Source organism: uncultured Chitinibacter sp. (genome assembly GCF_945957625.1).
Lineage (GTDB): Bacteria > Pseudomonadota > Gammaproteobacteria > Burkholderiales > Chitinibacteraceae > Chitinibacter > Chitinibacter tainanensis.
This window is the reverse complement of the sequence record NZ_CAMFLP010000005.1, coordinates 1-57,671: the sequence shown is the minus strand read 5'-3', so window position 1 is coordinate 57,671 and position 57,671 is coordinate 1. Positions and strand designations below refer to the sequence as shown.

Genomic DNA, 57,671 nt, shown 5'->3' with positions numbered 1-57,671 from the left:
AGCGGTGATCAGCCAGATCTGAATACCGGCTCAGGCAAACCTTGGAAAGATCTGGGCGCGTGCAGCGGCGGTACCGCCACAGCAGCACCAACAGCCACCCCAGTGGTAACTGCGGCTCCAACGGCCACACCAGTTGTGACTGCTGCGCCAACCGCGACACCAGTGGTTACCGCAACACCAAAACCAACTGCTACGCCAACTGCAACACCAGTTGTGACAGCAGCCCCAACGGCAACGCCAGTAGTCACTGCAGCGCCAACCGCAACCCCAGTGGTTACCGCAACACCAGCACCGACCGTTACGCCAACCGTACCACCAAGCACTGGTGCGAAACAAATCGGTACTTACTTTGCCGAGTGGTCAATCTACGGCCGTAAGTTCTACCTGAAAAACGTTCAAGACAGCGGCCAAGCAGCCAAGCTGACCTTCCTGAACTACTCATTCGGTAACGTTTACAAACAAGCTGATGGCACTTACCAGTGTCAAGCCAACGTAAACAAAGCTGAAACCGGCAACCAAGATGGTGGCGATGCTTGGGCTCTGTACCAAAAAGGCTTCGCTGCGAATGAATCAGTGGATGGCGTAGCAGACGCTTACGGTTGGCCAACATGGGATGATCCACGCAACGGCGTATCAGGCCCACTGAAAGGCAACTGGAACCAGCTGAAAAAACTGAAAGCCAAAAACCCGAACCTGAAAGTACTGATTTCTCTGGGTGGCTGGACTTGGTCGAAATGGTTCTCTGCAGCGGCTTCAACCGATGCACTGCGTAAAACACTGGTTTCTTCGTGTATCGACGTGTGGATCAAAGGCAACCTGCCATTTGATTCAGGCTCGAACGCTGGTGGCCCAGGCGTAGGTGCTGGTGTATTTGATGGTATCGATATCGATTGGGAATACCCAGGCGTACAAGGTATCGGCACCAACACCGTATCTGCCAGCGACAAAGAAAACTACACGCTGCTGATGAAAGAATTCCGCGCCCAACTGGACGCAATCGGTGCGCAAAACAACAAGCGCTACCTGCTGACCGTAGCGATCGGTGCTGGCGATGAGAAAATTGCCGCTACCGTTCCAGGCGAATACAGCAAGTATCTGGATTGGATCAACATCATGTCATACGACTTCAATGGCGCATGGGATGCTCAAGGTCCAACCGACTTCCAGTCAGCACTGTATGCAGATCCAGCTAGCCCACGCTACAAAGATCCGAAAACTGGCAAGATCACTAGCTACTACACCGATGCAGCAGTGAAAGACCTGATCGCTCGTGGTGTACCAGCAGCGAAACTGCACATTGGCGTACCATTCTACGGCCGCGGCTGGACTGGCGTGACCAACGTCAATAACGGTCTGTATCAAGCTGCCACTGGCGGCGCAGCCGGTACTTACGAGAAAGGGATCGAGGACTACAAAGTACTGAAGAACGCGCCAGGTACTGAGTACATCCACCCAGTAACCAAACAAACCTACAAGTTTGATGGTTCAACTTTCTGGTCGTATGACACCCCACGCGATATCAAACTGAAAGCTGATTACGCGAAATCAATGGGTATGGGCGGTATCTTCAGCTGGGAAGCCGATGGCGACACGGCCACTGGCGAACTGGTTGATGCAATGACTCACATCAACAAGTAATTTCTAGCGCTTGTTGCAACCCCCTCCCTTGGAGGGGGTTTTTTTATGTATAACGTATTTAAATTTAAGCCAGATTGACCAATAAATAACACCAAAAGAAAGAAAAGCATAGCCATAAGCAAAAAAGGATGCACATCACAGAACCCGCAAAAATACTGGATTTTCAGCCCGCACAACGCAGTAAAAAGCCTTGATTTACCGGTTAAAAGGCAGTTAGCATGTCAGCTAGAGGATGGAATAAACTAACGTCTCGACAAAAAGATTTCTACACGAGAGTTAACATGACTAAGCAAGATATTTCACGCTCAGCACACGCCGGCTTTACCCTGCTGGAATTGCTGGTCGTACTGCTGATTATTGCCCTGCTGGCCGGCTACGTCGGGCCGAAGCTGTTTGGTGAGGTGGGCAAAGCCAAAACCAAAACTGCAGCCAGCCAGATGAAATCCATCGCTGATGCGCTGGATCATTACCGCCTAGACACTGGCCGCTACCCCAGCAATGAGCAAGGGCTGGATGCGCTGGTTAAACGGCCGAATGACGAGAGCAAATGGAACGGCCCCTACCTGATGAAGGATGTCCCGAACGATCCATGGGATAAGCCCTACATCTATCGAGTGCCAGGCGAAAATGGCCACGACTATGATCTGCTGACTTATGGCCTCGATGGCAAAGCCGGCGGTAGCGGCGAAGACGCCGACGTTAGCTACTGGCAATAAGCCTGCGCCATGCACTACAAAGTCAAAGCCCTCGCTGCCGGCGTAATGCAGGAGCTAGAGCTGGATGCCGCCAACACGGATGAGTTGCGCGCCCAGCTCAGCGCCAAAGGCCTGCAGCTGGTCAGTTTCGAAGCAGAACGCAAATTTGGGTTTTCGTTTGGCAAGAACGAATTCCAGGTTTCGCTTTTCACGCAAGAGCTGATCGCGCTGCTAGAAGCTGGGCTGACCCTGGTCGAGGCGATGGAAACGCTGAAAGAAAAAAGCGGCCAAGACCAGAACCGCACGGTGCTAACCCGCATGATCGAAGGGCTCTACCAGGGTTTCCCGCTCTCCAAAGTCCTCAGCCAAATGCCGGAGCTTTTCCCGCCGCTGTATGTGGCGACCGTGGGCTCAGCCGAAAAAACCGGCCATTTGGCCGACGCGCTGAAACGCTATCACCACTATGAAACTCGCTTGGCGGCGGTCAGAAAGAAAATTGTCGCTTCGCTGGTGTATCCGCTGGTAGTGATCGGGATTGGCGGCAGCATTATGCTGTTCCTGCTGTTTTATGTGATTCCGAAATTCAGCCAGATTTACGCCTCGATGCGTAACCTGCCCTTCGCAGCCCAAGTGATGCTGTGGTGGGGTGATCTGGTTCACCAGCATGGGCAGATTATCTTCGGTAGCATTGTCGCTACCTTGGTGGGCGGTTATTTGCTGGTGCGCACGGAAGCCGCGCAAACCATGCTGCAGGAAATCTTCTGGAAGCTGCCCAAACTCGACGGCTATCGCCGCTTGTTTTCGCTGACCCGGTTTTACCGCACGCTAGGCCTCTTGCTCTCAGGCGGCTTATCTATTGTGGCCGCGATGGATCTGGCCGCACAACTGCTGCCGGTACAAATGCGTTTGGCGCTCTCACAGGCGTTGGTGGACATTAAATCCGGCCAGCAAGTGTCTGCCACCTTGCCTAAATACGGCTTAACCACCCCCGTAGCCGAGCGCCTGCTGCGGGTCGGCGAACAAAGTGGTGAGCTGGCCACCATGTGCGAGCGGGCCGCGCAGTTTTGCGATGAAGAACTGGATCGGGCGATCGAGATGTTCACCCGCCTGTTCGAACCCATTTTGATGTTGCTGATCGGTGTTTTGATCGGCGGGATTGTATTTTTGCTCTATATGCCGATCTTTGAGTTGGCCGGGAATATGCAATGAGCGAACTGACTCTGGATCTGATTCAGCATTTGCGCAGCAACGGCGGCAGCCAGCCGTTACCGATGCTGATTCAGCAGTCGCTTGGCCTGAATATCGAGGGGTATTGCGCCGAAGTCAGCGCCTACCTTGGCGTTCCAGCCATTACCCAGGAGGAGTTATACCAGCTCAAGCCGCGGTATGATCTGCTCTCCTTCACCGATGCCGCGGCGCATCAGTGTTTCTTGGCTGAAAGCACCCAACTGGGCACGATTCTGGTGATGGCCGACCCATTTAATCCAGTGGTGCGCAATTGGGCGCAGCAGCGGATTACCGTCGCCTATCGCACCACCTTCGCCCACTACGAAGTCCTGCAGCATTATTTCAACGAATACGAAACCTCGCACCGCGCCATGGAGCAGTTTGGCGGCGGTGAAGGTGGCGAAACCTTGCAAGCGGGCGTGACCGAGATTTCTCTCTCCACCCTCTCGCAAGACGCCAACCCCGTGGTCAAGCTGGTTAACTCCACGCTCTACGACGCGCTCAAAGCCAAAGCCTCCGATATTCACATGGAAACCACCCCGAGCGGGATGACCATCAAATACCGGATTGACGGCGTGCTATTGCATGCTGGCGGCACCAATGGCGCGGATAAAGCCGAACAGATTATTTCCCGCCTGAAGGTACTGGCCGAGCTGGATATTTCCGAACACCGTATCCCACAAGATGGCCGTTTTAAAGCGCTGATCAATAATCGCGATATCGATTTCCGGGTCTCGATCATGCCGTCGATTCACGGCGAAGATGCCGTACTGCGGATTTTGGATAAGCAAGGTGGCGGCGACTCTTTCAAGCAACTACGCCTCGATACCTTGGGCCATGAAGCGCAAACCATGGCGGCGATTCGCAGTCTGTCGCACGAGCCCTACGGCCTGCTGCTGGTCACCGGCCCGACCGGTTCGGGTAAATCCACCACGCTGTATGCCACGCTGTCGGAAATTAATAATGGTGAAGAAAAAATCATCACCATTGAAGACCCGGTGGAGTATCAGCTGCCCGGCGTATTGCAGATTCCGGTCAACGATAAAAAAGGCCTTACTTTCGCCCGCGGTCTGCGCTCCATCTTGCGCCATGACCCGGACAAAATCCTGGTCGGTGAGATTCGTGACGGTGAAACTGCCAATATCGCCGTGCAAGCGGCCCTCACCGGTCACTTGGTACTAACGTCGGTGCACGCGAATAATGCTTTTTCGGTGATCGACCGCTTTATTCATATGGGCGTAGAGCCTAATAGCTTTGTGGATGCGCTGATTGGCGTAGTGGCCCAGCGGCTGATCCGTAAAGTCTGCCCACACTGCGTGGGGCCGGACGAGCCGGATGACGCACTGCTGCATAACTCGGGCCTCACGCGCGAACAAGTTCGCGGCTGGACTTTCCGCAAAGGTAAAGGCTGCACCGCCTGCCGCAATACCGGTTACCTTGGTCGAAAAGCCATCGCTGAAGTGCTGCGGCTAGATGATGATATGAAGCAAGCCATCGCCAGCCATGCCCCGGCTGTAGAGCTCAAACGGTTGGCCCTGGCCAAAGGCTTTGTCTCGATGCGCCAAATCGCCGCCAATGCGGTGTCACGTGGTGAAACAACTTTGCAGGAAATCAATCGTGTCACCTTTGTTGATTAATCATCACGCCTGCTTTGGCAAACAGCGGGTGCGGCTGGCTAGCCTGAGCTTGAGCAAAGAAGTGCTCAGCCGCCGGCGCGGCACGATCGACCCCTCGCCGGATGTGCTGGTGTCCCGCCTGCAAGATTTGCTGACCAACACGCCACGCGGCAGTTTGGGACAAGACCAGATCAAGCTGATCTTTGGTTCACCCTGGGTGCGTTATGCTTGCCTGCCCTGGCAAGATGCCCTTGCCACCGAAGCTGATTGGGAAAATTACGCCCGCATTCTGCTCTCGCAGCAATACGGTGTGAGCACCGATAGCTGGCGGATTCGCGTTTCGGCCGGCTCATTTGGCCAGCCGCGGATTGCCGCAGCCATTGAAGAAGGCCTGTACCAGACGATTGCCGAGCTGTGCCGTTCCAGCAAGCTCAAACTCGCCGAGGTCGAGCCGTTATTCACCACCGCGGTGAACCAGCATCACCGCGCACTGAAAGGCAATGAACATGCGCTGATGGTGGTCGAAACCTCGCATGCGATTGTCGGTTTTTATCGGGAAAAAGCCTGGCAAGGCGTGATTGCCATGCCTATTCAGCTCGATACCGACGAGCTAAGCAACTCACTCTCTGCGATTTTGCGCGAAGCGGCAGTCTTGTCGGGCCAGTTTTTGCCTGAGCATGTTTATCTCACCTCTTGTGATGTGTCTTTGCAGAGCTTAAAAGCCCCCGATTTTGATTTTGAATGGCTGGGCACCGCACATCCGCAATTTATTCCCGGCGAGGTGCATGCATGAAACGCCTGCAACTCGACTTTCATCGTAACCCGTCGGTCGTACCTTGGCTGGGGCTGCTACTGACCGTCATCGGTATTGTCGCGGTGTTATGGGTGATGACCCAGCTGGATGTCGCCAAAGAAAATCGTAACCAGCTCGAAATTCGTGAAGATGAAGTGGCCTTGCGCCTGCGCCAGCAGGAGGCACGCCGTCTCGCCGAGCAAAAAGCCTCACCGGTTTCTGGCAAAGTGGCCAAAGTAACGCAAGCGCAGCTGGTGCAAAACGAAATCGGCATGGGCATTCTGGAAGAAGTCTGGCGCCCCGAAATTGCCTTTACCCGCATCGATATTGCCACGGTCGAGCAAGACATCAAGCTCGAGCTAGAAGCAAAAACCCTGAACGACGTGCTACTGCTGGTAGATCGCTTAAATGCCCACCCAGCCGTGCGCAATGTGTCGCTGGCGCGCAATGCGATTAAATCGGGTGATCCATTCAAACCGGCGGTGGCCTCCATCGAGTTCTTCTGGAAAGATGCCAAAGCCGATGCGCTGAAAGCCTCGAATGTCGCCTCACAAGTAACGGGGGCCACACGATGAAAAAAGCCCAATTGATGTGGTATTTGCGTCAGCTGCCCAAGTACGCCGGCGTGCTTGGCTTGGCAGGGTTTGCACTATTGGGCTTTGCACTGATGCTGTATACCCAAGATTTAAAGCCATACCAGGCTGATCTAGCCAAACGCGAAGCTGAGCTTGAACGCAAATTCAAGCTGCTGCGCAGCTCGGCGATGGCCAGTGAAGCTACCGCAGCCACGGTGAAACTGAATCAAGCAGATACCTTCACCTTTTTCTTGCGCCGCGTGAATGAAGTAGCCAGCGCCAATCAGGTGGTAATGGATCAGGTGGATTACAAATCACAGCTTGAAGCGGATGGCAAATTGAAACGCTATAGCATGCAGTTTCCAGCTACGGCGCGCTATATTCAGTTCCGTCGCTTTATGGCCGCCCTGCATCAGATTCCGGGCGTACGTGTGGAAGCCGCCAATTTGCAACGCAGCACCATTGGCGAGGAGCGCTTGTCGATTCAGGTGCAGCTCTCTTATCTGACGGAGGTGCGTTAATGCTCTCCCGTCCCATGCAGATTATTCTCGGTGGCACTTTAGCGCTGACTGCTTATACCTTCTGGCAGGATTCACAACAAGAAGCGCCAGAACTCGACACGGCGGCACCACGTGCGCAACGCGCCAGTGTCGCCAGCAGCGTAGCCAAAGCGGTGGCACCGGGCGCTTCAGTAGCCAGCATGGCTGCCGTGGCGCCAGGTTCGCATGAGCCCAGCAGCCTGTCGGATTTATTCCCGAAACAGAATTGGGCGCCGCCACCGCCAAAACCAACACCCACACCGAAACCGACCCCAACCCCGGTACCGGTGGCACCACCATTTCCTTTGCAGCTCACGGCCACTTGGCACGATAAGAGCAGCGATTATTACGTGCTGGAAGGACAAGGCCAATCACTGGTGTTGTGCTCAAGCTGTGACACCATGGGCCGCATTCGCCCGGGCGAGACTTTCTTGGGCGTGTACCGCCTTGATCGGCTGAGCCGCGATGCAATCACCTTCACTTATTTACCACTCAATCAGCAGCAATCGCTGCCGACAGGAGGAACGCCGTGAAACGTGCGTTAATGACCTCAATGATTTCGCTGGCTTTCTTGGCCGGCTGTGCCGCCGATATGGCCCGTTATCAAGCAGAGACCCAGCAAGATGCCGGCAATCCAGAAGCGGCGCTGAAAATCCTGAAGCAGCAGATTGCCAGCTCGCCCAATGACATCAAATTGCGCGCGGCTTATCAAAGCAGCGTGAGCCGGTTTGTGAATAACCTCTTGGTGCAGGCCGATCAGGCACGTGCGCAAGGCAATAGTGCGCTGGCCATCAGCAGCTATCAGCAAGTGCTGGTGTGGGATCCGACCAATTTCCGTGCGCAAGAAGGCGTGCGGCTGATTGAGATGGGCGTACGGCATGATTCAATGCTGAAATACGCACGGGAAAACAAAGACAGCCGGCCGGATGAAGTATTGGGTATCGTGCAGCAAATCCTGATGGATAACCCGCGCAATACGCAGGCACAGCTGATTAAAAACGATATTGAGAACCGCAAAGCGCGTGAAGTCAGCCTGCGCCCCAGCCTAGCACAAGCCCTGAAAAGCCCAATCTCGCTGCAGTTTCGCGATCAGAGCATGATGAGCGTGTTTGATATTGTGTCGCGCATCGGCAAGGTGAACTTTATCTTTGATAAAGACGTTCCCCCTAATCTGAAAACCACGATCTATGCCCGCGATACCACAGTGGAGGACGTTATCAATCTGATTCTGGCCACCAATCAGCTGGATAAAAAAATTCTGAATGACAACACCATTCTGATCTATCCAAAGCGCCCGGATAAAGATCGCGATTACAAAGATATGGTGATGCGCACCTTCTATCTGTCTAACGCCGATCCGAAGCAAGTGCTGGCCATGATCAAGCAGATGGTGAAAACCCGCGACGTGTATATCGACGAGCGGCTTTCGATGCTGGTGATGCGCGATACACCCGATGCCATTGCCGTGGCCGAGCGCCTGATTGCCGCTCAGGATATTCCCCAATCTGAAGTGCTGATGGATGTGGAGATCCTCGAAGTCTCGAATAGTGACGTGCTTGATCTGGGTATACTCTACCCGGGTAGTGTCACCGGCACCGTATATGGCAACACGATCGGGGCAGTACCCGTGACCACCACCAATACGGATGGCACGAAGACCACCACAACGCCGACTAAAGTGGCAGGCCAGGTAACTCTGGATCAGATTAAAAACATCAATAAATCCGATGTGCTGATCAATCTGGGTAGCCCAACGATCACCGCCAATTTCTTGCAGCAGCGCGGCAATACCAATGTACTAGCCAACCCGAAAATCCGGGTGAAAAACCGTGAAAAAGCCAAAGTGCTGATCGGGGATCGCGTACCAGTGGTAACCACCACGACCTCGAATGGCGTGAGCACCGAATCGGTAAACTACCAAGACGTGGGCCTGACCTTGAATGTTGAGCCAGTCATGACGGTCGACAACGAGATCAGCGTGAAGGTGAACCTCGAGGTTTCGAATATCGCACGCCAGATCACCACCAAATCGGGCCTGGTGGTTTACCAGATTGGTACCCGCCGCGCCGAAACCAATATGACGGCCCGTGATGGCGAAACTCAGGTGCTGGCAGGCTTGCTGAGCCGTAGCGAAACCGATACCGGCCAAGGCTTGCCGTTTATTAGCACGATCCCGGTTCTGGATCGCATCTTTGGCACTAAAAAATCCGAAGCGAACAAGACCGAGATTATCCTGATGATTACGCCACGCGTGGTGCGCTCATTGCCGCTGCCATCGTCGCATATCACTAGCTTTGATAGCGGCACCGAAGGCGCGATCAGCACCGACCCACTGCGCCTGCGGCCATCGTCCACCTTCAGCATCAACTCGCAAGGCGGCGCGCTGCCGTATGTACCACCCGCACCAGCTCCGGCCCCTGAGCCGCAGCCGGCGCCGCAACCACAGCAGCCCCCACAGCCCCAAGCGGAACAACCGCAGGGTCAGGTGAGCCGTGGCGCGGGGATGCGGGGTCGCTAATGCGTCAGTCCGGGTTTACGCTGATCGAGCTGATGGTCACCTTGACCATCCTGGCCGTGCTGGCGACAGTGGCTTTGCCGCTGTCGCAAGTCGCGGCTACGCGTAATCGCGAAGACGAATTACGCCGCTCTTTAACGCAAATCCGCGATGCAATCGATCAGTACAAACTCGCAGTCGAAGCCGGCAAGGTCAATAAATCTCTGGAAGACAGCGGCTACCCGCCTACTCTGGATGTACTGGTAGATGGCGTCAAAGACCTGAAAGACCCGGGTGGGCGTAAGATCTATTTCCTGCGCCGCATGCCTCGCGATCCATTCTGCGATTGCCCAAGCAAGAATAATGCGCAAACCTGGGGGCTCCGTAGCTATGCCAGCCCACCCGACGCGCCGGCCGAAGGGCGCGACGTGTATGATGTGTACTCCCTCTCAAGCAACGTAGGATTGAATGGTGTTCCCTACCGTGACTGGTAATCCCCGCCGTCTGGGCTTTACCCTGATTGAACTCTTGGTGGTACTGGCGATTATGGCCAGTCTGCTGACCCTAGTTGTGCCTCGCTACTTCCAGCAAACCGATCGCGCACAAGAAACGGTACTGAAACACAATCTAGTCGCAGTACGCGAAGGGATTGATAAGTTTTTTGCCGACACCGGCCGATATCCCGCCACCCTGCAAGAACTAGTCGATCGCAAATACCTGCGCGAAGTTCCGCTCGACCCGATTACCAACAGCCGTGATACCTGGGTGATTATCAACCCCGAGGGCAATGGCGGTGTATATGACATCCGCAGCGGATCGGATGCCACCGCCAAAGACGGCTCACGCTATAACAGCTGGTAATGATGGCCAAGCGTTCACCTAGCCGGCAACAAGGCTACGCCTACCTGTGGGCGCTGACCATGGTACTCATCATGAGCGTTTATCTGGCAAAAGTGGGCGAAACCTGGCAAAACCGCATTCAGCGCGCTAAAGAGGCGGAGCTACTGCGTGTGGGTCTGGAAATCAAAATCGCCATCAAACGCTATACTGAAAATAATATTGGCGATAATCCACAAACCGCTTATCCCAAAACCTTGCAAGACCTGGTGCAAGACCCGCGCGTGCAATTTCCCAAGCGCTATCTGCGCAAAGCCTACAAAGACCCCATTACGGGCGAAGACTGGCTCTACATCAACGCCCCCGGTGGTGGCTTTTTGGGGGTAATGAGCAAATCCACCGCCAAACCACTCAAAACCGCAAATTTCACCGAAGATTATTCCGGTTTTAATGAAGCGAAAAGCTACCAAGATTGGCGCTTTGCACAATGGCCAAACCGCGGCGGCGGCCGCCGATAAACGTATGGTGTAGATTACAGCGAAGCATCTATGCCGTAAGTTGTTTAGCTATACACATAAAACCTAAACAGTCTCGCTGTACACTTTGAAACCTACCCAATCTTAATATTAGCACTCACTAATTAATCCGATGGGCGGGCTTGAGTCTACCAGCAATCAGTATTAGCATTTGCTTATATTTACTAGAAAAGAAAGGCAGAAAAATGCTAAGCCTTACTAAAAAACTGTTATTTTTTGCAAGCTTTGTACTTGCAATTTTCGTAACTCCGCAAACAGCATCAGCGATAGAGAACAAAGATCTAGCGTGGTGGAACAGTACAACCGAGTATCCACTTGGCAAAGTAATTTTGTACAACAATACGCAGTGGTATGCGCTGAGCAAAAATCTAGCCAAACGGCCAGGGACAGAGCAAAGTGGCTGGATCAGAATCGATCAGCTAACCAACACATCTCTATCTTGGTGGAATGCCAACACACAATATGATGCAGATGTGATCGTTCTCTACAATAATACGAGATGGTTTGCGCGCTGGATCAGTAAAGGGGAAAGACCCGGTCAACCTTACGTAGCTTGGGAACGTTTGGCCGATAAGCCAGCAAACGCCACTTCAACCCCAGCACCGACGACATCAGCAGCCCCAACTCCAATCACCACAACTAAGCCAACACCAGCACCTACCAGCCAAGCAGGAGCAACACCAAGCCCAACGCCGAATAACAGCGGTATAGGCCAAACAAACACGAACCTGCGGGTATTTCAATTCGGATCGCACGATACAATTGACCCCGCGATAACAAAAAAAATACAAACACCAGCAGTATATTCAACAGGCTATTGGGTCAATGCTGGCGAGCCAATTATCATGGCATACCACATAGCAAACGCGGCCACGGCATCAAGAGGACAAATCGCAATTGTGGATGAAAACGAATTCAACACGGGAATTGAAAACAGCACCGAATTGCAAATTGGTTCAAATTTTATCACCGCTCCAAAAGCAGGACTGATTGTGTTCATCTCAGTAGATGCGCTTGAGACGACATCAGCCGTACACAATCTAGAAATATTATCCGGTGGCAGCATCAAAGAATAGAGGATTTTAAAATGAAAAACTTAGCTCGCATTGCAATGTTGGTTATGACTTCGGCACTCTGCATGGCCGCCCCACCATCGGTAAACGATGTAAAAAATGCGCTATCAATCAGCCTGCCCAACATTCCAATTACACTGGAAGTGGCGAACGAAACAAGTATTGCCATTAACAATGATCAGGTTGATTTTAAACTGAGCGGCGCAGACCCCAAAGTAAATGGTGGGATCAGATCTGAACTTGCAATCAACTACCCATACCTAGAAGGCGAAGTCGTTAATTATCAATTTGATGTAAAAATCCCTAAGGACTTTTCATTTGACAGCCTTAATCGATGGTGGGCTATTGCTCAGTGGCATGATCAACCGAATCCGAAAATAGGTGAAACATGGTCAAACTTCCCAGGAAAGTCCCCCCCCATCTTTATTCAAATTGAGAAACAGGCGGAAAAACCTGTACTGGCATTCCGCAATGTAACAACAGGAAAAATTGAAAGAGTAAATATACCTCTCGACGAATGGATCACAGTACGCTCGGCAATCGCATGGAGTACAAAATCAACAGGCATCAGCACGTTTGAAATTTCGAAGCAAAGTGGAAAAATTGCTAACGTTCGCCTCTATGGCGCTAACATGAACACGCCATACTTCCACTATTTAAAAATCGGACAGTATAGAAACCCAGACATAAGAACAGCAAACAGCATTAGCTTCAGAAATGTAAGCATTTTGCGCCCAAGCACGCTGGGACAAGGAACAAATAATCTGAGCAATCAAAGTGGAACAGGAAAACCGATCATTCTCCTAAAACTTGATGACCTGATGTACGCCCACAAAGATCGACCTACATATACCATTAGCGCCAACTGGCAAAGAGTAATCGATTTAATTTACCAATTCAAAATCAAAGCCAATATCGGTATTCTGACCGAATCCTTGGACAACGACACGCACCAAAACTATTTCAACTGGATAAAGAAAACAAAACAAGATGGCCTTATCGAATTTTGGAATCATGGTCACAACATAAACTACATATCACCAGAAGGGCTTGCAAATAATGCCTTTTCGGGAACGACGCTAGCAGAGCAAATTCGTATCCTGACTTTGTCACAAAATTTAGCACAATCAAAGTTAGGTTTTAAATTTAACAGTTTTGGCCCCCACTACAGCGGAACAGACAACAATACATTTCAGGCTTTGCAGTTATTTCCTGAGATTAAGTATGTATGGTTTTTTAAACCGACCACAGGCACAAGCACTTCGAAAACAATAGTTAGCCGGAATATTGAAATGGAGTACCCTACCCTTAACCCAAGCTTTGAACAATTTAAAGCTAACTTCATAGCAAAATCAAAAAATATAGAGTATGTGGCATTGCAAGGCCACCCAAACGAATGGACAGATGACCGATTCAATAATTTCAAACAAATAATTGAATGGCTTTTGAATAATGGATACTTGTTTGGGAAGCTCAGCGAAACGATTGCTCCGTAGCGAATACGATGTTAGGATCAGTACTTTCGTACACAATGAGACAAAGAAATGAGTGAGCGTATCGAACCTAAATACGGCCCTATTAAAAAAATATATCTCAAATTTAGAGACACAATTTTATCTAGCCGCTGCTATTTTTACAGAGCACGCTACGGCATGAATATACATCCCACCGCAAAGTTCTCAATGAGCACTAAGCTAGATAAGACAAATCCCAGAGGAGTGAATATCGGCAAATACACATATCTTGCCTTTGGCTCGGTAGTCCTAACTCATGACATGTGCAGAAGATTCCATGCATCCACCTTCATTGGTGAGTCATGCTTCATAGGCGCACATGCAATCATCATGCCAGGCGTAAAAATTGGTAATCAATGCATCATCGGGGCAGGGTCAGTTGTTGTTTCAAATGTACCTGACAATTGTATTGTAGCGGGCAACCCTGCAAAGATTATCCGAACAGGAATTAAAACAGAAAAATATGGAAAAATCATTAAATAAACAGAGTGAAGCAGCCCTCTAAAAGGGCTGCCTTTACTATAAAATCAATCCCGACCGTACAAATCACGTGTAAATACCTTCGTATTTACATCAGCCAGTTCATCAGAGATACGGTTTGTAATTATTACATCCGAACAAGCTTTGAACGCCGCCAAATCAGAATAAACCTTAGAGTTAAAGAACAAATCTTGCCCCAAGGTCGGCTCATACACCACCACCTCAATACCCTTAGCCTTAATTCTTTTCATAATCCCCTGAATTGCCGAAGACCTAAAATTATCAGAGCCTGCTTTCATCACCAAGCGATAAATCCCCACAACTTTTGGAGCTCGCTTAATAATCTCGTTAGCAATAAAATCCTTACGAGTTGTATTGGAGTCAACAATAGCTCGAATAATGTTATTTGGCACCTCTTGGTAATTGGCCAGCAATTGCTTAGTATCTTTAGGCAAGCAATATCCACCATAACCAAAAGAAGGATTATTATAATGATTACCAATACGAGGATCCAAGCCAACACCCTCGATAATTTGCATAGAATCTAAACCATGGCTAATTGCATAACTATCGAGCTCATTAAAATAGGCAACCCGCATAGCCAAGTAGGTATTAGCAAAAAGCTTAATTGCTTCTGCCTCTGTTGAGCCAGTGTGAAGAACAGGAATATAACGTTTTATTGCCCCAGCCTGCAGAAGAGAAGCAAAACGAACAGCTGCTTCAGAATGAGATCCAACTACAATGCGCGACGGATGAAGGTTGTCATAAAGAGCTTTCCCCTCCCTCAAAAACTCAGGTGAAAAGAATATATTCGCGACTCCAAAAGAATCGCGCATACGATCAGTAAACCCTACAGGTACAGTTGATTTAATGACAATAGTCGCTAAAGGTGCAAGTTTAAGTGCATCTGCGATCACAGATTCAACAGAGCTGGTATTAAAGTAATTTGTTACAGGATCATAATTTGTAGGCGTCGCAACAATTACAAATTCGGCATTTTCATATGCACCATCCTTATCTAACGTCGCATGCAAATCCAAATTTTTATTCCTGAGATAATATTCAATCTCTGAGTCAGCAATTGGACTTAGCTTTTCATTTATCAGCCTGACTTTTTCGGAATCGATATCCAATGCAACAACCTGATTATTTTGCGCCAACAAAATAGCATTAGACAAACCGACATAACCAGTACCTGCCACGACAATTTTCATAAGTCAAATCCCAGTGCGATTTAAGATAAAATTCGTACATTAACCGTTAATAAATTTTGACAAGTTTCTGATTAGTTCTTCATTTGCATAATCTGAAACTAACAATTCTGAGGTTGCAACAACACCACGATCAAGCATAGACAGCAAGGTAGGCTCATCCCATGCTACATAAACAGACACTTTCCCCTCTAACCATCGTGCTGTTGCCAGTTGATGCTCATTGCGGTGCTCTCCTAAACTCGCTTTACGCGGGAAGATAATAATGGGTTTACGATATTTTAAGGCAGTAAGAACCGACCCCATACCAGCGTGCGCAACAATCAAATCTGCATCTTTAAAATAAGTATTTGACTGGCTAGGAGATACAAAATTTAAACATTCCAAACTTTCAAATTCAGATGTAGTTGGACCAACCTGAGCAACAATGCGAGTCTTCGTATTTTTTGCTGCCCATTCATTAATCACAGAAACAAGTCGATCAAATGGTAATTGTGTACCGACAGTAACATAAATCACAACACACTCCCCCAGTAGTATGGGCCATTAGGTGTTGCTAAATGCTCCCACTGGGTTAACCAAGCATGGGCAAATTTGCCGGCATGCATTCCCGAGCTGGAAAGTACTTCTGAATTAGCAATACTATCGATCCAAATAGTTTTCGCCCCAAGAAGGCGGCCAAATAATATCGCAGCAAAACCTGGGGCAGCCCCTGTTGTCACTACGACATCTGGTCTCACTTTCAGAATTACAACTAAAACCTGTAAAAACATAAAAAACAACTTAAGCTTATTCCATAGATTTGCGTCAGTGACAACATGAAGCTTTGATTTAACTTCGGCAGCATAACCAGAGTTTGTAGATAGATACTGAACATCACAGCCGGCAAAAGCAGGCTGCAGTCGCAGCAACTGTACCCAATGCCCTCCACCAGAAGCGACAGCCAATATTTTTTTGTTTTCCATACAAGAAACCCAATTAGAATATTTTAAAAAAAAAATAATTAACACCCAATTAAATCGGAATATATTTTCCTAATCTTAGGAAAAACAACACCAGATGTAAAAAAATTAGAATACAAGGCACAACCTTCCTGAGCCAACTTGGCGGATAGCTTGCTATCGGTCAAAACACGATATAAAGCTTCACTCAATGCATCGATGTCACCGGGCTTAACTAGCAGGCCATTCTGACCATCCTTTATCACATCGGGAATACCCCCAACTGGGGTTGTAATTAATGCTATTTCGGAACCTAAAGCTTCAATAATGACCATAGGCAAACCCTCGTTGTATGAGGGTAAAACTAACGCTGAACACTCTGCGAGTAAGATGCTTTTCTTCTCAGGCCCGACCCAACCATGAATTGTCACGAGAGATTCAAGTTGCATCTCCTTGATAAGGGACTGTACTTTTTCATCTTCGCCACCACCACAAAGATGCAAATGAAAGCTAGTTTCCCGAGATAATATTTTTACGGCTTCGAGTAGGTCATATATACCTTTACGCTTGATGAAAGCACCCAAAAACAAAATGTGCCCAGGTTTTCTATTTAACAACTGCCGTCGTACATCCACGTAGTTATTAACAACCACAGGCGTAACACCCATTGAATCTCGAATGTAATCCGCCCAATTTTCTGAAAGAACAATGACTGCATTTGATTTTCTAAAAAGAGAAATCACCAGATATTTAGTAAAAGATGAAGACCTTGTAAAGAAAACCTTAAATTCTGATCCATGTAAATGCAGTACAAACTTTGCAAAAAAAATCTTAGTAAGCAGACAGATCAAGAGCTTCCGCCAAAAGCTCCCATTCATGGACATGTGGGCATGGACAATCACATCGGATTTTGCTACAAATAACCAGCAGAGATTGAAACAGGCCGCAATAAAAAGAAATAGATCGGAGACTTTAGAACCCGTGCCATGAGTTGCAATATACGACGCCTGACCGTCAGGATATAGTCCATCGTTAAAATAACCTTCAATTACAGAGCGTATTCCACCATTAGCCCGTGTTCCAACATGTATAACGAACATTATATAGCCTTCTCCAACTCTCTGAAGCCAAACCCAACGACAACTGTATTTTCAGATATTGACTTTGTAACAACTGCACCAGCACCAATTACAACATTATCCCCAATCGAAACAGGCCCGATCACAATACAATTAGCACCAAGCTCTACATGGTCACCCAAAACAGGCGCTGAACTAGCTACACCACAATGAGTAATTTTATTGCCCAATGTGACACCCTGTCTAATTGTACAATTTCGGCCAATTACACAATCAGGATGAACAACTATTCCGTATCCATGATAAATTTTGAGCCCAAAACCAATCGAAGTACGATAAGACAAGTCTAAACCGATTATGATTTCCGAATAAAACCTATACAAGGGAACAAAAAGGTAGAAAAAATAAAACACCCCACCAAACTTGGAAAGACCAGACAGACGAAACAGCAAAATCAGTATTTTAATCTTAATGCCTTTATTACCTCTAATCTCATCTAGCAGATCACCCACTTAAAACCTCACGAATTAAATTATAATACTGCTGACCAATATTCTTTTCAGAAAAATCTTGAGCACGTCGACGTAAATCATCGGAATTATATTTTATGGCGCCCGAAAGAATTCTATCCATTCTATTCGCTAATTCGATCGAATCACCAACAGGAACCAACTCACCAAATTTTCCGCCACATAGTATTTCTGACGGTCCCGATGGACAATCGGTGCTCACCACTGGTACACCAAAAGCTAAAGCTTCAACAATGACGTTGCCAAAACCTTCCCAAGCTGATGAAAGGACAAATAGATCTGCGCTTTGATAAAACAGATCAGGATGATCTGAGTAACCAACAAAGTCAATGCGGGAGGCAATGCCCAAATCAGAAATTAAACTATTAAGCTCACTCCAGACAGCCTGATCATATACCCCCCCAACAATTTTTAAGCAAGTATTTTTATTCTCTAACAATGCAAAAGCTTTCAACAGCGTTGGGTAATCTTTAGGCTTCGAAAGACGACCAACTGCTAAGATGGTTTTGACATCGGTATTTGCATGCTCAGCCCTAGCAACTGATACAGTCGACGAAAAACGAACCGGGTTATAAATCGTAAGAACTTGATCTGAACTGCCCATCAAATCTCGCACTTCTTTTTTCAAGCCATTAGATACACAGACTACGGCACTAGCATGGCGATATAAATACTTTACGATTAATTTGACACGCAATTGCCAATGGCGTGGATATATCGCCCAATGTTGTTTTATAGAGGCATGTTCTGTAACAATGATCGGGCATTTATAACTTGAAATAAAGCGAGAAAGAATAGCAGCGCCATTGGTATCTGGATATGCCGTAAGAACAAGATCCGGTCGCTCGTACTCTAATAGCCTTTTAAAAGCAAAAATAGATTTTGACGTGCGCATAACATCTAAGGCTCGAACCAAAAAACCCTTTTCAGCAGCAATAGCGACACCTTCTCCATCTAAAGTATCCGCAACAAAGATCACTTCATAGCCATGACTTGACGACAAATACTCGGCAATTGAGAAAAAGACGCGCTCAGCTCCACCAAACCCTAAACGCGAAATTCTAAAAAAAATTTTCAAAGCAATACCCTGTTAGGTTTTTATATATCGAGCAGGACGATTAAAATGAACAACACGAGCTGGAACTCCAACAGCTGTCGCATCGGAGGGAATGTCTTTGACCACTACAGAGCCTGCACCAATCGTGACTCGATTGCCTATTTGAACAGCCTCGACGATGCAAACATTGGGACCGACATAAACATTATCGCCGATGGTAGCGGCTTGTCCCTCATTGGTGCCAATTGAACAAAACTGTGAGATATTAAAGTTTTTGCCTATTTTCGCTTTATGACTGATAACAATGCTCTGACCGTGTCCTAAATATAACCCAGGGCCAATTTGGGTTTTCCACGAGATATCCAACCCATACTTACCCTTCATTCTGAACAACTTATACTTCGCTAAGGTCGAGAGGACAGGTGTAGCGGCCTGGGCACAGCGAAACCAAAATACATAGCGAAAGCCACGATCTTTTACGTAAGTACGCAAAAAACTCATAAAGCCTAAACTATTCGTATATCGATAAAAATCAGCCCGTATTATTTCTTTTAATGAACTCATACTATTTCTGCAGGTAGGCACTCAGTTTAGGCATAAGTAAAATGCGAATCCGGCGCTGCCCAACCGCCAGATAACGATAAAAGTGGCTACGCAAACGCCAAAGATCTCTATTCACATCAGCAGGCAAATCAACAGGCATTTTCAACGCTACCGAGCATCGAAAAATCATATAAAAAAGTGAAATCTTGAGCAAATCATAATGATGCTCTTTCTGTCCAAGGATTGACTGATAGAACTGAATCAATGCCTCCCGATAAACCGGTTGAATATTCAGTGTTGCCCCATTAGCATTGATTCGATACGCATAAAAAGCTTGCCTGACCTGAAAAATTCGCTTCGCTGCATTATAAACATGATGCAATACCATCAAATCTTCACAAAACCGAACACCCACTGGAAAACAAGGCTGCGGCAACAATTCACGTCGATAAATGCGTATCACAGGATACCAAATAGACGCGGCGAAGATCTCATTACGAACGAACTCTATTGGAATTGGGCCAAAATGGCTGTGAACATATTGCTCAGGCTGCTCTGCGACTACATCACCCTGCTTGAACGTTTTCCAGCCAAACTCAATAATATCTGGAGCTGCTTCATTCATCACAGGATAGATAGCCGCATAATAACCAGGCAATATATAATCATCACCATCTACAAATGTAATATATTGCCCTTTTGCTGCAGCGATCCCGACATTCCTCGCGGCACTTACACCTTGATTTTGCTGCTTGATGTACACCAAATCGCCACTGTGCAGTTGCTGCGCATAATGCGTAAAAATAACTGACTCACTTTGATCTGGACTGCCATCATTCACCAAAATGATTTCTGCATCGCGCGGCTTTTCATGCAACAACGAATTAACACATTCGACAATGTAATTCGCAACATTATAAACAGGAACAACAATAGAAAGCTTCATCCCAGTTTCACTTTGAATTAAGCACATACATAATCGACTGATATGCCAGACGTGGGCGAAAAATCATGTCCGCCACGGATTTTACGGCCACTGCGAACACATCACGTGTCTCTCTAAAAATGCCATAAATTAAGAAATCAGCAATTGCATAAGAAATTACTGAAGCATACGCTGCTGCTATTACACCAATATGTGGGATAAGCGCAAAATTAAGAGATACACTGATCGCAGCCACTGCAATTGACTTGATCAGCTCATAACGAACCTGACCCCGTAAGATAAGAAGTCGAGAGTATAGCGCTGCGGGTATCACAAAAAGCCATACCCAAGCAAGTACTCTGAGTACGGGGCCTGTTTCCTGAAATTTGTGCCCATAAAGTAAATGTACTATTTCATCGGCAAAGATCGATGTAACCAAGGCCACAGGAAACGCTAGGATAAAAAAAATACAAACCAGCCCTGAGACCATTTTTTTAAACTCAATCTCATCATGCAAACGATTACTTAGCGCAACATAAAAAGCCATCGTGATGATCGGCCCAACAAAATTAAACTGGATAATCAAACGTGAAGCAGCCGAATAGATACCCGCAGCATGGTCTGAGAGTAAATGGGAAATAATCAGCACATCAGATTGCATAAAAATAGGGAAAATAGCTGCGGCAAGAAGCGCGGGCGCAGCTTCTTTTAATATTGAATATGATCGTTTCGTATTCACTCGCCAGCTGCGCCATCCCGTCGTAGCATGCTGCTGATATTGAATAAACAACATACCACACTGAATTATTGCTTGGAGTGGCAGATAAAAAATGGCCCACTCATAAGCCAAATCAAAATTGATTGCAAAAATGATATAAGCAATCGCCACCAAACGAGAGACAATTGCTGAGGCCGCGATGGCCTTCGGGATATTTACCGCCTGAAAATAAAGTCGACCTAGTGTAGCCCGAGTAAACAGTGTGGTTAGCAAAACAAATGCGGTTATCCAAATCATCTGTGGAGTCACCAATCTGCCCATGGTAAACAATGCACCAACAATACCAAAAACATAGAGCAACCAACCCAACAACTGCATTAGCATCACACTGCCAATGTATTCACCATCATCTGGATCTCTTGCTAAATCACGCACAATAAAATGATCAAGGCCTAATGTGGCCAAAAACATCAACAACCCCGATGCTGACTGCACCAGACTTAATTTACCAAGATTGTCCGGCCCAAAAAAACGCGCAATAAAAAAAACGCTGATCAATCCAAAAGCAATCGTTGTAAGATTTTCGACTGAGAACCACACCAGACTTTTAAAATTACGTTTCTTGCTCATTTCTTTCTCGCACAACATCACGACCAGCGACCACACCTGCCACGATCAAAAAAAAGAACCAGCTTAAATTTGACCCCATCAAAAATGTCGTTTCCGTTAAATTGTGAAAAATTAAAATAATGACAGCAAAAAAAGCAACATTGATACTTTTGGAGCGGATTGAATTCATAAAGACTTGCAGCAATGCAAATATCAAAATAACAAGACCATAAAAACCTATTGCAACCACAACATCAACATAACCGCCATCAGAGGCCGCCAACTTATCAGCCCACAATGGATCATTCCGTCCGAGACTAGTTTGCAATACTTGATTCCAATCACCCATCCCCCAAACGGCGTTATACCCTAGGCCAAAGTCAAGGCGATGTTCTGCACTTCTCAGCATTTCAATCCATAATCGCCCGCGCCCAGTGAAAGCATCTTCTGCAAGATTGAGAAACAAATAGTCCAACAACTCCTTGCTATAATTCAACAACAACATAACACTAAGTAAGACAAGAACAACACTAAAAAAAACAAAGATAAAATAGGAGTCTTTAACAAAATTGACTCGCCCTACACCCAACCAGTAGGTTTTCAGGCTCAGGACAAACGATAAAATAACAGTAATTGCAATTGCAGTTTTTGACTGTGTAAATACTAAGAGAGAAGCTGCGATCAATGCAAAAACAAGATCAATCCAGCGTCGAGATTGTGAAAAAAGCAAAATTATTACAACATAACAATTAACCAGTCCAAAGCCGTTCTTTGTTCCATATAAAGACCGAACCCCATAAGCACTCAATGCATCACCAGGGCGGATAATCATATATAACAAATTAACAACTACAACCGCAATCAGCGCGTTTTTTAACACTAACTCCCAATCAATGTAGCGTGCGGCGTACCCCCCGATCAATCCTGCCAATAGGACAGCAGCCTGTTCCAATGCACCGATCCTAGTACTATCTGGAAACTGAGACCATAAGATACTAGAAGCGCACCAAGTTATCAGAGCCAGCAACCCAATCCAGTTCAAACTTGATTTGAACAGGTCGCGATCTCGATAAAAAACCAGAAATCCAACATTTGCCAAAAAGAAAAAAAGCAACATTTTCTTATCAAATAGCGCATTCCCTAAAAACAAAAGGACTAGCGAGATGAAGAAAACAGTTTGATGCAAACCTCTAACAATCCGCACATTTTTATCTGATATTATTTGCCCCACGGCCATGTCCATCACCCTACGTACCCAATCCTAAATACTCACGTGATTTTGGCTGCAGCGCAGTAGAAAGCTGTTTAATAAAACTCGCTTGCTTTGCAAATTCGGCCGTTTGGTCAGCGCCAATTGTAGAAACTCGGATGATCATTCCATCGGCGATTAGCCCAGCTAAGCCATAACGAATTTGTTGCAGCTTAAAATCACGATTATTGTTTACAGCCGTATTCCCAATTGTAAGCCAATAAGTAATCGGCTCAACGCGTTCACCGTACGTTGCGACCAACTGTCTGCCAGGTATAGCCCTAGAGCCTATGTTAATGCTTGTGTTGCGCTGCATACCTATGGCAAAGCCTTGAGCTGGATAGCAAATTTCAGGCTTATGCACTTGCCGGCCTTGATTGTCACGCTGATCTGGCCCGTAGGCGATCGCCAGCATCATCCGCTCACCTGCCGCATTGACATAAGTGCGCATCAACAACCCTGTGTACAGTTTGCTCAGCGTTTTTTCAATATCAGGCGCCTGTACAATCGATGAATTTTCCTGTGGGAGTGCTTTCCAGTCGCCAAATGATGTAGGTATTAATGTTTCAAGCTTGATATTCTTTTCATCCGCCATGCGTAGCGTGGGGGTCAGAAAAAAAGCAGCTACTGCTGCTCCTATCATGATTAAGGCAAAAAACGATTGAATGTATAAACGCTTCATGTGCGCCCCCAAACTCTTTTCAAAACACCATCAAGTATGAATAGCAGCAATAATGACATGGCAAAAACAAAAATTCCGGCAAACCCATGAATAAAGCCCTGGCCTGCTTCATCACCAAGATAATACGTAACAAGAATTAAAATTAAGACTCTGATCACATTCGCCACAATCGCAATTGGTACGATGGCCAGAAGGAGGATGATTGATTTGGCTGTAAAAATCTTGCCGTTGAGATGTACGTACAAAAAACCCAGTGAAATCAGGCTAAATAATGAATTCATCCCTGAGCATGCATCGGCTACTAAAAGTTGGTATTGGCCTACCGTTAACACCACACCGGCACGGGCTACTGGATAGCCGAGTTGATAAAGAATCACCTCTGCTGCGTGTGAGATATGGTTTTTTAATCCGCTAGTTAGGCCATCAATGATGAATGCAGGCAATGGAATTAAGAAGCAAATAAAAAAGATTGGAAATGCATATCGCTTCACTCCAGCCCATCCTTGAGTTGCAAGGATCACAGCAATAGCCAATGGAATAAAGGCCCCAATTTCAAGGGCAAAAATTTCTTGCGAGCGCCCAACTACATAAGAAAGGCATGCAACCAGCAAGAAACTCAATGCAGCCAAAGGTGATGCCGTTGGCTCTGCATTGGATTTTTCCGTAACAAACTCCCGCCAAAATAAAAAGCCTATTACCGCTAATAACAGAGGCCCCTGCCCTTGCTCTTCACCTTGCCACAGAGTATTCGACAAACTGTATATGCTAGGTAGCAATAAGGTGAGAAAGCCTAATATTAGTAAAGGATATTCTTTGAGTAGCGCCAGAGTTTGCGTTTTGGCTAGTGAATTTGATTGCATACTGTTTTACTCGATTAGAACAGTGCCCACGACTTCTACATCGATCGCTTTGCATCGTTCGATGCATTCAAGTACTTGTGCGGTGAATGCACGGTCACGCTCAACGGCAATGACAACACCACGTACTTTGGCTGCAATCAAATAAGCATCATCAAATAGAGCTGCAGGTGCTAAATCATAAAGCACAGCATCGTAGCCGCCCTGTAGTTGATTCATGAATTCACTGGTAAACCGAGATGCAATGATTTCTTGTGCATTCGGCAGTACAGCTCCTGCACTCAGGATATGTAAACTAGGAACCCCTTCCACCACTTGCACGGCAGTCGCTAGGTCAGCCCGACTGGCCAATACTTCGACTAAGCCGACCTTATTTTGCATGCCCATTAGCTGATGCAATCTAGGCTCACGCAAATTAGCATCGACGAGTAATGTTTTTTCATTTGATTGAGCAAAGGCAATCGCTAGATTGGCCACCAGCGTTGTTGCAGATTCGCTTAACCCAACGATCGCAATATTCTTTTTGCCTTCACTTAACCAGCGGAGCATGAGTTGGCTACGCAGTGTACGCACAGACTCTGCAAATTCACTACTCGGCTGATATGCCTGAACTAGGTTCTCGCTTAGTTTTGATTTGCCTTTTTGCAAAACCGCATAATTATATTGATTAGCCAAGGCCTGCTGCACATCTTGTTCTGTTAGATAGCCTAACTGAATTGCAGCCTCGCCAAAACGCAAATTATGCTCGCGCTGAAATTGCATTACAGCTTCAGCCTGGGCCAGCGTAATAATTTTTTTATCAAGCAATAATTTTCCGATATTGCTTGAATTACTCACGATCGTCATTTACCACGCCCCTTCAACTTAGTGAGCACGCTTTTTCTTTGATTCAAAGATGGCATTGTTACCAACAATGGAACACCCACAAAATCAGACAAATCATCTGCACTGCGTACGCGTCGATTGAAATATTCCACAACCAAGACAATCAAACTGGCCAGTACTAGACCGAGTAGCAATGCCACCGCAGCATAATTGCGCAGAACGGGCGCCGAATGGCTTTTTGGTGGAGAGGCATATTTCAATGGGAAAATATTCGTCTGACCACTCATGGCACCTTCTAGCGTTGACTGTGCTTGCCGTGATAGTGCTGCATCATACGTTTTCTGTGCGTTATCTAAATTTTGCTGTAGCACTGATAACTGTGCACGATCCTTCTTCAACGCAAAAATTCTTTCACGTTGTTCCTGCAGAGCGGCTTTCAGCGATGCTTGAGTTGCGGCTGAATTATTTGCTGTAGCACCGAGCCCCTGTGAGTATTGCGCCTGCAACTGATTGAGTTGATTTTTTGTTTCTAAATAATCGGCCTGAGCTTGTTGGTACTGCGGGTGGTTTGGCCCTAACTTTTCCTCGACCTCGTGCAATTTAGCTGACTTTTGTGATAACTGAGCTTTTAATTGCTGGATGAGCGGATTATTAAGCACATCAGGGGCATTCGTACCGGCTTGCGCGCGGGATTTTGCATCATATGTTTGCGATTGCGCTTGTACCAAACTGGTGCTCAGTTCATTTAAACGCTGCGTTTCAATATCTAGCCGTTCGTCTGACGCAACAATTCCTGTTTCTTGCTGATATTTGGAAAGCTCAGCCTGCGCATCTTCAACCTTTTTTTTCAACACTTTCAATTGCTGTTGAAAGAATTCAGAGGTGCTTTGCGCTGCTTGAGTCCGCATTTCAATATTCATGTCGATGTATGCCTTCATGAATTGATTTGCGACTTGCGCGGCAAATACTGGATCTGTTGCTGTATAGCTTAAACTGATCACATTACTTTGCCGACTTGGCACGACTTCTAGGCTCTTTAAAAAAAGCTCAGCATACCAATCGCGAATTGTTGCACTTCCGACTTTGGCTTGCTCATATTGTGCGATTGCCTCAGGTAAAGTTGTGATGCCAATTTTATCAACAACTTTGAGTGCTGTATTCTGACTATAAATAATATCCGCTTGTGTAAACAAATAGCTAGGCGCCAACAAACCAGAAACAGGCATGCCTGTAATAGGATCATTTGCCTTTACATCAATGGACACTTGTGCGGTTGCGGTGTACTGTTTCGACTGGATCAAAGCAATCGCAAAACCGGCAACCAGGACTGAGAGCACGATCAAAGTAAAAAGCTTTATGCGGCCCACAAAAACCCGAAGCAGCGTTCTCACACTTAACATTCATTGCCCCAATTAGAAAAAGCTTTCTTTAATATAAACTGTATCGCCAGCCTGCAATAAATCAATCGGCTTAGCTGGAATTTCTTTAACCTCACCATCGATTACTCGATGAATCAAAATTCCTTTGCTAGAAGCGCGCTGATTATATCCACCCGCTGTTGCCAATGCTTGCATTACTGTCATTTTTGGCTCCAATCGGAATGAACCAGGTCGATTTACTTCGCCAAAGACGTATACCAATTCAGCGCGGGGAACATAGACCGTATCACCGGATTGGACAGGAATACTGCGTTTTTCCGAGTTTGCTAGCTGGGTTAGTTTGCTGAGTCGATATTCATATCGCTCTTCACCACGAAGAATAACGATTACATCCCCGCCCGATGGCCCCACTCCACCAGCAATAGCAACCAAATCAATTAAATCGGTATTACTATCTAGCGCATAGCGCCCTGGTTTATTTATTTCGCCCAGCACCGCCACTCGCTGGCTTCTGTACTGTGTAATCAATACATTCACATTTGGTTTTTTAATAAAACCACCCGCCGCAAGTTTTTTAGCCACCAGCGCTTCAGCTTCTGTATAGGCTAGGCCACCAAGTTTTACTTCGCCCAGCAATGGGAATGTGAGTAAGCCATCATTATTAAGCTGCGCTTCGGTCGTTAAATCCTCATGGTCATAAACCTGGATTTTAACTACATCGCCGGGCCCTAGCAGATAATCGCCTAATGCCTCTTTACCAGACTTTGCGAATGAGATCGGAACGATCCAAATCGCCAGAAATAAAGCAATTATTAATTTTCGTGCTGTCATTATTTCAGTCCTTTCAACCCTGCTTTTACGCTATCGTCAGCGGCTGTTGACTCTTGTTTCTGCAATTGCTGTGCGGGTGCTGAAGCAAATTTTTGCAGATATTCAATCTTAGCCGCATCACGCAGGCCTTTCATTTTTTGTGCAGCTTGGGTTTGGGCTTCGTTATTGGCTAAGTAACGCTTAATCATTGGCTCCGCTTCTGCCGCGCCAACCGGTGCAGCCTGAGTGGCTTTCAGTTGCAGCAAGACTGTTTTATCACCTTCGGACATGGCAATGATGTCACCCACATTCATCTGCGCAAATTTGACTAACATTGGCATTGGCAGCTGCTCAGCAGTGCGAGTCGCCTCATTGGTATTAAATTTGATTGCTGCAGCATCTAAGACCGCTTTTACCGCCATTGGGCTGGTTGCATTATTCAGTGCCGCATTGAGGGCGTCGTTGTAGGCCGCTTTATCAATGACAAAAGTGGTGAATTCATAGTTTTTGCGTTCGGCAAAAAGTGCTGGATTTTTGGCATAGAACTCGTCGACAGCTGTTTTGTTTGGTTCACCCGGCTTGCCAATTACACGCTCAGCAGCTGACTGCGCCAAAATCTGCCGTTTGGCATTTTCAATTGCTTGAACCACATTTGGTTCACGATCCAGTTTTAGCTCAGTCGCTTTTTGCACTAGCAATTCTTGGTCAACCAGTTGCTCGAGCACCTGTTGCTTTTGTTCAGGCTGAGCATTTGGCACCTGAGCCAGCACATAATTGAGTTGGTGCACGGTAATTTCACTGTCGTTGACCTTGGCCAAGACCTGACTTGGTGATTTCTTATCGTCTTTCTCACCGCATGCCGTGAGGGTGCTTGCAATTAATACAGCCAGTACCAGAGGTTTTACGTTCATTGTGTTTCCTTGCTTTAAAACGCGTTCCGGTCGCGGAACATCATGGTGGCGGTTTTCCAAATAATCTTGAGGTCAAGCCAGACTGACCAGCTGCGCAGATAATCCAAATCGTATTCTACGCGGCGCTGCATTTTATCTAATGTATCGGTTTCGCCGCGATAGCCATTCACCTGTGCCCAGCCCGTAATACCAGGCCGAACTTTGTGGCGCATCATGTAGCCCGAAATCAACTTGCGGTATTGTTCATTGTGCGCATTTGCGTGAGGACGCGGTCCCACAATACTCATCCGTCCTTGCAACACATTTATGAATTGTGGCAACTCATCGAGTGAGGTTTTGCGGATAAAGCCACCGATGGGAGTGAGGCGATTATCATTGCGGGTAGCCTGCACCACTTTATCGCCGTTTTCCATGACATTCATCGAGCGGAATTTATACACCAGCACACTTTGACCATCTTCACCATACCGCTTCTGCTTGAAGAAAACAGGCCCTTTGGAGGTAAGCTTTACCGCAATCGCAACGCCTAGCAATATTGGCCAAATCATTAAAAGGATTAGACTCGACAATACGATATCGCTGATCCGCTTCACCACGCCATTCATCCCGACAAATGGACTTTCGCAGATTGCCACTACTGGCACGCCGGCAATATTGTCAAAACGAGCATTAATTAAATCAAAGACAAATAGATCAGGTACGAAATAAACCGAAGCGGTACTATCGCGCAGTTCATCGAGCAAATCCATCACTCGCGGCTGGGCAGTCATCGGCAATGAAATATAGATCTGCTGAATATGATTAGCCTTTACATATTCAGCCACATCTTTCAGTCCCCCCAAGAGTTGCTCGGGGTGATCTAGAATTAAACGGTCTTCAGTGCGATCATCAAAAAAACCAACAAACTCTTTATTAAGGAATGGGTGGGATTGCATGTTGCGCGCCAAGGTCGCGCCTGGCTGATTGGCCCCAATTACGACCACGCGTTGCTTGGTGGAACGATCAAGATCTGGGCGCAAGACAAACCAGCGAAATAAGCCATGCGCCGCAATCAGCACCAAAGGCGCAACCACAAACCACGTGAGCATGTAAGGAGGATAAAAGTACTGATCAAACCCAGAGATTCGACCAAGTAGCACCAAGGCCGTCACCACCACTAGCCATTCAAAAGCAAAGCGTCCTAAACCTAATAAGGGGCGTGAGTAGCCCGGTACGAATAAAAACACCCCATCAAGCATCAAAGCCGAGAGCAGAAAAGCTAACGCTCCTAGGATGATTTCATGCCCATCCGTAGCCACTTCAAACGGGATAGCCAGTGCAAACAATGTCACCACGACCAGGACGGGATCCAGAAACAGCTTGAAAAAGCTAACCATGGGCGCCGCATTTGAAAACTCGCGAAAGCGATCGCCAAGCAGGCTAGGTCGCCCGCTAAACCGGACTTGGTTTAGGGTTTCTTCACGATTCAAATGTTCTGCCACGTCCTGATGCACTGATTACTCCTTATGTTTCTTCTGACTTAAAAGCACTAACAAACCTATTGACAACAAGGCGACTGCCGCTGGCTCGGGTACAGGCGGGGTAATCGGTTTTTCTGGTGGACTTACCTGCCCCCCGGTAGGCGATTTTGCGCCCGATGTCGTCGTGACTGACACACCATTGAGATTTGGGCCACTAATGGCATCAATGATATTAGCTCTCGCAGCAATCGCACCGAAACTCGAACCATTCAAATTCAATGTTACGTTGGTATCTACTTGGTCAATTGCTAAATAACCGTTGTCCTGTTCACCTGCGCTTACAAAGACCGCAGGCGCATCTAGCGCCGTTACGGGCTGTATCGATTCTGCGTTTGTATATGCCGACATCAATACTCCAACTACTGCTACTCGCCACATTCGCACCACCTCTTTTTTTTGTATATGGGTATCGTCACTTGCTTAGAAATCGTATTTCGAACTCAGCCCCGCTTGTAGCGAGTCATAATCTGCTGAACCGCGCCGATCATTTCGATCTTCAATTTGAAAATATGACCTGACCGACCAGTTTCTTAGAGGCTTAAACACAACGCTAGCTTTGACAGATCGGTATTCTTCATCCCTGACTAAGGCCCCAGAAACCGTTTCAGTTTTCCGATCACGTAGTCGCAGCTCTAGATCCCATAGCCATTTTTCGGATGTAGCCCAAGTGGAGCCTAAGTAACTGCTGCGCTGCAAATCCCGCCCCACCCCACTGGTGAACTGATCAAAGTTCTGGCCATAACCTGCCCGCAACTTTGTTTTACCTGTTGCCTGCCACGTGAGGTCAAGGTTGCCTTGCGGTGTGCTAGAAGAACGCTCACCAGTTAACTTTGATTTCCAGCTACTTACCCCGCCAGTCGCGCTGATGTTCAGCTTTTCACTGTACGGCCATTGCAATACCAGCTGGGTTAACCGCTCTTCATACCCGCGACGATCAGCAGGAATGAAAGCTAAATTGCGTAAATAATCATAATCTTGCCACTGCTGGCGCACGGTCAGGCTCGAACCATATTCAGTGCGATAGCGCATGCCAAGACCATAAGTCAGGTTTTTGGCGTCTTCCAAAGTGCGAACGTCATGGGTTTGTTTGCTATAGCCCACATCAGCGACCAAGGCCCAGTTGCTCAATATTAAATAAGCGCCCTGCCATTGCACATTGCTCTGACGTACCATATCAATACGGCCGTCACGCGTATCTTCAAAGCTACTCATGCTGCGGCTAGTGCCAGCATTCAATTGCCCCGACAACAAACTGCCCGCCTGCCAAGCCCAGCCAAGATCTGCTTGCCAGCCGGTGTAATTCAGCTCGCTAAAATCCATGTATTGCTGGCGATTAACCCGCGCGCTGGCACTGAAATTTTGCCGAGATACCGGCACATCAATGCGGCCGCCGAGCGCCACATCTAGTTTGCTATCACCCTGCTGGCCATGCTTGCGGGTAATGTTATTACTGCCTTGTTCGCTTAAGCGAAATATATTGTCATCGTAGCCATAGCCCACTTCGGCATTGAGTTTGAGCGTATCGTCTGCATCATATGCGCCATGCGCTAACCCAATTGCACACCCTAAGACCACTGCCAACTTCTTTCGCGCCATCACCCATCCCGCTATTGAATCCAGTTCAATCTTGGCTTTCTTGTATTCATCACCAAGCTTACTAGCCTTACTCGGCCTTTATGACGGCGGATTTTAACATCATTAATGTTAATTTGCTGATACAACACAAAAACAGCATATTCGCAGATAGTGATATAGCTCTCACTCACCAAAAAATTGGCTCGGCCTCAAGTTTTACGCCATATTGCGCGTCAATTGCTGCCTGAATATTAAACTCCAGCTTTTTTACATCCTGCTGACTCGCCCCGCCGTGGTTCACCATCACCAGCGCTTGCTGGGCATACATCCCAACTGGGCCGTGCTGTTTGCCTTTCCAGCCAGCCTGATCAATCAGCCAGCCTGCCGCAAGCTTGGTGTGCTTATCATCCACCGCAAATGAGACCAGTGCCGGCCATTGCTGTTTTAACGCCTGTGCTTGTTCAGTCGGCACGATCGGGTTTTTGAAATAACTACCCGCATTACCGATCACGGCTGGGTCGGGCAATTTGCGCTGGCGCACCGCGATCACCGCTGCTGCGATATTCGCGGCGGAAACGGGCAATTGTTGCCGCGCTAACTCTTGCTCGATATCGCCATAACTGGTTTTCAGCTGCGCCACTTTCGGCAGCCGGAACGTCACTGCCACTATGCACCACGCTCGACCGGCGGCCTGCTTAAAAAAACTATCCCGATAGGCAAACTGGCAATCAGCACCACTGAACTCACGCACTTCACCGGTTTCTAGGTGGACCGCAGTCAGGCTATGCAATACATCTTTCACTTCCACGCCGTAGGCACCAATGTTTTGAACTGGCGCGGCTCCGACGGTGCCAGGAATCAGCGACAGGTTTTCCAAACCGGCCCAGCCCATAGCTAGCGTCCATTGCACAAATTCGTGCCAGTTTTCACCAGCTGCGGCGCTGACATACCAAGCATCGGCGTCTTCCGCCTGCAGGCTGCGCCCCATGAGCGCCATTTTTAGCACCAAGCCTGGCACGACTTCAGGCAGCACCAGATTAGAACCGCCTCCTAATACATGCCAATGTAAAGCACGTAGTTCCGGGCTCGCAATACACGCCTGTAATGTAGCTAGCGAATCAATCGCTACAAATTGCTCGGCGCGCGAACGCAATCCGAACGTATTGAGTTTATCGAGCGGATAATCGGCAATTATTTGCATCACATACCTCAGTGCAGCGCACTGCAAATAGCTTAAAGAAGCTCAAATAAAAATACCCTGACCAGGTAATGGTTCAGGGCCTAATTCAATCAATGCTTAGCTGGCAATACCCATCAGGGACGATTACCCAAGTGCCAGCGGGCGCAATACCACTTGGTTTGCTCTGGACCGCTGGCCACCAGCACGCTACCAAACTTGGAGAGCCAGCGTGGATACGGCCCGGGTAACTCCACAAAGGCAAAGCCCATTTTCTCTTCGACATTTTTTTTCACCTGCTCCAGCGGTTTATTGATGAGCGCGCCCACCATTAAAGCGCCCGACTCGGGCACGTTCACAAAAAACTCTTCGACCTGATTGCCCGCCATGGTTGCTTGCTGCCCGCCAAACCATTCGGCCTCGCCCCAGACCCGGATGGGGGCATTCAGATGCTGGCGAAAATAGGTCCGCCAGAATGCCGGGGACCATTCACTGCGGCAGGCCAGCGCGTTTTCCACCTTATCGCCAAAATGGCTCGGCAAGGCTTGCGCCGCTGGCGGCACCAGAAAGCATAAAGCCACCAGAGCGGCGAATAAAATCGGTGATTTCATCCTGGCCATGGTGGCTCCTTTTTTGCTGCAGCGCGAGTGCTTAGCCGCTATTACGCAGGCCAGCCGCTACCCCGTTGATGGTCAAGTGCACCGCGTGCCGCAGCTCTTCGCTGTCGTCGCCGGCGCGAATGCGTTTGAGCAATTCTACTTGCAGGTGATTAAGCGGATCCAGATACGGCAGGCGGTTATTCAGGCTGCGGGCCAGCATCGGGTTGTCGCCCAGTAATTCTTCATGGCCGGTGATTGCCAGCACAGCGCTCACCGCGCGTTGCCATTCATCTTTAATCCGACCGAAGATGCGTTTAGCCACGTCCTGATCTTGCACCAGCTCAGAGTAGCGTGCCGCAATCGCGATATCCGATTTGGCCAGCACCATTTCCATATTGGAAATCGTAGTCTGGAAGAACGGCCATGTCGCATACAGCTCTTGCAGGTTTTTCAGGCCCTCGTCGCCAGCTTCAGCCAGATATTCGCTGATGGCATGACCGAAACCATACCAGCCCGGCAGCATCAGACGACATTGCGACCATGAGAATACCCACGGAATCGCGCGCAGATCTGAAATGCTATTGGTGTTTTTCCGCGCCGATGGGCGTGAGCCAATGTTCAGATTCGGGATTTCCTTGATCGGCGTAGCTTCGAGGAAGTAAGTAATAAAGTCTGGTGTTGCATACACCAGATCGCGGTAGAAGCGGTAAGCCGAATTCGACAGGCGCTCCATCAAGCTGCGGCGCGCGGTTGGATCGATGGTTTGCTCGCCCGGGAAGCTCGCGTCCAGCGTAGCAGCCACCAAGATTTCCAGGTTACGACGACCGACTTCACGGTCAGCGTACTTGGCGGTGATTACTTCACCTTGTTCGGTAATCCGGATCTGGCCATTCACCGAGCCGGCAGGCTGGGCCAAGATTGCATCGTAAGCTGGGCCACCGCCGCGACCAACCGTGCCGCCACGACCGTGGAACAGACGCAGTTTGATGCCGGCTTCTTTAAATACATCGACCAGCGTCAATTCGGCTTTGTACAGCTCCCAGTTCGAGGTCAGATAGCCGCCGTCTTTATTCGAATCCGAATAACCCAGCATCACTTCCTGCACATCACCACGACAGGTCAGCAGCTGACGCCATTGCGGGATCGCAAACAGCTCGGTCATGATTTCGCCACTGGCGCGCAGGTCACCGGTGGTTTCAAACAATGGAATGATATTGACTTTGCTGCGCACGGTTGGGGCCAGCGACACCAAGCCCACATCGTTCAGCAATACGGCCACTTCCAGCATGTCGGAAACCGACGCACAGTTGGAAATAATATAGTTCGGCAGCACGGCCTCACCGTAGCGCGCCTGAATTTCCGCCGCAGCTTTTAAGATATCCAGCTCTTGCTGTACATCCGGGCTGTAGGCCACATCGTGCGGACAGATCAGCGGGCGTGGGCTGGCCAGCTCGCGCAGCAGCACTACGCGGCGGCTTTGCTCATCCAGCGCCAGATATTCTTCCAGACCCGCGCGGTTAAACAACTCGCTGATCATTTTTTCATGCATGCCGGCAAACTGACGCATATCGATTGGCGCCAGATAGAAGCCAAAGACTGATACCGCGCGCTGCAGGCGGCGCAGACGGCCATTGGCCAGCTTGGCCGCGCCATGCGCTTTCAGTGAGCGGGCAATCACAGCTAAGTCAGCGGCCAATTCGTCCGCGCTGGCATAAGGCTGCGCCCGTGCCACATCATGCAGCTGATGGTGGAACGTGCCGATTTCGATCGCCGTCGCGAAAATACGCGAAGCAATGGCGGTTACCGCCAGGCGATATGGCTCTTCCGATTTACGCGCAATGTCGTCGGTGGCTTGCGCCGCCAGTGCCGACAAATCTTGGTCGATTTGCACCAGGCGCGTTGACATCGACAGCTCGCTTTCGAGCTTCAAACATTGCTGGTAGTAATAATCCAGCGCCACGCCAGCTTGGCGTGATACGGCATAGCGCATGACATCGGCGGTCACAAACGGATTACCGTCGCGGTCGCCGCCGATCCAGCTGCCCACCTGAATAAAGTTTGGCAGCGTTACTTGTTCATTGGTCAGTGCCGACAGGCGATCTTCCATGTCTTGATACAGACGTGGGATTTCGTGCAGGAAAGTATTGCGGAAATGCGTCGCACCGTTTTCGATCTCGTCTTGCACGGTGAGCTTCACCGTACGGATTTCGCGGGTTTGCCACAGCGTGATCATCACGCGTTCCAGTGCTTCTTGGTTGGCTTCCAGCTCGTCCGGTGTCATTTGCTTGCGATCACGTTGCGTGAGCAAATCGCCCAGCGCGCGGTGGCATTCCAGAATGGTCTTGCGTTTCACCTCGGTCGGGTGTGCGGTCATGACCGGGGCGATCAGCGTGTCGTTCAGCAAGCTGAGAATCTCAAACGGCTTCACGCCACGCTCGCGCAGGGTATCCAGCACGGCTGCGATGCTGCCGCGCTGCGGGTTGGAGCCAGCCACTTTGTGCGCGCGACGGCGGCGATTGTGGTGCAAATCCTCTGCTATATTGGACAGATGCGAAAAATAGCTAAATGCGCGCACCAAGGCCATCGTCGCTGGCATATCCAGCGTCGAGAGCGAGCGGGCCAGCGCTTTGCCCGCATCAGGGTCGTGGCCCTGTACGTAACGAATAGCCAGTTCTCGAATCGACTCGATCTGCTCAGCAGTGGCCGCACCGGCCTGTTCGCGAATGGTGTCAGACAACAAGGCAGCAAGCAGATCCAAATCCCGCTTGAGCGGCAAATCCTTTTCAGCAATAGGTTCGAGCACAGACATGGCAATCCAATTTCGGCGAATTCAAGACAGAAAAATCCCGTACATTTTAGCAAAGAAACCCGATCTCTGCCGCTGATTTGACACAGAAACTTGCACCGATAAGAACATGCCCCAATTCCCTTTCTTTCTGACTAGTGTATTCAGCGAAAAAACACCGTCTGGCGAGCCCTGCGTGGTGGTGCTCAGCGATGATTTACCGCTGGAAAGTCAGCGCCAGCAGCTGGCCTATACCTTTAATGGTAGTGAAGTCGTGTTTGCCGGCCGCCAGCCAGCCCAGCTGGCTTTTCATTACCCGCAATTTGCGCTGCCATTCTCGGCGCGCGGCTATCTGGCGGCGGCGGCGGTCTATCAGGCGCATTGTCCAGAGGCGCCACGGCGCTGGCGCTGCACTCAGGGCGAATTTGCCGTGGAGACGATGGGCGAAGCCTGGGCGCTGCGGTTGCCGGCCGGGCGCAGCCGGGCGCCGAATCATGGCCAGGTGCAGCTGGCGCATGCGCTAGGGATTGAAAGCCACGAAATCCTGCCGCCGCTGCAGCTTATCTATACCGGGCTAGAGCAGCTGCTGATCCCGGTGCGCTCCCGCCAAACCGTATTACAGGCGCGACCGCATCCGGCCTTGCTGGCCGAATACGCCAACCATGGCGAGCCGGTGGCGCAGGCGGTGATCTGGCATCGCGAACATGATCTGATCACTATGCGCTGCTTTATGGCCGACCATTTTGGCGTGTATGAAGATTTTGGCGCCGGCTCGGCGGCGCTGAATATCGGCAGCTACTTGCTGGCCACCGGCCAGCGCCCGCCGCAGCAACTCAAGCTGGAACAAGGCCATACCATCCAGCGGCTGTTCAGCCGGCTTAGCCATCTGCACTTACAGATTGATAGTCAGGCCCAGCTTACCCTGAGCGGGAAAGTGCAATTACTCGGTCAGGGCGTGGTGAATTTGTAAGTCGTGGTGTGGTTTTTTCAATCTGGCGCGCCGCCGCTGGTCGGTGCGCCCGCCACCCGTTGCAAGCAATCAATCGCGCTGGCGTTGCAAATACGCTCATGGGTATTGGCTGTAACACTAATATCAACAAGCCTATCCAGCCTATACCCTCTGGCAAATCATTAAAACTGTGTGCACTCTTGCTCAGCAGCCCCCTGAGGCGCAGCATGGCTCTGTACTTTGATTACATTAAACACACCGATTGCATAAACCACTACTCAATACAGGGTTTTTAGCTTGTTCGCCCCGCAATCCTTACTATTCTAAGAAACAGCATATCTTCGCCACGACTGGACAACATGCCATGAAAATCACACATAAACTGATTGCCCTGGTTTTACTTGCCGCGCTCGGGTTGATCACCCTCACCGCGGTTAACTACAGCAAATTTGCCGCAGTACAAACCAACGCGCTCGATGTCACCGATGAAATCGTGCCCTCCATCATTGCCATTCAACATGCCGAACTAGAATTTGCAATACTTCGGCGTGAGGTGCTGAGCCACATCATCGAAAAAGACCCAGCCAAAATGCAGGAACTCGAGCGCAGCATTGAGCAAGATAAAGCCAAACTGGACGAGTATCTCAAGGCCTACGAACATTTCATTTTCGAGGAGGCCGACCGTAAAAACTTCACTCAACTAAAACAGGAACTCGATGCTTGGTATCCGCTCGCTAAAGAAGCACTACGGCTATCAGCGGCAGAGCAAACTGATGCGGCCATGGATTTTGTACGACAAAAGCTCACACCAGTGGCTGCCCGTGCCTTTCAGAGTTTTGAAACCGTGAGCAATTTCAACGAAGCCCTCGCCAAAAAAGCCGGCGAAGCGCTTAAACAAGACGTGATCACGGCTATTTCGGCCTCGATCACCATCAGCGTGATTATTATCGGGCTGGTGGTCGCGCTGGGCTTTTTGATTGGCCGCAGCATCATCACTCCGCTGCAGCGGATGCGTGAATTCGTGGTGCGTTTGGGCAGCGATTACGATTTCACCCAACGCGTAACCATTACTACGCAGGATGAAATCGGCGAATCGCTACAGGCCCTCAACGGTCTGCTCAATTCGCTGCAGCAAAGCTTGCAACAACTCAACCGCATTGGCCGCGATGTCACCAGCACCGCCAGCTCGCTCTCAAACGCCAGCCGCGAGCTTTCGGAAACCTCGCAGCAAGTGAGCCAATCGGCTTCCAGCATGGCGGCCGGGGTAGAAGAAGTCACGGTCAGCATCACCCATGTGGCCGATCGGGCTGGCGAGTGTGACAGCACCGCCCGCGAAGCCGGTCAAATGGCGGCCAATGGCGGTGAGGTGATCGAAACCACCATTCACAATATCAATGCCATTGCCGAGCAAGTGCGTGCGGCCGCGGCGCAAATCGAATCGCTGAAAGACCGCACCGGCAGTATCAATGCGGTGGTGAATGTGATTAAAGAAATTGCCGATCAAACCAATCTGCTGGCGCTCAATGCCGCGATTGAAGCTGCCCGCGCCGGTGAGCAAGGCCGGGGCTTTGCGGTGGTGGCCGATGAAGTGCGCAAACTGGCCGAGCGCACTGGCAACTCGACGCAGGAAATTATCGGCACTGTCAGCGCCATTCAGCAGGAAGCCAACAACACCGTCGCCACCATGCAGCGCTCGGTGCAACAGGTGGATGACGGCGTGCAAGGCGCCCACGCGGCTAGCGATGCGATCCAACGTATTCGCCACAATGCCGATGCCGTGGTGGCACAGGTGAGTGAAATTACCGCCTCGATGCGCGAGCAAAGCTCGGCCAGCGCGATGATGGCGCAACAAGTTGAGCGCGTAGCGCAAATGTCGGAAGAAAGCAGCTCGGTGGCCAACAATACCGCCAACGAAGGCAGCCGCCTGCGGCAGTTAAGCGATGAGCTGGATGCAGCGATCGGACGCTATAAAGTGTAGCGCGAGAAGGCGAAGCAAATAAAAACGGGCCGTAAGGCCCGTTTTTATTTTGGGGTATATCCCCATAAGCATTTCAGATCAAGGCATATCCAGATATACACAATATGGGTATATCTCAATCCGGCTGCGTGATAATCACGCTTTCTGCTTCGGCCAGCACTTCATCTCCGGGCTGGGCATCCGAGCGTAAAATCCATGAACGGGCGATTTCGTAAAACACTGTCAGCAGCACCGGGCCAATAAACACGCCCAGCATGCCAAAGGCCAAGGCCCCGCCCAAGACCCCGAACAAAATCAAAATAAACGGCAGATTGCTGCCTTTACCGATCAACAAGGGTTTGATCACATTGTCGGCCGAGCTCACCACCAGCAGCATCCAGGCGGCCATGAAGATTGCCCAGCCGGTATCCCCCTGATGAAACAACCACGCTGCCGCCGGCAAGCCCAGCAAGACCGGCCCGCCCGGCAGCAAGGCCAGAATAAAGCTGGCAAAGCCCAGCGACATGGCATTAGGCACGCCGGAAATCGCGTAGGCAAACCACGACAGTACCGCTTGCGCCAGCGCGGTACCGATAAAGCCGTACACCACGCCCTTGGTCGAGCTCACTGACACAGCCAAGAGCTCGGTGCTACGCTCGCCCGCTACCCGAGTCAACAAGCCTCGCACCCAATCGCGGATATGCTCACCGTCTTGATAGAGGAAAAACGCAATAAACAGGCTCATCATCAACAGCACCAAGCCGCCACCAATATGCCCGCCCACCACCAGTAGCCATTGCGTGGCGGGGCCAATCAGGCTGCGGATCATCGACATGGTTTTGGCATCATGTGCGCCTAAACCTTGCCAGAATTCGCCAATCGGCTCACCCACCAGCGGCAATGCCACCAGCCATTCCGGTAGCGCTGGCCAGCCGGCCTCAAAACTCGCCCGAATCCGCGCAATAAAATCGAGACCCACATCAGCAAAATCGCTGGCCGCCAACACAATCGGCAGCAAGAAAAACAAACACAGCCCCAGCAACATCACTACCGCCGCCAGCGCGCGCTGGCCCCGCATCCGCTCCACCAGCCAGAGATAAGGCTTCCAGGTGGTGAGCACCAGCATTGCCGCCCACAGCGAGGCGGCCAGAAACGGTTTCACCACGGCATAAACGGTGAGGCACAGTAGAAGTAAAGCCGCCAGCGCAATCAGCGGCTCTACCAGCTCGGAAGCTTTGATTTTCATGGTATTTAGCCTTCATTCAGGAAGCGCTAGGATAACGTGAATCAAGCCGTAAGACGAAAAAAAGCCGGCGCGCACGCCGGCCTTGTTGCAGCGAGGTTAGTGGTAGCACTAGCGGGCGGGGCCGCTGCTGACTTTGGCACGATAAATCAGCAAGCCCATCATCTGCGCCACATCTTGCCGCGCCTGCGGGCTATCGACCCGGCCAAAGCGATCGGCCAGTGCCTCATGCACTTCGCAAGAGAGATTAAACAACAGGCTTTTTTCTTCCTCGCGCGCCCGGCCTAGATAGACATTGATTTCATCCACGATCTGGTCGGCCAGCTCTTCTGGATAGGTGGCTGAGCTAGTCAGGATGCGATCAAGCAGGCGAACGCCAATAACGCCCAAACTGAGTAATTGAATGGCCATCTTCTTGCTACCCCGCGAAAACACTTGCTTGATTTCACTCTAGTGAGCGCCCAAGCATTGCAAAGCGCCATCCGTCAAACGGCGCACCCGCCTGCCGTTCGGCATAAGGTGATTGATTTAGCGACAGTTGCCGACGTCTCCCCTACAGTTCGCTCGTGCAATGCAACATTTTCTCAGGAGTAAAGAAGTATGTGCGGTATCGTTGGCGCTCTCTCAAGCCGGAATGTCGTCCCCATGCTGATGGAGGGGTTGTCGCGGCTGGAATATCGTGGCTATGACTCCAGTGGCGTGGCCATGATCCATCAATTAGGCGCCAGCGCCCAATTTGCCCGTGCCCGGGTCGCCGGCCGCGTAGCCGATCTGGCGAAAAAAGTGCATACCCTGTGCGGCCTGGTCGGGATTGCCCATACCCGCTGGGCTACGCACGGCGGCCCCAGTGAAGCCAACGCCCACCCGCATCAGGGTGGCGAGAAAGTAATGGTGGTGCACAACGGCATTATTGAGAATTTTGCCGAGCTAAAAACCGAGCTGATCGCCCAAGGCTACCGCTTTGTGTCTGAAACCGACACCGAAGTGATTGCCCATCTGATCGATGCCGAACATCAGCGCCAGCCAGATTTTCTGGCTGCGGTGCAAGCCGCGATTGCCCGCCTGCACGGCGCATTTGCAATTGGCGTTTTGCACTTAGATCACCCCGAGCAAGTGATCTGCGCCCGGCAAGGCAGCCCGCTAGTCTTGGGGCTGGGGTTTCAGGAGTATTTCTTTGCTTCCGACATCGCCGCGCTACTGCCCTTAACGCAAAAAATGATTTACCTCGAAGAAGGCGATCTGGCCCTCATCAGCGCTCAGGCTCTGCAGATTTTCGATCGCGACAGGCAGCGGGTTGAGCGGGCCAGCAAAATGCTGGATGTCTGCGCGCAATCGGCCGAGCTGGGGCCATATCGGCATTACATGCAAAAAGAAATCTTCGAGCAACCCGAAGCGCTGGCTAACACCATGAGCAGCGCGCTGGCCCAGCAGTTTAATCCGGCGCTGTTTGGCCCCGGCGCCGCCGAGGTGCTGCAAGCGGCCAACCACATCCGGATTATTGCGTGTGGCTCGAGCTATCACGCAGGGCTTGTGGCTAGATACTGGGTGGAGGCATTGGCTGGCGTGCCAGTCAGTGTGGACATTGCCAGCGAATACCGCTATCGCGATTCGCGCGAAATGCCCGGCACGCTGATTGTGGCCATCTCGCAATCGGGTGAAACCGCCGATCTGTTGGCCGCCGTACGCAGCGCCAAACAGCGCGGCGAAGTGAAAGTCTTGGCCATCTGCAATGTGGCCCACGCCACGCTGACTCGCGAAGCCGATCTGGCCATGCTGACGCAAGCCGGGCTCGAAATCGGCGTCGCCTCGACCAAAGCCTTTACCACCCAGCTGGCGGCGCTGTACGTGCTAGCCGTCACGCTGGCCAAGCAGCGGCAAACGCTGGCCGCGGATGAACTCAATGAGCTGGCGCACTATCTGCCCCGCCTGCCCGGCATGATCAGCGGTGTATTGCAGCAGGAAAGCCAGATCGAGCAATGGGCGCAAGCGCTCAGCCATCATCAGCATGCCTTGTTTTTGGGGCGCAATACCTTGTTCCCGATCGCGCTGGAAGGCGCGCTAAAACTCAAGGAAATTGCCTATATTCATGCCGAGGGCTATGCCGCCGGTGAGCTGAAACACGGGCCACTGGCGCTAGTGGATGAAGATATGCCGGTGATTGTCTGCGCGGCGCGTGATGAGCTATTTGATAAGCTGATGTCGAATTTGCGTGAAGTGCAGGCACGCGGGGGGCAAGTGTATTTGCTGGCTGAACCCGGCTGCGAAGCCGCGCTGCCGTATGTGAAATCGATGATCACGCTCAACGGGCACTGCGGCCCGTTGGCGCCGATCGTCTTTACGATTCCTTTGCAACTGCTGGCCTATCACACGGCCCATCGCAAAGGCACCGATGTCGACAAGCCACGTAACTTGGCGAAATCGGTGACCGTGGAGTAAAGCGGCTTAAAGGCCTTTGGGCGTATTTCATCCTATTAAAGTCGTGAATAAGCAATTAAAGTCGTGAATTGTTTAATATAGTCGTGAAATTAGACTCAATAAAAATGCCCCTTGCAGCGAAGGGGCATTTTTAATGTCGTGACTAAAGCTTACAAAGGATCATTTTTCTTAAAAATCGCGTCGCTTCGGATGCCAATCAGTCTAGCCTCCACTTTGACAGACTTGCTAGCCCGTCCTATTGGATTAATTTGCAAAACATACTGCCGGCAAATTTTGCTGTGTTTTCATAAAGTACCGTTGTTCTCCGCGGTAATCCCCCCGTTTTTAAACGAGGTTAGAAGTAGAAGGTTATGCAGCTAATGCCAACTTCTGTTTCGGGGTAATGCCACCCAATGCCATATTCGGCCGTTCATTGTTGTAAGTCCATACCCAATCGGTCGCAAACTCTTGGATTTCAGCGACTGATTCAAATTGGTAATGATTCAGCCAGTCATACCGTACTGTCCGGTTGTAACGCTCCACATACGCATTCTGCTGTGGATTGCCTGGCTGGATATACGCCAGTCGGAGGCCCAGCTTTTCCGCCCAGTCTTTGACCTTTTGGCTAATGTATTCTGGGCCATTGTCACAGCGAATGGCTTTGGGCTGACCTCGCCACTCCAGGACTTGATTCAATGCGCGAATCACCCGTTCGGCGGTTAACGATAAATCAATCTCCATCGCCAGCGCTTCACGATTGAAATCGTCAATGACATTGAACAGCCGGATGCTGCGCCCATCGACCAGTTGATCGTGCATGAAATCCATTGACCAACACTCGTTCGCAGCCTCGGGCACTGCTAGCGGTTCTGGCTTGGCGCGCTGAATGCGGCGCTTGGGTTTGATACGCAGATTCAATTCTAGCTCTCGATAAATCCGGTATACCCGCTTGTGATTCCATCGAAATCCCTTAACGTTGCGGAGGTGCAAAAAGCACAATCCGAATCCCCAGTTACGCTGATTGTGGGTCAACCGAATCAGGTGATCGGCAATCTCATCATTGACCGCCGATTGCCGGGATTGGTAGCGATAACAAGTTTGGCTGATGCCAAAGGCGTGACAGGCCAAGCCAATACTGACGCCACGATGCTGTACCGCGTGGTGCGCCATCTCACGCCGCCGCGATGGCTTTACTACTTTTTTTCGAGCGCCTCTTTCACAATCTCGGCTTTGAGGCGTTCTTCGGCATACATCTTTTTGAGACGCCGATTTTCGTCTTCGAGTTCTTTGAGCCGCGCCATCAGCGAAGCATCCATCCCGCCGAATTTGGCGCGCCACTTATAAAACGTAGCGGAACTAAAGCCGTGCTCGCGACACAGCTCGGGTACCGGTGAACCGCCTTCGGCTTGTTTAAGAATGGCGATAATTTGGCTGTCAGAAAAACGTGAAGATTTCATGTCGAACTTCCTCGGTGCTGATGGGAGAAAATTCTACTTCTAATGACGCTTAATTTCTGGGGGGATTACCTTCCATGAGGTTCAAGACAACTGCATTGCATGCAAGCGAGCATAATAACCATCAGGGCGATTAACCAGCTCTTGGTGCGGGCCTTCTTCTACAATTTGCCCTCTATCCATAGCAATAATTCGGTTTGAATTTCTCACCGCAGACAGCCTGTGGGCAATAATCAGCACAGTACGTCCAGCACAAATCGCTTTCATATTGTTTTGAATGATTCGTTCCGACTCATAATCAAGCGCACTGGTGGCTTCATCAAAAATCAGAATTCGTGGATTTGTTACTAACGCACGAGCAATCGCGACTCGTTGCCGCTGTCCACCGGACAAACCAGTACCGTGCTCGCCGACATGAGTATCGTAGCCTTCAGGTAACTCAACAATGAATTCATGTGCACCAGCAAGTTTGGCTGCTTGGATCACTCTTTCCATGCTCATGCCGGGCTCTGCCAGTGCGATGTTGTCGCGAATACTCCGGTTAAATAGAAGGTTTTCTTGCAAGACAACGCCAATTTGCCGACGCAACCATGCTGGATCCGCGAGGCTTAAATCAACACCATCGATTAATACTCGGCCACGCTCTGGAACATACAACCGTTGCAGGAGTTTGGTCAGTGTGCTTTTGCCAGACCCTGAGCGACCAACAATTCCAATGACCTCACCGGCATTAATCTTTAAATTAATTCCGCGCAAAATTTCTGGCGCATCTGGGCGATAGCGGAAATGAATCTGATCAAATTCGATATGACCTTGAATGGGAGGAAGTTGCGCTCGATTCTGGTTGATTTCGGTACGAGTATTAAGAATATCGCCCAAGCGCTGCATCGAAATGCCCACTTGCTGGAAGTCTTGCCATAGTTGCGCCAAGCGCATCACAGGACTCGCCACGCGGCCAGCGAGCATATTAAAGGCGATCAACTGACCTACTGTCAGGTCTCCCTCAATGACTAGCTTGGCGCCGATCCACATCGTTGCTACCACAACAATTTTTTGAATCAGATTAACGCCTTGGCTACCAATATTGGCCAGCTGGGTTACTTTAAAGCCTGCGGCTACATAACCTGCCAATTGGTTATCCCAACGGCGCGTTACTTGCGGCTCGACTGCCATGGCCTTGATAGTTTCAACGCCATTGATAGTTTCAACCAAAAAGGACTGGTTTTCTGCTCCGCGCGCAAATTTTTCGTCGAGTCGGACTTTTAAAATTGGCGTAATGAACACGGATAACAGCACATAACACGGCAAAGAGAGCACTACAATCAGCGTTAGCCAACCGCTGTAATAAAACATTACAGCCAAAAAGACGACAGAAAATACCAGATCTAGCACTGATGTAAGTGCCTGACCAGTCAGAAAGTTTCGAATATTCTCTAGTTCCCGCACACGAGCTACAGAATCCCCAACTCGCCGAGCTTGGAAATATGCCAGGGGTAAGGCCAGCAAATGCCGGAATAGCTTTGCTCCTAACTCCACATCAATGCGGTTTGTTGTATGCGAGAACACGTAGGTGCGTAACGCTGTCATCCCGACTTCAAAGACTGAGATGACCAACAAGCCAAGCGCCAAGACATCCAACGTGGTCAAACCACGATGAACCAGCACTTTGTCCATGATGACTTGAAAAAACAATGGCGTCGCTAAGCCAATCAATTGCAAAACAAAAGATACAAGCAAGACCTCACCTAGCAATTTCCGATATTTCACAATTGCAGGTATAAACCAAGAAAAATCGAAACGGGCGAGATCACCAGCTAAGCTAGCTCGCGAAGTAAACAAGATCAATCGGCCTGACCATTGCGTTACCCACTGATCCTTGCTGATTTTTTGCGGCCGTCCCACTAACGGATCTTGAATGAGTACTTCATCACTCTCGATTTTGGCAAGAATGACCCATTGACCCTCACTCGTTTTTGCCATCGCAGGCAAAGGTGTTCTTTCTAAGCGATCAAAATGAGTATCAATTGCTTTGACTTTCAGTCCTGATTTTTTTGCGGCCAGCAAAACATCAGACTCAATCAACATGCCATTATGGCTGGCATATTCGTGCTTGATTTGTTCAGTTTCAATGGCTACCTGATGAAATCGAGCCAGCATGACCAAGCAAGCCAAAGCCGTATCGATTGGTGGTTCACTTCCCCCCAATTCGGGCGGGATGGTATTTGCATTCATAGTTCAACTCAAAAAATATATCCGCCCTCTATTAGGAGGGCGGATATAAGATGCGACTTAGTCTATCTTAGTGCCAGTTAGCAGCAAGTACCGGTTGCAGCTGTTCACGATACTGATCGGGAAGTGCGGTTTCTGCAGAGGATGGCGGTGCCATGCCTGCCATTGCAGACACCAAGGCTTCTACTTGGGTATTGAGCAGTGTTTTACCGTCAGCGGTTTTAATTTGCTCAATTTGATGGCTAATGTACCAATCCTTGATCACTACTTGACCATCGCCACCAATGACGTCGATTTCCAGATTGTTCCCGGTTCGCTTGAACCACAACTCATCGGATTTAATCCCTTCCATGTTCAAGCTATCGTTCCCACCCCAATCAAGGATCTGATCACGACCATCTCCGCGAGCATAGTGATAAGTATCGCCTTCCCAGTCGGCCACGATGATGTCATTTCCTTTGCCGCCGCGGATATCATTACCACCGCCACTAGCATAAATGTCATCATCACCATCACCACCATCGATGATATCTGCGCCGAATTGAGCCCGGATGATATCGTTCCCTGCGCCTCCCAAGAGCGTGTTATTCCCACCGCGTCCATCGATGTAATCATTGCCAGTGCCACCGTTGATGAAGTCATCACCCCAATCACCAGTTAATGTATCGTTACCCGCACCCGCAATAATTCGATCTTTACCACCCATGCCTTGAATCACATCATTGCCATTGGTGCCAATGAGCGTTTCATCACGCCAATCGCCGGTTTTGGTAATTCCTGGATGTAATGGCATAACCAGTTTGAATATATCATCAGCATGCAACCCATATCGATCTGTCGCTCGCACATTAATATCCCAGCTACCCAGAATTTCTGGGTCGATATCAGCGTGGAATTGGCCTTTTGTTGCATCAAACTTGAGCCAGGTTGGCAATGCTGAACCATCCGCCAACGTTGCTGATAGCGTGAGAACATCACCGGCATCGGGATCGATGAAGGTTCCATTTGGCACATTAACATCGATTGGCCCAGGCGAGACAAAGCTCACATCAGCCAATGGATTCACCAATTTTGGGGGGCGATTAATTAATTCAGCCAGATTGCGGACTGTGCCATCTGCAAACTCCACTTTGGCAGTAGGTAGAGTTTGCTCAGCGGAGTAAGGATCGTAATTCATCTGAATTGTGTCTCCCGCTGTTCCGTAATGAATCAGCAAGCTATTAGGCGCATATTCAAATGAAAGGCTACTCAAAGTAATGCCAGAGCCAAATCGCAGGGTATTGATACCACCAGAACCATTCTCTTGTGTATCGCTCACCGTGTCATGACCATCACCTTGATCAAACAAGAATACATCGTTACCTAGGCCACCAATGAGGACATCATTACCAGTACCACCGCGCAATGTGTCATCACCCGCACGGCCATCCAATGTATTTGCACCAGAATTCCCGACCAACAGATTTGCGGAAGCATTCCCCGTACCAGAAATATTTCCTCCCTCTACCAAGGTGAGGTTTTCAATATTGCCGGTGAGAGTAAAGGTTGCACTAGCGATAACAGAATCGGTCCCTTCGTTGGCAAACTCGGTGACGGTGTCGTTACTATTGTCGACATAGTAAAGATCATTTCCTTTGCCACCGTACATACGATCTGCACCCGACAAGCCATTCAAGATGTTGTTGCCATCATTACCAACTAAGCGGTTATCCAGCGCATTACCTGCTGCTGTCAGATTGTCTTTACCTAACAGGGTCAGGTTCTCAACATTTTCACCCAGCGTATAGCTCAGATTGGTGCGAACAGTGTCATCCCCTGCATTGGCTGATTCAATAACGACATCGCCGGCATTGTCGACGATATAGACATCATTGCCTAAACCACCGTCCATTTCGTCGGCGCCTTCACCACCATCCAATTGGTCATTACCGTCTTGGCCATATAGCCAGTCCTTGTCATCACCACCCGCCAATTGGTCGTTGCCGATCCCACCGAGCAAGGCATCATTACCCGCCTCACCAAAGAGAATATCGTCACCTTCACGACCGTCGAGCACATCATTACCCCAGCCACCGGAGACAAAATCATCGCCTTCACCAGCAAAGACCAAATCATTACCGCCTTCGGCGTAAATTTGGTCGTTGCCAGTATTACCAAATACCATATCGTTACCCAGGCCAGCGTAGATCAAATCGTTGCCTTCGCCACCATCGACAAAGTCGTTATCCGCGCCGCTGTAGATCACATCATTTCCAGCTTCACCCAAGATGGCGTCATTGCCGACATCGTCATAGATAAAATCATCGCCCGCGCCAGCCTTCACGATGCTATTGCCTTTGCTGGCCAGCAAGATATCGTCACCCTCCGTACCTAATGTTTCTGTGCCAGATGGACTAAACGGCGATGTAGGTACCACCGTCGTTGTGCCATCAAGGTTAGGAACTTGTACTTCAGGTCTGGTGGCTAGGCTAACGTCTCCTGCTTTAATCACACGGCCATCGGCAAACGTGACATCAATTTGGCCGTGTACAGTGTTGCCATCTTTAACATACGACTTGCCATCGCTCTTCAAAGCAATAGAGATAATTCCAAACGAATCCAAGGATTTAAATTCACCCGCATCCGTTACCCCATTTTCATTCGCATCAACCCAGACGCCAAATTTGCTCCAGCGCTCATCCAAGCGAGACAATAGGCCATCACCATTGCTGTCAAAGCCTTGCAATCCCTCTAGGTCGGTTTGTGCACCGGCCTTATAGCCTACAAATGACAACTCATCGGCACGATCAATTTTGCCGTTGCCATCCGCATCAAAGGCCAAGAAGCCATCGCCTCCCGTAAGCCACGACATCCGATCGCGCCAGCCATCGCCATTAATATCAAAAAACACATTGCTATCATCGACATGTTTGAAGGTAAGGCCATCACCATTAAGGTCGAGCGCAATCGGTTTTTTACTCGAGCCATCCTTAGGGGTCGGAGGTGGGCCAAAGTGGGTCACTTTGACCGTTTGAATAGAGTAGGCACCCGAGGGGTCAATGACTTTTACTTGAAAGCCATCCTCAGTCATTTTATTCATTGGATCATAAGTGGTAATCCGGGTAGTAGATCCCTCCACCCCTGTATGGCCCCAGTATTTGTAACGCCCTGTGGTCTGGTCTAGCTCGAGCTCACCCCAACTTGGCTTTTCAAGTAGTTCATATCGAAGTTCGCCTGCTGAGTTATCAACATCAGCACCAGTTAACTTACCCGAATTTGAATCTTCAAAGCGAATGGGTTGGTTTCGCTCAACTAAAGAATAGATTGGACGACGATCCTGACTATTGCTATACCCTATCACCACAGATTCAGTCCATGGCGTATAAATAGGCGTAATAGACTGAATCGATGCATTGGCCGAGTTAACTTCCGGGATGGTTGTTGTCTTAAGGTACTCGGTCCCCCCTTTGCCAGAAATAACAACATCCCAGCCATAAATTGGACGATCGGGATCATCTTCCAAGGTCAAAGTCGGCGCATCATTCACCCCTTGAACAGTAACAATAACAGGGACAGACGTACGCGAACCATCCGGCGCTTGTAACACGTAGCTGAAGCCAGCTTGATTACCAAAATAATTGGGGGCGGGCATGAACTCAATATCACCCGAGTCCATCAACCGGACGGTAGCGTTCTGCACCCCCTCGATCGCTACGATTTTTGAGCCAACAGGCACCTTTTTATCGTTCGCCATCAGCATTGCCGATGAAACATAAGCGACCATGTCTTCAAAAGCGGTAAAGCCATCGGCATTTGGTGCAAAGGCACTCAAATCCTGAGTGGTTGTCACTACCAGGGATTTCACACCATCGCTGTTTTCAACCAAAATACCTTCCGGGATTTTAATGGCACGAGATCCTTTTGTATCAGCGCTCAAATCAGCTGATCCCATGTATCGTTCTTGACCATTGATTTCGAAGGTGTTGCTACCATAGTTCACTGAGGTGATGCCTAACTCACTCAGTTTTTTCGCCTCACCATCATCAACAACCCCGTCGCTGTCTTTATCTTGCCAAACTTGCAGGTATTTAAAGACGGGATCGGCAGAAGTCAGCCGGAAATCATAGTTGCTATCCCAGTAGCGCAGTGATGGAACACCTTTGAGCTCATCCGCAAGTTGCGCATTCGAAAATAGATCACTGCCCGCATCCAAATAGCTCGATAAATTACGATCGAGCACTAGCATGGCATCACCTGCGCCCACCCAGCCTGTGCGTTTTAAATAGCCAGAGTCATCGACATTAAAGGCCACATTGGAGTTCTCGCGGGCAATGGTCGTGATTCGCCCATCACCGTCCATATCCAGCCCGATGGGGCGGAAACGCTGCGTATCGCCTGTTGGTGTAGGGGCCAGCTTGCCTTCTGAAGCGGCCATCTGTACTTCCGTCAGCCCCGCCTTTGGATCGCCAGCCTGATTTTTGAGATAGACGGTATCGACTTCGTACTGTGCCGCCAAACCTTGGCGCTCAATGGCATTGCGCAACAAAGCCTCTTGCAAATCGACAAAGAACTCAGGGTCATTAGGACTCACACCCAAGCGCTTACCTTGGAAATCGTAAACCCGATCACGAGTAACCCCGGTTACGGGGTCCAAATCATGCAAGGTGAACTTATCATCACGATATGTGAGCGAACCGAAGCGTAATGGAATCGCTCCGATTGGCATCTCAGGGTTATCAGTGCGAGCTTTTTGTACCAGATACTCCATCGTGGCTTTCAAATTGCCCAACATGCCACCAACTCGGGCATCGCCTCCTGTTTCACCAACCACGTTCAAACCGATTTGGCCATTATTCCAGGTGAAATGACCTTCACCCCAGGCATCGGGGACTTTAGAGGCTTTGAATAACGAATACAGCATGTAAGCAATGCTAATCACTTGCCCAACTACCGGAATACCTTGAAGTGATGTAACCATTGCAATAGCACTAACAGCGGCACCTTTAACATCTCCATTTGCTAAACTGGCAACGATACCAAGTGCAGGAATTACTCCTATTGTTGCAGCATTTGCCCCTTGGGCAGCTGTACCCCACATAGTTCCAGCAACAACTTTTGCGGTTTCATTTCCCATGGCAGCAAAAGCACTTGCACTATAACCAACTAGTGAAGCGCCAGAATAAGCAATACCAATTCCGTCTTTGTTCTCAATGGCTTTTTTAAGACTCACAACACTGCCAATTGCGCCAAGTACAGCAGTAACACCTTGGATGCCATTGACTAAATTTTTCCCATCAACGGTTTTCCCCCAATCCGTTTCACTAATTAGCGAGTTCCCAATCGTTAATACTGATCGGGTGATAGGTAATGGCTCGCCGGATTGGATGGCTTGAGCTAAAGCTAAAAACTCAGCAGTTTTTGCCGCCGCATTTTGTAAATCAGCATTTTTTTTAACTTGATTTTCAGCATCATTCTTAGCGGATTCAGGCGTAAATCCTGCAGTACGTAGCTTGTGATCTAGTTCAAATAGTTCACCCTCTGACAAATTTTGATTGTTCAAAATTTTTAAATCGCGACCGTTGGCTGTTTCTGTAAATTCAACAAATGCCTTCTTGCCCTCGCCAACCATTAATGACACAGATGATTTTATATTTCCATTTTTATCTGCCACTTCAAATATTCTAGTTGATGGCTGCTGGTCATAAACGTCATTGCCATTTGCATCTTTATAAGGGGTTTTTATATAACTAAAGTACTGGGTTTCAGTGAATGTTTTTCCTTGATAATCGGTAAAGCTAGAGATCAACTTGCCCGTTACCCCATCAGATTTAATGGACTTGAATTCCAATGGAATTAATTCTCTCGGGACAGCATCTTTTGGTAAGCCAGCGGTAATTTGAATATATCGGCGATAACCTTCATCTGTGAAGGTGCCGGGAATATTCAAATCTGGATTTAATACGGATCCATATTCATCCCATCTTTTAACCCCATTTGGACTCCAGCCTTCGCTATAGATTGGAAGCTTCGCTTCTGACGTTGGCAATCGACTAGCATCAACATCAGCAATTTGAATCCCCAAGTTCTTAAAATAAATCGCACTGGCTGATAAGACGTAAGCCCCAATCCCATTGTCGTAACCTCCGCCAATATTACAATGATTACCATCCACGAAAATCCGAGTTATACCTGGGCCTGACATGTCTGTTGATTTAAACAGGTTGCGATATTCATTGTTGGCAACAATTTGTACAAAATTACTCACCGTTGGCGGCAATGCCAAATTGCCAGAAAATCCGGTGGTTACTGGGTCATATAAAATGCCACCAGCAAAATTAGCTCTACCTGGCTCGATTAAGTATGATTGCCCGTCCACAGACTTCACGCCTTGCTCATAAACCATCTGAGAGAAAACTGCAGCAGTAGCTGCTCCACGGCTGAATGCGGTTATTGCTACATTAATTTCAGCATTAGGATTGTTTTTATCATCCCGCCAATCTTGAACTTGCGCTTGAAAGTCACGATAGGCCAATTCTGCTTTGCTAACAATTTCCGCTTGCACACTTGGTGGCCATGCTGCAGAGCCCCATACACTATCACTAGTACCTGGACCTGGGTAATAACGAGATACAACATTCTTAGAGGTTGCAAACTCGCCCAAATCGGACATAAGCCCTACGTTTGTAGGATTAGAATCACCTGACAATGAAGGATTGCTTTTGTCGTTGTTAGTCCCATCAAAATTAACAATAAAAACAAACGAATCCGTTTTGACAGATGGGGTGATTGCATCACTAGTTAGCTTCTGCAATTGCTCTGAAATTTTGGTGGCGTCCACTTCATTTACAGTAATTGTCATATCTTATCTCTTTACTCGTAGGTCTTTTTAAATTTATAAATATAATCTCTAGATGGATATATAGTTTCAACTTTTCGCTGCCAATACAAACTCGGGCCATTCTCCTGCTGCCCATACCCTCTTGGCTCACTGTGAATCAAATAAACAATAATATCTCTATCTTTAATTACAAAATAAATTTTCTTGCCAGTAATATCATTGGGAATTAAATCATGCAATGATATCGTCTTCTCAATTACCTCATTGCTTGGAATGTAACGCCACCTCACATATAAAAACCCTCCAACGAGCATATCACCATAAGTTGAGCGACTGTACAAAGGTCTCCCCTCAGATGCCACGCCACTATTGCTGTGTATTTTTGAGTTGCCATACTTGAATTCTAGTAATTCAATATCTTTCCCACTATCCCGGCGCACATCAAATTCAAAGCCATGCTCAGAAGTTTTTGCCCCCAAATTGGCACAGGCAGATATTGAAACCATTAAAATCATTAAGAAAAAAAATAATAATGCAACTTTTAAATTTGATATTTTATTCATCATTCGTGCCAAATTGGGCTAAGCTAGATATTACATTTTGATGCCAAAACATCACACTTTCCTGTTGATTAACAATTAATTTAAGATTTTCCAGCATCTCTTCCCTCTGCCCAAACGGAGTCACAACATCGATTAACCACAGATGTTCACCACCTTTCCACTCATGCGGTTCAAGTTGAGTATTGCCCTGTAGCAATCGTTGATGAACGTCTTCAGAGACATACGCCCAAGAAATAAAGCCCAGCGGCATTTTGTCTTTCATAAACAAGCGGCATTGATCCAGAATCAACGGCGGTTGCACTGCCCAATCCAAGTCGGCAAGTGTTAAGTGCTTTTTGGCATCGTCACGACCATATAACCAAGCCACGGGCCCTAGAGTCGGTAAGCGATCAAATGCCGCTTGGGCGTATTCCACTAATTGAACTAAATCTACATTTTTTTCAGCCATGAGTTTTCCTTGCTTAATTTGATTCTGTTTTGAGACTAAGGGCGTAATTTCCACCTACATGGCTAAACCCCATCCGGCGTAGCATTTTGTCGGTGCGATCAATCAGATAACCACTTGAGACCATAAGCCTGACTTCATCTGCGCCACGATTTTTGGCCCAGCGCTGAAACCCCAGCACTAACTTTGTCGCCGCACTGGTGCCGCGCGCCTCGGGTAGCACAAACCATGAAATATTGGTGGCGACGACGCTATCGCAAAACCAGTAAGCCTCTGCCATTGCAAATAAGTAACCTACGATTTTTCCATCATCGACAGCGACCAGGATGCCGTACTTTCCTCGCTGATCGGCCATGTAGGCTTCTGCAGATTTACGAACTTTGGTCTCATCAAATTTAAATGCTTGATAGCGAGTTTCTTCGAGGGCTTGCCGCCCCATAGCGACCAGCACAGGAATGTCTTCTGCGATGGCTAGGCGAATCTGAATCATGCTTACCTTTCACGTACACTTTCGGTGACGTGCTGAATGAGTGGGGAGAGGAAATATTCGATCAGGCGACGCTGGCCCGTTTTAATTTCGACGGTCACAGCCATACCAGGCGCGAGATGCACCTGTTTGCCATCGATATTCATAAACGAGCGATCCAGCTTGACTTTGGCTTGGTAGACCAAGCCTAATTTCTCATCTGGGATGGCGTCTAAACTGACGTTTTGAACACGACCATCGATCAGGCCATATTTGGTGTAGTTGAACGTTTCGATTTTGATTGCGGCATGCTGGCCTGCATTGACAAAGCCGATGTCTTTATTAGGTAAAACAGCTTGTGCTTCTAGTTGCTGACCTTGCGGCACAATAACCAATAGAGGCTGAGCAGCCGTGACAACGCCACCAATGGTATGGATAGCTAACTGCTGGACAACACCATCAACGGGTGCGACAAGGCGGGTGTATTTCGCCACCTGATCCGATTTAATCACCTCTTGTTTCATGGCATCGGATTGTTCAGTGGCTTGGGCTAGCAGCTCATTTTGCGCCCGAACAAATTCGGCTTTAATCGAGTCGCGTTGCTGCTGATTGGCATTTATGCTGGCGGCAAGCTCACGCAGTTTATTACGTAAGCTGGCCAAGTCTTGCTCCATTTCAATGCGAGCCTGCTGTTTGTCGAGCACACCATGTTTTGAAATGAAGTTTTTGCTGGCGAGATCAGTAAAGTCGGCTTCACGCTGCCGGACGATTGGGAGGGTCTTTTCCAGCTTTTGTACTTGATCTTGTGTGCTGGCCAATTCAGCTTGTTTCCGAGTGGTATCCGCATCGATGGTCGCGAGCTTGGCGAGCAATTCTTGCCAACTACTTTGCATTTGCGCCACTTTTCTTTCGCGCAAACTAGCTGTATTTGCCAGCTGATCTAATTCTGGATCTGCACCTAAAGTTGGCGCTTTCCTTTGAGCCACGGCATCCAGCAAGGCCATTGCTTTGAGCCGATTAAATTTGGCCTCTTGCCAGCTACCTTGATTTTTTGAGGACTCGGCGCCAGCAATAGTACGATCAAGCTCGATTAATAGATCACCGGCCTTAACAACCTGACCGTCACGTACATGAATTGATTTAACTACGCCGGGCTCGAGTGGCTGGATGGTTTTACTTTGGTCCGAGACAATTAATTTTCCCGGAGCGACCGCTACGATGTCGATTTTGCCCAAGCACGCCCACAGTAGCGCCAACAGCAAGAATCCCATCAGAGCATAGAGAGTAACGCGGGCAGCAGGATGTGGCGGGCTTTCCTGGAGCTCTAATGCGGCAGGTAGAAATGCCAACTCAGCAGGCTGACGTGGTGGAGAATCAGTTGCTTTACGATGACTCCAAGCCTCTTTAAAAACAGCGCGATACTGTGCCAACAGCTCCCGCAAAGCCATCAACTTCATAGACTATATTCTTGATTTTGTAAATATGGAAAGTTACCACCCCCCCATTACTTAATCAATAGAAGCCTTGTAAGATATTCAAGTAAATGGTTGTTAAATTTTAGAAAGCTGATACTGTTACGCTAGGTGTGACCTCCTCCCGAAAAATGGTAGCGGTGGAAAGGTAATCCCCCCGTTTTTAAACGAGGTTAGAAGTAGAAGGTTATGCAGCTAATGCCAACTTCTGTTTCGGGGTAATGCCACCCAATGCCATATTCGGCCGTTCATTGTTGTAAGTCCATACCCAATCGGTCGCAAACTCTTGGATTTCAGCGACTGATTCAAATTGGTAATGATTCAGCCAGTCATACCGTACTGTCCGGTTGTAACGCTCCACATACGCATTCTGCTGTGGATTGCCTGGCTGGATATACGCCAGTCGGAGGCCCAGCTTTTCCGCCCAGTCTTTGACCTTTTGGCTAATGTATTCTGGGCCATTGTCACAGCGAATGGCTTTGGGCTGACCTCGCCACTCCAGGACTTGATTCAATGCGCGAATCACCCGTTCGGCGGTTAACGATAAATCAATCTCCATCGCCAGCGCTTCACGATTGAAATCGTCAATGACATTGAACAGCCGGATGCTGCGCCCATCGACCAGTTGATCGTGCATGAAATCCATTGACCAACACTCGTTCGCAGCCTCGGGCACTGCTAGCGGTTCTGGCTTGGCGCGCTGAATGCGGCGCTTGGGTTTGATACGCAGATTCAATTCTAGCTCTCGATAAATCCGGTATACCCGCTTGTGATTCCATCGAAATCCCTTAACGTTGCGGAGGTGCAAAAAGCACAATCCGAATCCCCAGTTACGCTGATTGTGGGTCAACCGAATCAGGTGATCGGCAATCTCATCATTGACCGCCGATTGCCGGGATTGGTAGCGATAACAAGTTTGGCTGATGCCAAAGGCGTGACAGGCCAAGCCAATACTGACGCCACGATGCTGTACCGCGTGGTGCGCCATCTCACGCCGCCGCGATGGCTTTACTACTTTTTTTCGAGCGCCTCTTTCACAATCTCGGCTTTGAGGCGTTCTTCGGCATACATCTTTTTGAGACGCCGATTTTCGTCTTCGAGTTCTTTGAGCCGCGCCATCAGCGAAGCATCCATCCCGCCGAATTTGGCGCGCCACTTATAAAACGTAGCGGAACTAAAGCCGTGCTCGCGACACAGCTCGGGTACCGGTGAACCGCCTTCGGCTTGTTTAAGAATGGCGATAATTTGGCTGTCAGAAAAACGTGAAGATTTCATGTCGAACTTCCTCGGTGCTGATGGGAGAAAATTCTACTTCTAATGACGCTTAATTTCTGGGGGGATTACCGAAAGTAGAGATTTCTGGCAAATTTAACCTTATCCGGGTAGGAGATTTGTCATGAAAAAATCGAAGTTCACGGAAGAACAGATCGCTTTTGCCTTGCGCCAAGCGGAGTTGGGTACGGCTGTCGGGGAGGTCTGCCGTAAGATGGACGTCCCCGAGGCGACTTTCTACAACTGGAAGAAGAAAACGCCCGACTCAAGCGCATGGTTGCGGATCTGATCCTGGATAAGCAGATGCTGCAGAAAGTCATCCAAAAAAAGCTGTTAAGCCGGCTAGCAAACGCGAGCTGGCTAATTTCCTGATTGGCGCGTATCGCGTCA

50 protein-coding genes and 1 pseudogene (1 of these 51 running past the window's edge) are annotated in these 57,671 nt (G+C 49.0%); 19 read left to right on the top strand and 32 right to left on the bottom strand.

Annotated elements, in window-relative coordinates:
* From QV747_RS08065 to QV747_RS07995, 15 genes are all read left to right on the top strand, one after another.
* Positions 1 to 1,638, top strand: the 3' portion of a protein-coding gene (locus QV747_RS08065; protein ID WP_273432149.1) for a glycosyl hydrolase family 18 protein. 405 nt of this gene lie to the left of the window's left edge; the window shows 1,638 of its 2,043 coding nt (coding positions 406-2,043); the start codon falls outside the window, past its left edge; it ends in the stop codon at positions 1,636 to 1,638.
* A 281-nt stretch (positions 1,639 to 1,919) separates the two neighbouring features.
* Positions 1,920 to 2,354 carry a type II secretion system major pseudopilin GspG gene (gene gspG / locus QV747_RS08060; RefSeq protein ID WP_052190673.1) on the top strand — a complete coding sequence of 145 codons (435 nt, stop codon included), beginning with the start codon at positions 1,920 to 1,922 and terminating at the stop codon, positions 2,352 to 2,354.
* A 9-nt stretch (positions 2,355 to 2,363) separates the two neighbouring features.
* On the top strand, positions 2,364 to 3,542 hold the full coding sequence (locus tag QV747_RS08055; protein WP_028449256.1) for a type II secretion system F family protein: 1,179 nt from the start codon (positions 2,364 to 2,366) through the stop codon (positions 3,540 to 3,542).
* The gene (locus tag QV747_RS08050) at positions 3,539 to 5,197 is read left to right on the top strand and encodes a GspE/PulE family protein (protein ID WP_273432152.1); all 1,659 of its coding nucleotides are present in this window, start codon (positions 3,539 to 3,541) and stop codon (positions 5,195 to 5,197) included. The genes QV747_RS08055 and QV747_RS08050 overlap by 4 nt, the downstream gene beginning before the upstream one ends.
* Positions 5,178 to 5,969 (top strand): hypothetical protein, encoded by a 792-nt coding sequence (locus QV747_RS08045; RefSeq protein WP_156129011.1) that lies wholly within the window; start codon positions 5,178 to 5,180, stop codon positions 5,967 to 5,969. Before QV747_RS08050 ends, QV747_RS08045 begins: the two co-directional genes overlap by 20 nt.
* A complete protein-coding gene (locus tag QV747_RS08040) occupies positions 5,966 to 6,544 on the top strand; it encodes a hypothetical protein (protein WP_028449253.1) in 579 nt (192 codons plus the stop codon). Before QV747_RS08045 ends, QV747_RS08040 begins: the two co-directional genes overlap by 4 nt.
* The gene (locus QV747_RS08035; RefSeq protein ID WP_273432155.1) at positions 6,541 to 7,065 is read left to right on the top strand and encodes a hypothetical protein; all 525 of its coding nucleotides are present in this window, start codon (positions 6,541 to 6,543) and stop codon (positions 7,063 to 7,065) included. Before QV747_RS08040 ends, QV747_RS08035 begins: the two co-directional genes overlap by 4 nt.
* Positions 7,065 to 7,616 (top strand): hypothetical protein, encoded by a 552-nt coding sequence (locus QV747_RS08030; protein ID WP_273432157.1) that lies wholly within the window; start codon positions 7,065 to 7,067, stop codon positions 7,614 to 7,616. The genes QV747_RS08035 and QV747_RS08030 overlap by 1 nt, the downstream gene beginning before the upstream one ends.
* Positions 7,613 to 9,601 (top strand): secretin N-terminal domain-containing protein, encoded by a 1,989-nt coding sequence (locus QV747_RS08025; protein WP_273432159.1) that lies wholly within the window; start codon positions 7,613 to 7,615, stop codon positions 9,599 to 9,601. The genes QV747_RS08030 and QV747_RS08025 overlap by 4 nt, the downstream gene beginning before the upstream one ends.
* On the top strand, positions 9,601 to 10,071 hold the full coding sequence (locus QV747_RS08020; protein ID WP_273432160.1) for a type II secretion system protein: 471 nt from the start codon (positions 9,601 to 9,603) through the stop codon (positions 10,069 to 10,071). Before QV747_RS08025 ends, QV747_RS08020 begins: the two co-directional genes overlap by 1 nt.
* Positions 10,061 to 10,438 (top strand): type II secretion system protein, encoded by a 378-nt coding sequence (locus QV747_RS08015; RefSeq protein WP_273432163.1) that lies wholly within the window; start codon positions 10,061 to 10,063, stop codon positions 10,436 to 10,438. The genes QV747_RS08020 and QV747_RS08015 overlap by 11 nt, the downstream gene beginning before the upstream one ends.
* A gap of 2 nt (positions 10,439 to 10,440) precedes the next feature.
* On the top strand, positions 10,441 to 10,932 hold the full coding sequence (locus QV747_RS08010; protein ID WP_028449249.1) for a membrane protein: 492 nt from the start codon (positions 10,441 to 10,443) through the stop codon (positions 10,930 to 10,932).
* Between the two features lie 203 nt (positions 10,933 to 11,135).
* The gene (locus QV747_RS08005; RefSeq protein WP_273432165.1) at positions 11,136 to 12,026 is read left to right on the top strand and encodes a hypothetical protein; all 891 of its coding nucleotides are present in this window, start codon (positions 11,136 to 11,138) and stop codon (positions 12,024 to 12,026) included.
* An 11-nt stretch (positions 12,027 to 12,037) separates the two neighbouring features.
* Positions 12,038 to 13,519, top strand: a complete 1,482-nt coding sequence (locus QV747_RS08000; protein ID WP_273432167.1) for a heparin lyase I family protein — start codon at positions 12,038 to 12,040, stop codon at positions 13,517 to 13,519.
* Positions 13,520 to 13,567: 48 nt separating this feature from the next.
* Positions 13,568 to 14,020 carry a DapH/DapD/GlmU-related protein gene (locus tag QV747_RS07995; protein ID WP_273432169.1) on the top strand — a complete coding sequence of 151 codons (453 nt, stop codon included), beginning with the start codon at positions 13,568 to 13,570 and terminating at the stop codon, positions 14,018 to 14,020.
* Positions 14,021 to 14,064: 44 nt separating this feature from the next.
* On the opposite strand, the gene QV747_RS07990 is transcribed toward QV747_RS07995, so the two are convergent.
* The 22 genes from QV747_RS07990 to ppc all read right to left on the bottom strand — a co-directional run bounded on the left by QV747_RS07990 (position 14,065) and on the right by ppc (position 36,023).
* Positions 14,065 to 15,231, bottom strand: coding sequence for a nucleotide sugar dehydrogenase (locus tag QV747_RS07990; protein ID WP_273432171.1), 1,167 nt, complete (start codon positions 15,229 to 15,231; stop codon positions 14,065 to 14,067).
* Positions 15,232 to 15,270: 39 nt separating this feature from the next.
* Entirely contained in the window at positions 15,271 to 15,747 is a 477-nt protein-coding gene (locus QV747_RS07985) for a glycosyltransferase (protein ID WP_273432174.1), read from the bottom strand.
* Positions 15,744 to 16,193 carry a hypothetical protein gene (locus QV747_RS07980; RefSeq protein WP_273432176.1) on the bottom strand — a complete coding sequence of 150 codons (450 nt, stop codon included), beginning with the start codon at positions 16,191 to 16,193 and terminating at the stop codon, positions 15,744 to 15,746. Before QV747_RS07980 ends, QV747_RS07985 begins: the two co-directional genes overlap by 4 nt.
* A 38-nt stretch (positions 16,194 to 16,231) precedes the next feature.
* Positions 16,232 to 17,269 carry a glycosyltransferase family 4 protein gene (locus tag QV747_RS07975; RefSeq protein WP_273432178.1) on the bottom strand — a complete coding sequence of 346 codons (1,038 nt, stop codon included), beginning with the start codon at positions 17,267 to 17,269 and terminating at the stop codon, positions 16,232 to 16,234.
* Complete coding sequence (locus QV747_RS07970; protein WP_273432180.1) at positions 17,269 to 17,760, bottom strand: serine acetyltransferase; 492 nt, start codon at positions 17,758 to 17,760, stop codon at positions 17,269 to 17,271. Before QV747_RS07970 ends, QV747_RS07975 begins: the two co-directional genes overlap by 1 nt.
* Entirely contained in the window at positions 17,753 to 18,856 is a 1,104-nt protein-coding gene (locus tag QV747_RS07965; RefSeq protein WP_273432182.1) for a glycosyltransferase, read from the bottom strand. Before QV747_RS07965 ends, QV747_RS07970 begins: the two co-directional genes overlap by 8 nt.
* 12 nt (positions 18,857 to 18,868) lie before the next feature.
* Entirely contained in the window at positions 18,869 to 19,399 is a 531-nt protein-coding gene (locus tag QV747_RS07960) for a serine acetyltransferase (protein ID WP_273432184.1), read from the bottom strand.
* A 1-nt stretch (position 19,400) separates the two neighbouring features.
* Positions 19,401 to 20,324, bottom strand: coding sequence for a glycosyltransferase (locus QV747_RS07955; protein WP_273432186.1), 924 nt, complete (start codon positions 20,322 to 20,324; stop codon positions 19,401 to 19,403).
* A 7-nt stretch (positions 20,325 to 20,331) separates the two neighbouring features.
* Complete coding sequence (locus tag QV747_RS07950) at positions 20,332 to 21,651, bottom strand: flippase (protein WP_273432188.1); 1,320 nt, start codon at positions 21,649 to 21,651, stop codon at positions 20,332 to 20,334.
* Positions 21,635 to 22,867: a hypothetical protein gene (locus QV747_RS07945; protein WP_273432190.1), complete on the bottom strand. Its 1,233-nt coding sequence runs from the start codon at positions 22,865 to 22,867 to the stop codon at positions 21,635 to 21,637. Before QV747_RS07945 ends, QV747_RS07950 begins: the two co-directional genes overlap by 17 nt.
* A gap of 10 nt (positions 22,868 to 22,877) precedes the next feature.
* On the bottom strand, positions 22,878 to 23,561 hold the full coding sequence (gene epsI, locus QV747_RS07940; protein ID WP_273432192.1) for an exosortase-associated protein EpsI, B-type: 684 nt from the start codon (positions 23,559 to 23,561) through the stop codon (positions 22,878 to 22,880).
* Positions 23,558 to 24,421 carry an exosortase B gene (gene xrtB / locus QV747_RS07935; protein WP_273432194.1) on the bottom strand — a complete coding sequence of 288 codons (864 nt, stop codon included), beginning with the start codon at positions 24,419 to 24,421 and terminating at the stop codon, positions 23,558 to 23,560. Before xrtB ends, epsI begins: the two co-directional genes overlap by 4 nt.
* A 6-nt stretch (positions 24,422 to 24,427) precedes the next feature.
* Positions 24,428 to 25,264, bottom strand: a complete 837-nt coding sequence (locus QV747_RS07930) for a cellulose synthase operon protein YhjQ/BcsQ (RefSeq protein WP_273432196.1) — start codon at positions 25,262 to 25,264, stop codon at positions 24,428 to 24,430.
* Positions 25,261 to 26,643 (bottom strand): chain length determinant protein EpsF, encoded by a 1,383-nt coding sequence (gene epsF / locus QV747_RS07925; RefSeq protein WP_273432198.1) that lies wholly within the window; start codon positions 26,641 to 26,643, stop codon positions 25,261 to 25,263. The genes QV747_RS07930 and epsF overlap by 4 nt, the downstream gene beginning before the upstream one ends.
* A 12-nt stretch (positions 26,644 to 26,655) precedes the next feature.
* Positions 26,656 to 27,453: an SLBB domain-containing protein gene (locus tag QV747_RS07920; protein WP_273432200.1), complete on the bottom strand. Its 798-nt coding sequence runs from the start codon at positions 27,451 to 27,453 to the stop codon at positions 26,656 to 26,658.
* A complete protein-coding gene (locus tag QV747_RS07915) occupies positions 27,453 to 28,343 on the bottom strand; it encodes an EpsD family peptidyl-prolyl cis-trans isomerase (protein WP_273432201.1) in 891 nt (296 codons plus the stop codon). Before QV747_RS07915 ends, QV747_RS07920 begins: the two co-directional genes overlap by 1 nt.
* 14 nt (positions 28,344 to 28,357) lie before the next feature.
* On the bottom strand, positions 28,358 to 29,836 hold the full coding sequence (locus QV747_RS07910; RefSeq protein WP_273432203.1) for an undecaprenyl-phosphate glucose phosphotransferase: 1,479 nt from the start codon (positions 29,834 to 29,836) through the stop codon (positions 28,358 to 28,360).
* A gap of 3 nt (positions 29,837 to 29,839) precedes the next feature.
* Positions 29,840 to 30,211: a PEP-CTERM sorting domain-containing protein gene (locus QV747_RS07905; RefSeq protein WP_034619005.1), complete on the bottom strand. Its 372-nt coding sequence runs from the start codon at positions 30,209 to 30,211 to the stop codon at positions 29,840 to 29,842.
* Positions 30,212 to 30,283: 72 nt separating this feature from the next.
* Complete coding sequence (locus tag QV747_RS07900; RefSeq protein ID WP_288791494.1) at positions 30,284 to 31,183, bottom strand: hypothetical protein; 900 nt, start codon at positions 31,181 to 31,183, stop codon at positions 30,284 to 30,286.
* 442 nt (positions 31,184 to 31,625) lie between these two features.
* A complete protein-coding gene (murB, locus tag QV747_RS07895) occupies positions 31,626 to 32,639 on the bottom strand; it encodes a UDP-N-acetylmuramate dehydrogenase (protein WP_273432208.1) in 1,014 nt (337 codons plus the stop codon).
* 113 nt (positions 32,640 to 32,752) lie between these two features.
* The gene (locus tag QV747_RS07890) at positions 32,753 to 33,235 is read right to left on the bottom strand and encodes a hypothetical protein (protein WP_273432210.1); all 483 of its coding nucleotides are present in this window, start codon (positions 33,233 to 33,235) and stop codon (positions 32,753 to 32,755) included.
* 31 nt (positions 33,236 to 33,266) lie between these two features.
* The gene (ppc, locus tag QV747_RS07885) at positions 33,267 to 36,023 is read right to left on the bottom strand and encodes a phosphoenolpyruvate carboxylase (protein WP_273432212.1); all 2,757 of its coding nucleotides are present in this window, start codon (positions 36,021 to 36,023) and stop codon (positions 33,267 to 33,269) included.
* A gap of 106 nt (positions 36,024 to 36,129) precedes the next feature.
* On the opposite strand from ppc, the gene QV747_RS07880 reads away from it, so the two are divergent.
* Together QV747_RS07880 and QV747_RS07875 are read left to right on the top strand one after the other, a co-directional pair.
* Positions 36,130 to 36,969 carry a PhzF family phenazine biosynthesis protein gene (locus QV747_RS07880; RefSeq protein ID WP_273432213.1) on the top strand — a complete coding sequence of 280 codons (840 nt, stop codon included), beginning with the start codon at positions 36,130 to 36,132 and terminating at the stop codon, positions 36,967 to 36,969.
* Positions 36,970 to 37,312: 343 nt separating this feature from the next.
* Complete coding sequence (locus tag QV747_RS07875; RefSeq protein ID WP_273432215.1) at positions 37,313 to 38,926, top strand: methyl-accepting chemotaxis protein; 1,614 nt, start codon at positions 37,313 to 37,315, stop codon at positions 38,924 to 38,926.
* Between the two features lie 115 nt (positions 38,927 to 39,041).
* Here the strand turns inward: QV747_RS07875 and QV747_RS07870 are convergent, their stop codons facing one another.
* Both QV747_RS07870 and QV747_RS07865 read right to left on the bottom strand, forming a co-directional pair.
* Positions 39,042 to 40,151: an AI-2E family transporter gene (locus tag QV747_RS07870; protein WP_051258759.1), complete on the bottom strand. Its 1,110-nt coding sequence runs from the start codon at positions 40,149 to 40,151 to the stop codon at positions 39,042 to 39,044.
* A gap of 108 nt (positions 40,152 to 40,259) precedes the next feature.
* Entirely contained in the window at positions 40,260 to 40,559 is a 300-nt protein-coding gene (locus tag QV747_RS07865; protein ID WP_273432217.1) for a hypothetical protein, read from the bottom strand.
* A 189-nt stretch (positions 40,560 to 40,748) separates the two neighbouring features.
* On the opposite strand from QV747_RS07865, the gene glmS reads away from it, so the two are divergent.
* Positions 40,749 to 42,584 carry a glutamine--fructose-6-phosphate transaminase (isomerizing) gene (gene glmS, locus QV747_RS07860; RefSeq protein WP_273432219.1) on the top strand — a complete coding sequence of 612 codons (1,836 nt, stop codon included), beginning with the start codon at positions 40,749 to 40,751 and terminating at the stop codon, positions 42,582 to 42,584.
* 348 nt (positions 42,585 to 42,932) lie between these two features.
* Here glmS and QV747_RS07855 read toward each other — a convergent pair.
* The 8 genes from QV747_RS07855 to QV747_RS07820 form a co-directional block, all read right to left on the bottom strand.
* Positions 42,933 to 44,020, bottom strand: a protein-coding gene (locus QV747_RS07855; protein WP_288791487.1) for an IS3 family transposase whose coding sequence is annotated in 2 segments (ribosomal slippage) — positions 42,933 to 43,768 and positions 43,768 to 44,020 — 1,089 coding nt in all. Because the reading frame shifts where the segments join, the coding sequence is not laid out codon by codon here.
* An 81-nt stretch (positions 44,021 to 44,101) separates the two neighbouring features.
* Positions 44,102 to 46,249, bottom strand: a complete 2,148-nt coding sequence (locus QV747_RS07850; RefSeq protein WP_288791493.1) for a type I secretion system permease/ATPase — start codon at positions 46,247 to 46,249, stop codon at positions 44,102 to 44,104.
* A 67-nt stretch (positions 46,250 to 46,316) separates the two neighbouring features.
* Positions 46,317 to 53,084 (bottom strand): putative Ig domain-containing protein, encoded by a 6,768-nt coding sequence (locus tag QV747_RS07845; protein ID WP_288791492.1) that lies wholly within the window; start codon positions 53,082 to 53,084, stop codon positions 46,317 to 46,319.
* An 11-nt stretch (positions 53,085 to 53,095) separates the two neighbouring features.
* Positions 53,096 to 53,626 carry a hypothetical protein gene (locus QV747_RS07840; protein ID WP_288791491.1) on the bottom strand — a complete coding sequence of 177 codons (531 nt, stop codon included), beginning with the start codon at positions 53,624 to 53,626 and terminating at the stop codon, positions 53,096 to 53,098.
* The gene (locus QV747_RS07835) at positions 53,619 to 54,074 is read right to left on the bottom strand and encodes a toxin-activating lysine-acyltransferase (protein ID WP_288791490.1); all 456 of its coding nucleotides are present in this window, start codon (positions 54,072 to 54,074) and stop codon (positions 53,619 to 53,621) included. Before QV747_RS07835 ends, QV747_RS07840 begins: the two co-directional genes overlap by 8 nt.
* Before the next feature lie 13 nt (positions 54,075 to 54,087).
* A complete protein-coding gene (locus tag QV747_RS07830) occupies positions 54,088 to 54,561 on the bottom strand; it encodes a GNAT family N-acetyltransferase (RefSeq protein ID WP_288791489.1) in 474 nt (157 codons plus the stop codon).
* Positions 54,562 to 54,563: 2 nt separating this feature from the next.
* Positions 54,564 to 55,994 carry an HlyD family type I secretion periplasmic adaptor subunit gene (locus tag QV747_RS07825; RefSeq protein WP_288791488.1) on the bottom strand — a complete coding sequence of 477 codons (1,431 nt, stop codon included), beginning with the start codon at positions 55,992 to 55,994 and terminating at the stop codon, positions 54,564 to 54,566.
* 202 nt (positions 55,995 to 56,196) lie between these two features.
* Positions 56,197 to 57,284, bottom strand: a protein-coding gene (locus QV747_RS07820; protein ID WP_288791487.1) for an IS3 family transposase whose coding sequence is annotated in 2 segments (ribosomal slippage) — positions 56,197 to 57,032 and positions 57,032 to 57,284 — 1,089 coding nt in all. Because the reading frame shifts where the segments join, the coding sequence is not laid out codon by codon here.
* Positions 57,285 to 57,405: 121 nt separating this feature from the next.
* On the opposite strand from QV747_RS07820, the pseudogene QV747_RS07815 reads away from it, so the two are divergent.
* A pseudogene (locus QV747_RS07815) lies at positions 57,406 to 57,671 on the top strand (transposase); the annotation flags it as partial.

Coding starts and splice junctions, on each gene's coding strand:
- gspG (WP_052190673.1), top strand. CDS start 1,920: ATGACTAAGCAAGATATTTCACGCTCAGCACACGCCGGCTTTACCCTG.
- QV747_RS08055 (WP_028449256.1), top strand. CDS start 2,364: ATGCACTACAAAGTCAAAGCCCTCGCTGCCGGCGTAATGCAGGAGCTA.
- QV747_RS08050 (WP_273432152.1), top strand. CDS start 3,539: ATGAGCGAACTGACTCTGGATCTGATTCAGCATTTGCGCAGCAACGGC.
- QV747_RS08040 (WP_028449253.1), top strand. CDS start 5,966: ATGAAACGCCTGCAACTCGACTTTCATCGTAACCCGTCGGTCGTACCT.
- QV747_RS08035 (WP_273432155.1), top strand. CDS start 6,541: ATGAAAAAAGCCCAATTGATGTGGTATTTGCGTCAGCTGCCCAAGTAC.
- QV747_RS08030 (WP_273432157.1), top strand. CDS start 7,065: ATGCTCTCCCGTCCCATGCAGATTATTCTCGGTGGCACTTTAGCGCTG.
- QV747_RS08020 (WP_273432160.1), top strand. CDS start 9,601: ATGCGTCAGTCCGGGTTTACGCTGATCGAGCTGATGGTCACCTTGACC.
- QV747_RS08010 (WP_028449249.1), top strand. CDS start 10,441: ATGGCCAAGCGTTCACCTAGCCGGCAACAAGGCTACGCCTACCTGTGG.
- QV747_RS08005 (WP_273432165.1), top strand. CDS start 11,136: ATGCTAAGCCTTACTAAAAAACTGTTATTTTTTGCAAGCTTTGTACTT.
- QV747_RS08000 (WP_273432167.1), top strand. CDS start 12,038: ATGAAAAACTTAGCTCGCATTGCAATGTTGGTTATGACTTCGGCACTC.
- QV747_RS07995 (WP_273432169.1), top strand. CDS start 13,568: ATGAGTGAGCGTATCGAACCTAAATACGGCCCTATTAAAAAAATATAT.
- QV747_RS07990 (WP_273432171.1), bottom strand. CDS start 15,231: ATGAAAATTGTCGTGGCAGGTACTGGTTATGTCGGTTTGTCTAATGCT.
- QV747_RS07980 (WP_273432176.1), bottom strand. CDS start 16,193: ATGGAAAACAAAAAAATATTGGCTGTCGCTTCTGGTGGAGGGCATTGG.
- QV747_RS07975 (WP_273432178.1), bottom strand. CDS start 17,269: ATGTTCGTTATACATGTTGGAACACGGGCTAATGGTGGAATACGCTCT.
- QV747_RS07960 (WP_273432184.1), bottom strand. CDS start 19,399: ATGAGTTCATTAAAAGAAATAATACGGGCTGATTTTTATCGATATACG.
- QV747_RS07955 (WP_273432186.1), bottom strand. CDS start 20,324: ATGAAGCTTTCTATTGTTGTTCCTGTTTATAATGTTGCGAATTACATT.
- QV747_RS07950 (WP_273432188.1), bottom strand. CDS start 21,651: ATGAGCAAGAAACGTAATTTTAAAAGTCTGGTGTGGTTCTCAGTCGAA.
- QV747_RS07945 (WP_273432190.1), bottom strand. CDS start 22,867: ATGGCCGTGGGGCAAATAATATCAGATAAAAATGTGCGGATTGTTAGA.
- epsI (WP_273432192.1), bottom strand. CDS start 23,561: ATGAAGCGTTTATACATTCAATCGTTTTTTGCCTTAATCATGATAGGA.
- xrtB (WP_273432194.1), bottom strand. CDS start 24,421: ATGCAATCAAATTCACTAGCCAAAACGCAAACTCTGGCGCTACTCAAA.
- QV747_RS07930 (WP_273432196.1), bottom strand. CDS start 25,264: ATGACGATCGTGAGTAATTCAAGCAATATCGGAAAATTATTGCTTGAT.
- epsF (WP_273432198.1), bottom strand. CDS start 26,643: ATGTTAAGTGTGAGAACGCTGCTTCGGGTTTTTGTGGGCCGCATAAAG.
- QV747_RS07920 (WP_273432200.1), bottom strand. CDS start 27,453: ATGACAGCACGAAAATTAATAATTGCTTTATTTCTGGCGATTTGGATC.
- QV747_RS07915 (WP_273432201.1), bottom strand. CDS start 28,343: ATGAACGTAAAACCTCTGGTACTGGCTGTATTAATTGCAAGCACCCTC.
- QV747_RS07905 (WP_034619005.1), bottom strand. CDS start 30,211: ATGTCGGCATATACAAACGCAGAATCGATACAGCCCGTAACGGCGCTA.
- QV747_RS07900 (WP_288791494.1), bottom strand. CDS start 31,183: ATGGATTTTAGCGAGCTGAATTACACCGGCTGGCAAGCAGATCTTGGC.
- murB (WP_273432208.1), bottom strand. CDS start 32,639: ATGCAAATAATTGCCGATTATCCGCTCGATAAACTCAATACGTTCGGA.
- QV747_RS07890 (WP_273432210.1), bottom strand. CDS start 33,235: ATGGCCAGGATGAAATCACCGATTTTATTCGCCGCTCTGGTGGCTTTA.
- ppc (WP_273432212.1), bottom strand. CDS start 36,023: ATGTCTGTGCTCGAACCTATTGCTGAAAAGGATTTGCCGCTCAAGCGG.
- QV747_RS07880 (WP_273432213.1), top strand. CDS start 36,130: ATGCCCCAATTCCCTTTCTTTCTGACTAGTGTATTCAGCGAAAAAACA.
- QV747_RS07875 (WP_273432215.1), top strand. CDS start 37,313: ATGAAAATCACACATAAACTGATTGCCCTGGTTTTACTTGCCGCGCTC.
- QV747_RS07870 (WP_051258759.1), bottom strand. CDS start 40,151: ATGAAAATCAAAGCTTCCGAGCTGGTAGAGCCGCTGATTGCGCTGGCG.
- QV747_RS07865 (WP_273432217.1), bottom strand. CDS start 40,559: ATGGCCATTCAATTACTCAGTTTGGGCGTTATTGGCGTTCGCCTGCTT.
- glmS (WP_273432219.1), top strand. CDS start 40,749: ATGTGCGGTATCGTTGGCGCTCTCTCAAGCCGGAATGTCGTCCCCATG.
- QV747_RS07850 (WP_288791493.1), bottom strand. CDS start 46,249: ATGAATGCAAATACCATCCCGCCCGAATTGGGGGGAAGTGAACCACCA.
- QV747_RS07845 (WP_288791492.1), bottom strand. CDS start 53,084: ATGACAATTACTGTAAATGAAGTGGACGCCACCAAAATTTCAGAGCAA.
- QV747_RS07840 (WP_288791491.1), bottom strand. CDS start 53,626: ATGAATAAAATATCAAATTTAAAAGTTGCATTATTATTTTTTTTCTTA.
- QV747_RS07835 (WP_288791490.1), bottom strand. CDS start 54,074: ATGGCTGAAAAAAATGTAGATTTAGTTCAATTAGTGGAATACGCCCAA.
- QV747_RS07830 (WP_288791489.1), bottom strand. CDS start 54,561: ATGATTCAGATTCGCCTAGCCATCGCAGAAGACATTCCTGTGCTGGTC.
- QV747_RS07825 (WP_288791488.1), bottom strand. CDS start 55,994: ATGAAGTTGATGGCTTTGCGGGAGCTGTTGGCACAGTATCGCGCTGTT.